Source organism: Plebeiibacterium marinum (genome assembly GCF_026013615.1).
Taxonomy (GTDB): domain Bacteria; phylum Bacteroidota; class Bacteroidia; order Bacteroidales; family Marinilabiliaceae; genus Saccharicrinis; species Saccharicrinis marinus_A.
The window spans coordinates 115343-165061 of the sequence record NZ_JAPDPI010000004.1 but is presented as its reverse complement, the minus strand read 5'-3'; the positions used below and the strand labels follow the sequence as shown (position 1 = coordinate 165061).

Sequence of the window (49719 nt, the reverse complement as noted above, 5' to 3'; positions counted from 1 at the left end):
CTATCAGCTATCAGCTATCAGCTATCAGCTATCAGCTATCAGCTATCAGCTATCAGCTATCAGCTATCAGCTATCAGCTATCAGCTATCAGCTATTCATAATCTAAAGTGCAGCATCCTAATAACTATTATTATGAAAATGTTTTTTAGTTCAAATATTAAGTTTTTGCGTAAACGTCGCAGGCGCACTCAGGATGATGTAGCCTCGGCGTTAGGAATGAAGCGGTCTACGTTGAGTGGTTATGAAAATGGGGTAGCACAGCCTGGAGTTTCTGTTTTGGTCGCTTTTTCAGGATATTTTAATGTGGCCATTGATACCTTAATAAAGGTAGATTTGATGTCGCTGCGCGAAAGTCAGTTATCGCAATTAGAAAATGGGTTTGATGTGTTTTTGAAAGGAAGTGGTTTGCGGGTGTTGGTTTCTACGGTTGATTCTGCCAATAATGAAAATATAGAACTGGTTCCGGAAAAAGCCAAAGCAGGTTATGCTACCGGTTTTTCGGATCCGGAATATGTAAAAGAATTGCCGGTTTTTCAATTGCCGTTTTTGTCCCGCGAAAAAAAATACCGCACTTTCCAGATATCCGGAGATTCAATGTTGCCTGTTCCCAGTGGTTCGTGGGTAACGGGAGAGTTCTTGCAGGATTGGAGAACTATCAAAACAGGAATCCCATGTATTATTGTTACCCGCGATGAAGGGGTGGTTTTTAAAATTGTAGAAAATAAACTGGAAGAAGATAAAAACCTGGTGTTGCATTCGTTAAATCCATTATATAAACCATATCAAATATCTGCCGAAGCGGTACAGGAGGTATGGGTGTTTGTACATTATATCAGTAATGTAATGCCTGATTCACAAGAGGAACCCAAAGCTTTAGAGCAAACAGTAGCAGGCCTGCAGCAGGAAATATTGTTAATAAAAGAACGTATGGGCTGGAGGGAGTAGTAAATATATTCCTTTTTATATTTTGATATGAGTTTTAACTTTATCCTCTAAATCTTAAAATTCGTGTTTTTTATGGCAGAATATTAGGATATTACAAGAAGTTAATAATCTTGATACTTGATTCTTCTGTTTTATCCAGATAAAGGAGTTGGGGGATGCGGGGTGGGATAAAATAGGGTTTTCTTGCAGGCACTACTTATTATGATTTGTTATATTTGGCAAAAAAGGCAAAGTATACTATGAATATAGAGAAGCAGCAATTAATAATGAAGATGTTTACCCAATGGTCGGGCGAAAAAGTTGAGTCGATGACTATGCTGCCGCCATCGGGGTCTTACAGAGAATATGTCCGTATTGAAGGAGGCGGGAAGAGTGCCTTGGGTGTTTACAATGCAGATGAGAAAGAGAATAAGGCATTTGTGGAATTCACAAAGCACTTTCTTTCAAAAGGTTTGAATGTACCTAATATTTATGATGAAAACTTAGGAGAAGATGTATATCTGATTGAAGATTTGGGCAATGTAACCTTGTTTGATTTTTTGCAGGAAAACCGGACGGCAGAGAGTTTGTCGCCAGCTTTGGTTGAACTGTACCAAAAAACAATAAAGGAGTTGGTTTGTTTTCAGCTAAAAGGGAGTGAAGGTTTAGGTTTTGATTTGTGCTATCCCCGAAAAGCTTTCGACAGGCAGTCGATGTTATGGGATTTGCATTATTTTAAATACTATTTTTTAAAATTGGCCCAGGTTCCGTTTGATGAGCAGGCTTTAGAGGATGATTTTAGTAAACTGATAGACTTTCTGTTAGAAGCAGAACATCATTACTTCTTGTATCGCGATTTCCAATCCAGGAATGTAATGATTAAGCAAGGGGAGCCTTGGTTTATTGATTATCAGGGAGGAAGAAAAGGGGCACTGCAGTATGATTTGGCCTCGTTGTTATATGATGGAAAGGCTGATATTCCGCCTGTTGTTCGGGAAGAGCTTTATCGGTATTACATTGAAGAGCTTAAAAAATATAAAGAAGTGGATGAGGATACTTTTCAGCATCATTTTTCAGGTTATGTCTATATTCGTATTATGCAGGCAATGGGTGCCTACGGGTTTAGAGGTTTTTATGAAAAGAAAGAACATTTTTTAAAAAGTATCCCTTTTGCCCTTCAAAATATATCATATCTGTTAAGAAGTCATCCGCTCCCGTTGGATATTCCAGAACTTAACAAGGTGTTGAATGCCTTAACCCAAAATGAAAAGCTCAAAAAAATAAATGCGCTTACGGTTACAGTTAACAGTTTTTCTTATAAAAGAGGTATCCCGTATGATATGAGTGGCAATGGTGGTGGTTTTGTATTTGATTGCAGGGCAATTCATAATCCAGGCAGGTATGCCGAGTATAAGCATATAACGGGAAAAGATAAGCCGGTGATAGAATTTTTGGAAAAAGAACCGGAAATGAAGCAGTTCCTGGATACGGTTTTTCCTTTGGTTTCGCAATCGGTAGAAAAATATATTGAGCGAAATTTTAAACATTTAATGGTAAATTTTGGTTGTACAGGTGGGCAGCACCGCTCTGTATACAGTGCTGAACGACTGGCAGAGTATATTCGCACTAAATACCCGGTGTCGGTGAAGTTGCGACATATTGAGCAGGAAATAAAAAAAGGATAGCAGACATGGGACAAAAGAAGTGTAAAAAGGCAAAGAAAGAAGATTTTGATTCCAATATCCAAGAGGATAAAAAATATAAATGCAAAAAATGCAACCTCACTTCAAATAAGGAAAAGAAGTTGTGTAAACCGGAAAAACAATAATTGCCAAATGAATGCACTAATATTTGCAGCTGGTTTAGGAACGCGTTTAGGTCAATTAACTCAAAATAAGCCCAAAGCATTGGTTGAGGTAAATGGAAAACCAATGCTGTTGCACGCTATTGAAAAGCTGAGGAGTGTTGGAGTGAAACGCATTGTTGTTAATATGCACCATCATGCCGAAATGATAGCCTCTTTTGTGAATAGTATGGGTTTTACTGATGTTGAAGTGCTACTGTCGGATGAGCGTGGAGAACTGCTTGAAACAGGAGGGGGCCTGATAAAAGCTGCTCCCTTATTTTTACCCGATCAGCCTGTTATCTTATATAATTCAGATGTATTAACGGGGGCCAATCTTGAAGCGATGGTTGAATACCATTTTGCTCATGGAGGTATGGCTACTCTAATGGTAAAAAACAGGGAAACTTCTCGGTATTTTCTGTTTGATCCTCAAATGCGCTTGTCGGGATGGAAAAATATTAATACGGGCCAACAGATTATTTCCAGAGATGTTGACGAATTAGATATGTATGCTTTTTCTGGAATTCATATTGTGAACTTTGAACTCATCAACAAACTAGGTCCACTGCGCAAGTTTTCTATTACTAACGGATATTTGGATATTTCTGAAAAATATGAAGTTTATGGTTGGAAAGACTGGGATGAATATTGGTTTGATATAGGGACTCCGGAGAAACTAAATCACGTAAACGACTTTTTTATGGATAAACATATGTAAGTTATGCACATATTTCAATGTTAATATATATTTTTGCTGTTTAAGAACATAATTGTATTTTATTAATAAAACCTTAAAACAGAAGTATGACAAATGTTGAAGATTTGAACGGAAAGAGTTTCTTCCAGCGATTCTATAGTGGGATTACAAGTGGAAGCTCTTTGCTAATGATAGCAACTTTTGCCGCAGTGATTTGGGCCAATGTTGACCATCATTTTTATGAGCATTTATGGCATGATAAACTGACCATAGATGTAAATGCATTTCACTTAAAGATGAGTTGGCACCATTGGATTAATGATGGGTTGATGGCTATTTTCTTTTTTGTGGTTGGGCTGGAGATTAAGCGGGAGTTTTTGGCTGGAGAGTTAAGTTCGTTTAAGCAGGCATCATTACCTATTTTTGCCGCCATTGGTGGTATGGTAGTTCCTATTATCCTATTCTTTATGTTTGGGTTAGAGGGGGAAGCTCAAAGTGGATGGGGGATCCCGATGGCTACAGATATTGCTTTTTCGTTGGGTATATTGGCTATGTTGGGCAAAAGAGTGCCCTTGAGCCTTAAAGTGTTTCTTACTGCCCTGGCTATTGTCGACGACCTTGGTGCAGTATTGGTAATTGCCTTGTTTTATGGGGGAGAACTTCAGTGGACTTACCTTATAATAGCAGCAGTGTTGCTTATAGTACTAACAATAGCTAACTTAAAGAATATACAGGATTTAAAGCTATATACCATTTTGGGATTGGTAATATGGTATTTATTTCTTGAGTCAGGAGTTGAAGGCCCGGGATCGGGATTGCATGCTACAATTGCAGGAGTATTAGTAGCTTTCACTATTCCTGCCAGGCCAAAGGTTCATGTCGATAAATTCCTGCCCCGTATTTCGTCTGGAGCAAAGAATTTTGAAAGTATTCCGAAAAGTGTTCATGAAATAGTATTGAGTGATGAGCAGTTACATGCAGTAGATAATATGGAATATGCTATTAAAAAGGTGCGAAGTCCATTACAGTACATTGAGCATCAATTTCATGGGTTTATTAGTATGTTTGTATTACCTGTTTTTGCATTGGCTAATGCAGGTGTTGTTTTAAGTGCGGGCGATCAAGGAGGAGAAGTGATGTCTTTAGTTTCATTTGCCATTGCATTTAGTTTGGTTTTTGGAAAAGTGATTGGGATCACGTTCTTTTCATGGCTGGCAGTACGATTACGTATTGCTATTAAGCCAAAGGGATCTTCATGGTTATCTTTTGCAGGATTGGGCTTGTTGGGAGGTATTGGTTTTACTATGTCAATTTTTATAGCAAGTCTGGCTTATTCAACAGAAATTCTTAACCAGGCAAAAATTGGTATATTCATAGGATCTATCATTGCAGGTTTGGCAGGATTCTTTTTGCTGAAGTATTCTTTAAAAAGAGATGAAGATGTTACCAACCGAAGAATGCGCTGAAAAATGCCGTTTATAAAATATATGTCTTTTAATCAATAGTTCGTTAGTTTTTTATAAGTGTTAGATTATGAGATACTTAATAAAATCAACCTAAGTTGGGTAAAGATTTGATTTTAAGCATCTTGCAAATAAGTCTCTTATCTCTTATCTAAAATCTAACGATCTGTTATTAATTAAATGAAAGATATAATAGAGCTGCCTGGTTAACACGGCAGCTTTTTTTTTACATTGATCTGAGCTTTATAACGAAGTGAAAATGGCAGTGTTTCTATTACTCAATATAGTTATTACTTGCTTTTATAAAATAACCGCCCTAAATTACATATCAACAACAAATAGATCATGTTGTTGTTTCTATAATAAACTCAAAGGTTAATACTGAGTGTTGTTGTTTTATTGGTTAGGACATAATCAATCGTTGAACTTTGTATGTAAAGGTATTCTGAGTTATTGTTAAAATGGCGTGCGTTTTTAAGCAACTCTTTTAGTATGTTTTATAACCACAGGTGCTAATAGTGTTAAACAATGAAGTATGATTTTAATCCTGATTTTATATTTGGTTTTAGCTCTTGCTTTATTCTTGATACCTAAAAAATTATCAAAGGGCATTCCTTTTCCATTGGCATTTATGCAATTGGTGTTTTTTGTGTTTTTTATAAGTCAGTTGTCACTTGTAGAAACGGAGAAGGCCAGAATAATATCTATTGAATGGATTCCTTATTTAGGATTAAATCTTGAATTTACTCTTGACGGTTTAAGTATGATTTTTGTGTTGCTAATTACCTTTATTGGTTTTTTAGTGTTTATATATGCTCAGGTGTATATGAAAAGCTATGCTGGCACTACAAGGTTTTATTTTTACCTGCTTTTGTTTAGTGGCTCTATGCTGGGGCTTGTGCTTTCAACCAATTTTATTCAGCTGTTTATATTTTGGGAGTTAACAAGTGTTTTGTCTTTTTTGTTAATTAGTTTTTTTAATGAAAAAGAAAAGGCCAGAAAGGCTGCTTTTCAATCATTATTTGTTACTGGTTTTGGAGGTCTGTGTTTGTTTGTTGCTGTATTGTTAATAGGTAGCATCGTTGATAGCTATATGTTTTCAGATTGGTTGGATAAAGCTCATGTTATAAAAAGTGATCCCAGATATCTTCCGGCGTTAATCTTTGTACTTATCGGGATATTTACAAAATCAGCTCAATTTCCTTTTCATTTTTGGCTGCCCTGGGCTATGCAAGCCCCCACTCCCGTTAGTGCATATCTTCATTCGGCCACAATGGTAAAAGCAGGGGTGTTTTTGCTGGCGCGTTTATATCCTGTTTTAGGGGGAACAATAGAATGGGACTATATTGTTACCTTTATTGGAGCTCTGACTATGCTTGTGGGTTCATATTTATCAATTACCCAGGTTGATTTTAAGCTGGTTTTAGCTTATACAACAATTAGTGCTCTTGGTATTCTAACTATGTTGTTTGGAATAGATACCAAACTATCTGTAAAAGCAGCATTGGTTTTTCTTTTTGTACATGCTTTTTATAAAGCTGCACTTTTTATGTTGGCTGGCTATATTTCAAAACAAACAGGGACAAGGTTAATTCCAAAACTTGGAGGTTTGATGAAATTTACTCCATGGGGATTTGTTATTGCTTTGATTTCACTTTTGTCCATGGCAGGTATTCCTCCAATGCTAGGTTTTATAGGTAAAGAACTAATTTATGAAGCGAAGTTTGATTCACCTTGGATGTCTTCAATTCTAATATTTCTTGGGGTAACCTCAAATGTGTTTATGGTTGCTGTATCTTTCTTATTATTATCCAAAGTGTTTCTTGGTCAGTCTAAAACTAGTATAAAGTCGCATAATACAAAATACAAATTGCTTTTGTTTAGTCCGGGTATCCTGGCATTTTTAAGTTTGGGTTTAGGTATTTTCCCAGATATGCTTACGCCAATAATTGAGCCGGCATTAAATGTAATTCATTCTGGTAATTTCCAAATTAAGCTAAAGCTTTGGCATGGGTTTAATCAGATATTATTGCTTAGTATGATTACTGCTCTCCTTGGGTTACTACTTTTTATCATACTCAATAGGTATAAGAGTGTAATAAAAGTATGGAATAGAATAAATAGTCAAATTTTCTCAATTAGTTTTACTAATGTATTTTTTAAAGGTCTGGACAGGTTTATTTCTTTTTCAGGAAAGAATACGCGTTTGATCCAGCATGGTTATAATCGTTATTACATTATTACAATTATACTTTATACATCCTTGCTGCTAATTCTACAACTATATCTTACTCGTGGGTGGGAGATTGGTTTGACTTTTAACTTGAAACCTTTTTATATTTCCGGACTAGCTGTAGTAATCGCAATGTCGGTGTTTTTTAGTGTGTTTTCAAAGAATATTATTTTTACCATATCTGCAATGGCCGTAACGGGTTATGGTATCTCGCTGATATACTTGTATTATAGTGCTGTAGATTTGGCTATTACTCAAATTATTGTAGAAACATTGATGGTTGTTATGTTTGTTTTGGTATTACAAGGCTTACCAAAGTTTGCTTCTTTATCCAGCCGTATGGCAAAAATCAGGGATGGAGTTATATCTCTGGTTTTTGGTACTATCATGACCATTGTTACACTTAAGGCTATTACTGTTGATTTTAATACTTCAATATCAGGTTATTTTGTTGATTATAGTTACTTAAAAGCATATGGAAAAAATGTAGTTAATGTGATCTTGGTAGATTTTAGGGCACTGGATACGCTTGGGGAAATTACAGTGTTAAGTATAGCTGCTTTAGGGGTTTATTCATTGTTAAATAAAAGAAAGTAAAAGAGATGAATTCTGTTATATTACAAATAGCAACCAGATATTTAAAAGTTTTGTTTTTGTCATTTGCATGTATTGCTGTGATTCGAGGGCATAATTACCCGGGAGGAGGGTTTATTGGGGGGTTATTGGCTGCATTATATATAGTTTACAGTAGTCTTGCTTTTTCAGTTCAACAAATCAGGAGGCAATTAAAAGTTAAGCCTCAGTATTACATTGGTTTGGGACTTCTTTGTGCATTGTTGAGTTTCATGCCAAGTTTAGTATCTGGAGCTCCCCTTATGAAAGGGATTTGGTTTACGATTGATTCCTCTATCATAGGTAAGATTAAATTAGGATCTCCCTTACTATTCGATTTTGGAGTCTTTTTCACAGTAATGGGTGTAACCTTATTGTTTTTATTTACGCTTTCAAATCACAAATAATGGAAATATTATTGTCGGCATTAACGGGTTTATTGTATGCAGGTGGAGTGTTCCTCATTTTAAGGAGAAGTATCTTGAAGTTTATTATTGGAATTATCTTTTTAAGTAATGCAACCAATTTGCTGGTGTTTCTATCTGCAGGAATAGTTCATGGGAAACCAGCTTTTTTAGATGGGGTGGAGTCCGATTCTGGTAAATTAGCAGATCCATTGCCTCAAGCTTTAGTTCTCACGGCAATAGTGATTGGCTTTGGTATCGTTATTTTTACACTTGCACTGAAATATAAATTTTTCATTACAACAAGTACCAATGATCTTGATCAACTAAAAAATACAGATGTATAAGATATGACACTGATAGCGCTTCCCATATTATTACCATTTATGCTTATAATCGTTTTAGTATTTATAAGGTCAACGTTTTATGCTAAGATTATAGGGGTGATAGGTAGTGCTTTATTGTTCTTAGTTTCAGTATATCTTTTGATTTTAGTTAGTCATAATGAGATGCTTGTGCTACAAGTGGGAGGGTGGGAGGCACCCTATGGTATTTCATTGGTAGTTGATTATTTAAGCAGCTTGATGTTATTGGCAGCTTCCTTTATCGTTTTTGCAGTATCTATTTATGCCTATCGTTTTGTTAAAGCAAAGCGTGGTTTTTCAATGTTTTTTATATTCTTCTTTGCTTTAACTATGGGGGTAAATGGTGCATTTATTTCCGGTGATGTATTTAACCTATATGTATGGTTTGAAGTGATGATGTTATCTTCTTTTGTATTGATCACAATGGGAGCAAAAAAAGAACAGCTGGAGGGCGGGATAAAATACTTGACTTTAAATTTAATTGCTTCCCTTTTGTTTTTGGCAGGTTTAGGGTTGTTGTATGGAAAAACAGGAACATTAAATATGGCTCATCTGGCTCAGATATTAAATAATGATCAACAGTCTATTTTAATGAATACATCGGCTATGTTGTTTTTTATAGCATTTGGAATAAAAACAGCCATCTTTCCTTTGTTCTTTTGGTTGCCGGCATCATATCATACTGCAAACATAACTGTAACATCCCTTTTTGCAGGAATATTGACAAAAGTGGGAGTTTATACGTTGATCCGTTTTTTTACATTGTTTTTTGTTCAAAATGGGTATTTCTGGCATAATCTATTATTGATATCGGCAGGGTTTACAATGGTTATAGGAGGAATGGCTGCATCTATTCAATATGATACACGACGTATTTTATCCTATCACATAATCAGTCAAATTGGATATATGATTATGGGACTGGGTATTTATACGCCATTGGCAATTGCCGGAGCTATATTTTTTACAATTCATAACATGGTTGCTAAAACAAATACCTTTTTAATTATGGGAATCATTAAGAAAATAAAAGGTACTTTTTATTTGAAAGATTTAGGAGGCCTTTTTAAAGAAAAACCTTTTTTGGCGATATTGTTTGTTATTTCAGCATTTGCATTAGCTGGTATTCCGCCTTTGTCAGGTTTTTTTGCAAAGTTTATACTCATTAAGGCCGGAATTGAAGATAAGCATTACCTAATTATAGCAGTTGCAGTTTTAACCAGTATGTTAACTCTTTATTCCATGATTAAAATTTGGAATCAGGCCTTTTTAAGGGTACAGCCTTCAAAAACAAAAGTGGATGAAAGAGTAAAGGTGGCTGTTTTCGATTATTTACCCTCGGCTTTGTTAGCGTTAGGAAGCCTAATGCTAGGAATTTTGGCTGCTCAGTTTTTTGATTTAACATTATTAGCCGCAAAGCAACTTTTGGATCCAGGTATTTATGTTGAGGCTGTTTTAAATACGATGAAATGAGACTGATAAAGAAAATATATTTGATTATATCCTTCGTAATATATTATTTAATGAAGTTGATACAAGCAAATTTGCATATTGCTTATGATATATTAAGCCCCCGGATTAGGGTAAACCCTGGCTTTGTCTGGATATCGTTACAGGTAAATACCAATGCAGGTATTTTACTATTAAGTAATCTTTTGTCAATGACTCCAGGAACATTAAGTATAGAGGTTAGTCCAGATAAAAAAAAATTACTTGTTCATTGTTTATATATAAAAAATGAACTTGACATTGTGGCGGATATTGAAGGGATGCAGAAAAGGATAATTGAACTAACACAATAAATATGGACTTTGGAGTTTTGGATTTGTCAATTTTTATTTGCTTTACATTAATGCTGTTGGCTTTATTATTTGCCTTTATCAGGCTGGTTAAAGGGCCCAGTACCTTTGATAGAATTGCAGCTATGGATTTGATGGCTTCTATTACGATGGGATTTGTTTTAATTTATAGTATTGTAATCAGCAATGGGATATATGTTGATATTGCCATCGTTATTTCGCTAATTTCTTTTATAGGAACAGTTGCAATATCCACTTATTTGAAACAAAAAAACACTAAAAAATGAATGATGTTTTTATAGCTGCTTTAATGATTGCAGGAGCTTTGTTGATATTAATTGCCTCTATTGGGTTATTGCGATTTAAGGATCTTTACAGTAGAATACATGCTGCAACAAAAGCTACATCATTGGGCATATTGCTGTTGCTGATAGGAGTTATTATTTATTTTAAAGTTTTGGATATTACCTTAAAGTCAATACTAATAGTTGTATTTATATATATCACTTCCCCTTTAGCTGCTCATTCAATAGCTAAATCCTTTAGGGATAGTTCAGATGAAACAGATACTGAGAAATAGGGTGTTGAAATAAAAGAGGGTATCCATTTTTGGATACCCTCTTTTATTTTGATATAAATTTTTGTTAGTTGTGAAATTGAACACTTTTCTTACCTTCCAATATGGCTTGAGCGTATTCTAAAATGGTAGTATCATCTAATTCAACAATTCCACCGTCGGGTCCCTGTTCTAAGTGTATGCCAACACATTTGCCGTCTTCGTAGTTTTTACCGCCAAAATAGTTGCGAACAGTTTCAACGTTTAGATCTAAATTTTTAGCAATTGTTCTCATGCTACCATCAGGAAGGCTATCTTTTAGTTTCCTAAGTTGATTGAAAGTGATTGTTGTAGTGCTCATAAGCATTTAGTTTTTAAAATTTGAAGTGTTTTAAAGTTAAAAATTATATTTTAAATTTAAAATATATTTAACCTTTATATAAGGGTAGTGTTCAAATTGTTATTGACTAAATGCTTTGTTTTGCCTTGTAGTATTACGGAATCATTACTTTTGCAGCAAGTAAAATTATTACAAAACTTAGTGCTCCTGAAAACACTATTTTTAATACAAGAGGTTTTTCAAACTGCTCAGCAATTCCACGGCTTAAACCTTTTTTGTTAAAATAGGTAAGACGCACAAATCTTGGGATAATTATGGTATACAGTTTATACACTGCATATCCCAAAATACTACCTAGCAGCATGCCTCCTAAAACATCGCCAGGATAATGAACCCCTAAATACACCCTTGAATATGCAATTACCAACGCCCATGTAAATATAAAAAAGGAATAGGCTTTATTTCGAAATAACAGAGATGTAAATACAGCTAAACCCATTGTGTTGGTTGCGTGTGATGATACAAAACCATATTTACCGCCGCGGTATCCATTTACTATTTTAACAAAGTCTTTTAAGAGTGGGTCATGCGTAGGTCGAAACCTTTGCACTCCGTGTTTAAATACTTCAGTAGAAATCTGGTCGCATAAAACAACTAAAGCAATTACAGATAAAATAGTGATCCAACTTTGTCCTTTTTGACTTCTGATAATTCCATAAATCAACATTAAATATAAGGGAATCCAGATCAAGGTACTTGAAATCATCCAAAAAGCATTGTCCCAAAAGTCAGTATGATAATAATTTAATAATTGAAGTAGTCCACTGTCGAATTCTATTAATTTATCCATTTGTTAAAATTTCTTTGTAATGCTGTCTAATTATAAAAAAGGGTATCTGGCAAATACGATAAAAACCTGAATAGGTTATATTCTGGCCGCATAAAAATATATCTTTTTTCAAACAATGGAAAAATAATATAACTATTAGCTATTGTTTTGTAGCTTTAAGCTTTAAATGTTGGATTATTTAATTGTGTGTTTTTGAAAATGTAACCACTAATATGACTAAAAAAGTTCTTTTCCTGATTAACCCGGTTTCCGGAATAGGAAAGCAAAAGACAATAGAAAAGTATATTGATTCAGAAATAAATACAGCGCTCCTTGATATTGACGTAGCTTATACTCAATATAAAGCACATGCCAGGGAACTGGCAAGTGGTGCAGTGGGTAAATATGATGCAGTAGTGGCTGTTGGCGGGGATGGTACTGTTAACGAAGTTGCTTCAAGGTTGGTTGGGACAGAAACTGCTTTGGCTATTGTTCCTACCGGTTCTGGAAATGGTTTGGCCAGGTACCTTAATATTCCCCTGAGGATAAATAAAGCAATTCAATCTTTAAATGATTTTCATACCCGGAAGATTGACACTTTAAAGGTAAATCAATTTTGTTGTGTGAATGTTGCCGGTATTGGTTTTGATGCTCATATAAGCCATCTGTTCGACGGAAAAAAATTAAGGGGTCCATTGGGTTACCTTCAATTGATAGCAAGTGAATATGCTCATTATAAGTCGGGAAATTACTCTTTAAAAATAGATGGGGCAGAAATGCATAGAAAGGCCTTTTTAATAAGTTTCGCTAATTCTTCCCAATATGGAAATAATATTCATATTGCCCCTAATGCATTGATTGATGATGGCCTAATTGATGTAAGTATTGTTCATGATTTTCCCAAAATAGAAACGCCTTTGATGTTGCTTAGCTTGTTGGATAAATCAATCGATAAAAATCCTAATGATGAGGTTATACGTGCCAGGGAAATTGAGGTTGAATATGATTCGGAATTATATGCACATATTGATGGGGAGCCTGTTATGCTTGGCAATAGGGCAGAAATTATGGTATTGCCTTCTTCGTTAAGTGTAATAGTACCCAGGGAGCATCAGATAGATACTTCACTTTGGGAACCTATCCGTGATCTGATTCCAAAATTAAGAGAAGGCATGTCGCTGGAGCAATTGTGGAAATTAAAAAAGGAGAACGGTTAGTTCTCCTTTTTAATTATTCATGATCTATTTTTTCTTTTTTCTTTGTTGAGTCTGTGCTTTTTGTTGTTGTCTTGCCATTTCTTCTATCCTGGCCTGGAAACCTGATTTCTTTTTAGGTTTCTTTTGGTTGGCATTCAGCTTGGCCAAAATAGCCTCTTCGTCAACAAATCTTCTGATTAATACCGTTTGAAGAATAGTTATTAAAGTAGAAATAAAATAGTAATAACTTAAACCGGATGCATAGTTGTTAAAGAATACAAGGAACATGACCGGCATCAAATACATCATGGTTTTCATACCCGGCATCTGATTTGTCGACTGGGTCATTTCCTGATTGATTCTTGTGTATATAATATTAGTGATACCCATTAAAAGTGTAAATAAACTAATATGGTTACCGTAATATTGACTGATTATCGGAATGTTTGCACTCCAGCTAACAATGGCGTCATAACTTGATAAGTCATTTGCCCACAAAAAACTCTCCTGCCTTAACTCAATAGAGTTAGGGAAAAAGCGGAACATGGCAAAAAGGATAGGCATCTGAAGCAACATGGGCAAACATCCACCTAAAGGACTAACGCCTGCTTTTTGATATAGCGCCATGGTTGCTTTTTGGCGTTCCATTGATTTTTCTGCAGGTATCTTTTTGTTTATTTCATCAATTTGGGGTTTTAGTACCTTCATTTTAGCCGTTGACATATACGACTTAAATGTTAATGGGAATAATCCAAGCTTGATGATCAATGTTAGAATAAGAATAATCAATCCGTAGCTGGCAATAGATCCTTCGAGCCAGTTGAAAATTGGGATTACGATAATCTTATTCACCCATCCAAAAATACCCCATCCTAATGGTATAATCTCTTTTAAATCAAGATCTTTATATTTCTTTAAGATTTTATACTTGTTTGGACCAAAATAAAATTGGAATGACTTTTCTGTGTGGGCACCACCTGCGTATGGAATAACCAGTTGACTGGTGTTTGTGCTGATCAAAGGAGAATTATCTTCTTCTTTATAAATGTTTACAGAAGCCGAACCCGAAGCAAAATTTTCTTTAGCAATTAAGATAGAGGAAAAGAAATGATCCTTATATGCAATCCATTTAATTGGAGTTCTAAAGGTTTCATCACCTGATCTGCCTAAAAGGTCATCAACTTCATCCTGGTCGTACTTAAAAAACAAACCGGAATAGGTTATTTCAAATTTTCTTCCTTTTTCCTGAGCCGGCACATCCATTTTCCAGTTTAAATCAAAGCCACCTCTGTTGGATTGAATAACTGCATCAATGTCGTTATGCACAATGCTAAAGTCAAGCATATACGAATCTTGAGGAAGAGTGTAGTTAAATGCCAAATATTGATCGTTTCCAACAGATAATTTGAAGTCTTGAGATGAACTGCTATTGGTTCCTGCCTCAAAATAAAGATCATTGGTATTTAAAATACGGTTATTATGGAAAAAGCTAAATCCAAATTCGTTTTGATCGCCATCAAACAAAATCAGAGGTTTGCCATCGTGGGTTTTAAAATCTTTTATCTCAACCGAATATACCTTCGCCCCATGGTTAGTAAGTGTAATCTTTACTTTGTTGTTTTCAAGGGTGAAGAATTTTTGTTCACCGGAAACAGCGTTGGCAAAAACACCGAACTTGCCTTCCAGCTGTTTTTGAATTACACTGTCAGCAACAGAGCTATCAGCCACAGGAATGGCGTTTTCAGCATCTTTCTTTTTCTTTAATTCAATCGCTGTTTGTTGTTTTACTAATTCAACTTGCTGTATTGAATCCTGATATCTTTGTTGAGCTTCTTGTTGTTCTTTTGTCGGTTTGCTCCACCACATAAACACCCCAATGATGATTGTGATAAGAACTAGTCCCGTAACGGAATTTTTATCCATTGCTTATTTTTATTTTTCGTGTTTGCAAATTTGATTATTTATTGTTGATGGCAGCATTAATAAAGGCCATGAAGATTGGATGTGGTTTGAGTACAGTACTGCTGTATTCCGGGTGGAATTGAACACCAACAAACCATTTTAGTTCAGGGATTTCAACAATCTCAGCTAAACCAGTTTCCGGGTTGCATCCGGATGCAATCATGCCTTTTTCTTCAAATTGACCTAAAAAGTCGTTATTGAATTCGTATCTGTGACGATGCCTTTCGTGCGTTGTTTTTCCTTTATAAGCATCAAAAGCTTTGGTACCCTCTTTTAACGAACATTCATAAGCTCCCAAACGCATTGTGCCGCCCATGTCAGAAACATTCTTCTGATCTTCCATCAAGTCTATTACTTTGTATGGGGAAGAGTGATCCATTTCTGCAGAATTGGCTTTTTCCAGATTTACCACATTGCGGGCAAATTCAATAACAGCGCATTGCATACCAAGACAAATGCCTAAGAATACTTTGTTGTTTTCGCGCGCATAACGAACTGCCTCCAGTTTACCGTCGATACCTCGGCTTCCAAATCCGGGAGCAACTAAAATAGCATCTAAATCAGCTAGTTTTTCTGCTACGGTTTCAGCTGTTAAATCCTCTGAGTGTATCAGCTTTATTTCAGCTTTCCTATCGTGATAGGTAGCGGCATGTATCAGTGCTTCAATAATTGATTTGTATGCATCTGCCAACTCTACATATTTTCCAACTAAACCAATGGTTACTTTTTCTTCAGCTCCTTTTAGTTTAGAAAGAAAGCTCTTCCATTTTTTTAAATCAGGTGTTTTATTTACAGGTAATTCCAGTTTTTCAAGACAGATTTCATCTAATCCTTCTTCCTGCATTTTTACCGGAACTTCGTATATTGTTGAAACATCGATAGATTGGATTACCGCACGAGGATTTACATTACAGAATAGAGCTACTTTTTTGCGGATATCCGGGCCAAGATCTTTTTCAGTACGTAATACCAAAACATCAGGTTGTACCCCGGCTTCAAGTAATGTTTTAACTGAGTGTTGTGTCGGTTTTGTTTTTAGCTCACCGGATGCACTAAGGAATGGAACCAAAGTTAAGTGAACTACCATAGCCCGGTTTCCAAGTTCCCATTTCAACTGGCGCACTGCTTCAACATATGGTAATGATTCAATATCACCTACTGTACCTCCAATCTCTGTGATTACTACATCAAATTTATGCTTTGTACCTAACAGTTTGATGTTTCTTTTTATTTCATCGGTAATATGAGGGATGATCTGAACTGTTTTTCCAAGGAAGTCTCCTTTTCGTTCTTTGTTAATTACGTTTTGGTAAATTCTACCGGTTGTAACATTGTTGGCCTGTGAAGTAGGAACATTTAAAAAACGTTCGTAGTGTCCTAGGTCCAGGTCTGTTTCTGCTCCGTCTTCTGTCACATAACATTCCCCGTGTTCGTATGGATTTAAAGTTCCAGGATCCACATTCAGGTATGGATCTAATTTCTGAATAGTTACTTTATATCCCCTGGATTGTAATAATTTTGCTAATGAAGCTGAAATTATCCCTTTTCCCAACGATGAGGCTACCCCTCCTGTTACAAAAATATATCTTGTATCCGGCACTGTATCAAATATTTAAATTAAACCTTATTCTATTTCAAATTTTAAAGATACAAAGGTATAAATTAATGGTTAATTTAAAAGAAAATGAGTGCTTTGGAATCTGTATATCTACGTTAAATAAGCATAATTCAGCATGATGAGTTGTAAGATATGATCTAATTAATGTTTATCCAGTCAATATTTTTCTTTAGCAGGGTTAATGTTTGTTTTTCCGGAGTGCCGTCATTGGGGGTGTAGTCATATTCCCATTCTGCCAGTGGTGGCATGCTTACAAATATTGATTCAGTGTTTCCTCCTGAATCTAACCCAAACCTGGTACCCCTATCGTGGATGAGGTTGAACTCAACATATCTTCCACGTCGCAGTTTTTGCCACTTCTTTTCTTTTTCAGAATAGGTATAATGTCTTTTTCTATCCATGATTTCACAATATAATTCAGGGTACGCCTTTGCTATATCTATGGTGAAATTAAGGAAGGTCTCAAACTCGTCTTCTGTCCTGGGTTGCAGGCGGTCAAAAAAAATACCCCCAATGCCCCTGGTCTCATTCCTGTGTGTCAAAAAGAAATAATCGTCGGCCCAGGCTTTATATTTTGGATAAAAACTGTTGTGGTACTTGTTACAAAGCTTATGTAGTTTTTTATGGAACCATTGGGCTTCTGTTTTTTGTATGTAATGGGGTGTTAGGTCAATGCCGCCCCCAAACCAACAGGTGCCGTTGTCCAGTTCAAAATGCCTGACATTCATATGAATAATTGGGATCATTGGATTGCCGGGGTGAATAATGGAAGAAATGCCTGTAGCACTATATTTTCTGCCTTCCATGCCCAATGATTGTTTCATTTGGTTGGTTAATATTCCCTCTACATGCGAAAAGTTCAGTCCGGCTTTTTCAATAATAGCTCCATCTTTCATTACGCCAGTAACTCCTGATCCAATATCTTTTCTCCAATGGCTTTTTTTGAACACTCCTTTGCCATCACCTATTTCCAGTTGTTGGCACATTTCGTTTTGAAGGTTCTTATATAATTTTGCAATTCTGTTAGTTTTATGCATAGAATTTATTATTCAGTGTGCGATATTTAAACTAACAGAATTGATTCTTTTTTGTTTTTATTGGGCCTTCTTTTTTATAAACCGTCCAAAGCTTTTCCTTTGGAAATTATAAAAGAATTGAAATTGTCCGAGCAGAAAACCAAAAACTAAAAGCAGGATTTGGTAAGAAGGAATAATGGTTAAAATGTACATCGGAATCTTTATCCATAAGGATGTATCCGCATTTATTCCCAACCACTGAAAAATAAATTTTTTAACATATACTGCGGCACTCCCCGTGATAGAAAATACGAGTAGGATGATTATAATCTGGAAGCTGGAGTTAATACCCCAGCGTTGTTTTAATTTTTCAAGCATTTGTTTTAAGGATTTATCTTTTCCAGTCAGTTTTCTTTATCCAGTCGGCTAAAAAACGTGCGTTTTTGTATGGGATATCAGGTAAAAAACCATGACCAAGATTTATGATCCAATCCTGATTTTTACTTCCAAACTCAACATATTTGTTTAGCTCTTTTTCAATGGTTTGTTGATCAGCATATAATAACCGGGGGTCAATATTGCCTTGCAAACCTATGTTTTTGTCAACCATGTTTCGGGCAACATCCATAGGGGTTTGCCAGTCTATACTTAAAAAGTCACACATATCAGGTGTTACCTGTTGGATGCCGGTTCCGATATCCTTCGGAAAATAAATAAAGGGGATCCCTTCTTCACGTACTGCCCGGGCAATTTTTTTAACCGCAGGAAAAAATAATTCCTCATATAGTTCAAAAGGAATTAATCCTCCGTGAGTCTCAAATAACTGGAACACTTTAATGCCATGCTTTATTTGCCCTTTGGCATAAATAATTGACAATTCAGTGATGGCATCGATCAGTTTTTTTACCGTTTGCTTGTTTTGGTATAAGTATTTAATGGTTTTGGGAAAATCTTTGCTTCTACCAATACCTTCAATCATATAACAGAGAACAGTTAAAGGAGCTCCACAAAATCCTATTAATGGTATATGTTGAGGTTTGGTGGCTATAATTTGATCGATAACATTATAAATGTAATTCAATTTTTCGGGTTCTGGATGCAGTGCTGCTACGGGATCTTTCCTTTCTGATAAGGGGATGTCGAATTCAGGGCCACGGTCTGTGAATTCCAACCCCATGCCCATTGCATAAGGAATTACTAAAATGTCCGAAAAAAGAATGGCTGCATCAACGCCCAGATCATCTATCGGAAGCAAGGTTACTTGAGCTCCCAACTTCGGGTCTTGCATCATTTCCCAAAACGAATATTTTTCTTTTAGTTTCATGTATGATGGCAAAACTCTCCCTGCCTGACGCATAAACCAAAATGGCGGTCGTTCTGTTTTTTCTTTTGCTAAAGTTTGTAGTAGTATCGAGTTTGTCATATATGCTAATCAAAGTTGTATTAATAAAGCTCTTCGAGTTATAGTTGTTATGGAACAGTTCTGTATATAAAAAGTTTTATACAGAACTGTTTTGTTTTATTTTAATTGTTCCAATGCTCTATAACTGGCATCAATTGTTTTTTGTAATTCTTCGGTGCTGTGAGCTATGGAAATAAACCCTGCTTCAAATTGGGATGGGGCGGTATAAATGCCACTTTCTAATCCAAGCATAAAATATTTGGCAAATAAATCTGTGTCGCATTTCATCACATCGCTGAAATTGTTTACTTCTTTTTCATTCGTGAAAAACAATGTAAACATAGAACCTACCCTGTTGATTACACCAGGAAAATTTAGTTTGTTGAGGTTTTCCTGAAGACCGTTGCAAAGAAACGCAGCTTTTTCTTCAAGTTTTTCATAGAAATCAGGAGTTTCGTGGAGTTTTTTCAGGGTAACCAGGCCTGCTGTCATAGCCATTGGATTTCCTGACAGGGTACCTGCTTGATAAATTGGGCCGTTGGGTGCCAGGTGCTCCATAATTTCCTTTTTTCCACCATAGGCTCCAACGGGGAGACCGCCTCCAATTATCTTTCCCAGGGTTGTTAAATCAGGAGTAATTCCTAATATTTCCTGTGCGCCGCCTTTGGCAACCCTAAAACCGGTCATCACTTCGTCAAATATTAAAAGCGTGCCATTTTCTGTACAGGCCTTTCTTAGTCCTTTAATAAATTCATCAGTAGGGCGAACAACCCCCATGTTACCGGTTACCGGTTCAAGAATAACTGCTGCTATTTGGTCTTCGTACTCCCTAAACAGGTTTAAAACCGAATCAAGGTTATTGTATTCTGCTGTCAAAGTATCGCTTGCTGTTCCTTTAGTAACACCTGGTGAGTTAGGCGTTCCAAAAGTCAGGGCTCCGGAACCTGCTTTAATTAAAAAGCTGTCTCCATGCCCATGATAACATCCTTCAAACTTAATGACCAAATCGCGTTTGGTATATCCTCTTGCTAAACGAAGGGCACTCATGGTAGCTTCAGTTCCGGAGTTTACCATTCGTATACTTTCAATTGAGGGGATCATGTCACAGATAAGTTCAGCAATCTCTGTTTCAATGAGGGTTGGGGCTCCAAAACTGGTTCCTTTTAACGCTGTTTGGTGCAGTGCTTCAATCACATCAGGATGAGAATGTCCCAGGATCATAGGCCCCCATGAAGCCACATAGTCAATGTACTCGTTGTTATCAATATCGGTAATCTTTGATCCTTTTGCACTTTGTATAAAAAGTGGGTTGCCACCTACTGATTTAAATGCCCTGACAGGGGAGTTTACTCCCCCTGGAATATGTTTAACTGCCTGTTGGAATGCGTTTTTGCTATTTTGAGTATTCATGCTTTAAGTATCAAGTGTTTATGTGCCTTTATTTCAATTGGTCAATTATATCCTGGGTATGGTACGAAATAATTATGTCAGAACCAGCTCTTTTTATAGAGGTTAAAATTTCCAGGGTAATCCTGTTCTCGTCTATCCACCCCTTTTCTGCAGCGGCTTTTACCATCGAAAACTCACCGCTCACATTGTAGGCACAGATTGGAATGTTAAATGTATCTTTTACTTTTCTGATAATGTCCAGGTAGCTTAGTGCCGGCTTGACCATCACGATGTCTGCTCCTTCAAAAATATCCAGCTCTACTTCCCGGATGGCTTCATTACTGTTGGCCGGATCCATTTGGTAGGTTGCCCTGTTTCCAAATTGGGGGGCACTTTCTGCTGCATCACGAAACGGACCGTAAAATGCTGAAGCATATTTTGCAGAGTAGGCCATAATTGGCATATTGCTAAAATCATTATCGTCCAATGCTTTCCTGATATGTCCCACTCGTCCATCCATCATATCGCTGGGAGCAATCATATCAACTCCGGCCTCGGCTAAAGAAACAGATTGTTTTCCCAGGGTAATCAGGGTTGAATCATTATCCACGTCACCATTAATAATAGATCCGCAGTGTCCGTGAGTGGTATATTCACAATTGCAAACATCGGCAATAACATAAAGATCCGGAAGTTCTTTTTTTATTGCTCTGGTAGCCTGTTGTACAATGCCATTGTGTTCACAGGCTACCAGGCCATGCTCGTCTTTGTGCTCAGGAATCCCGAATAATAAAACAGATTGCACGCCTTTGTTATATAGTTCTTTACATTTTTCAACCAATAAATCAACTGATAGCTGAAAATTACCCGGCATCGAGTTGATAGGATTTTGTACCCCTTTGCCCGGACGAACGAATAAAGGCATGATTAAATCGTTGCGGGTCAATTGAGTTTCCCTGATCATATTTCTGGTTACTTCGTTTCCGCGAAGACGTCGTAATCTTGTTATAGGAAATGCCATATCGTTATTTTTTATTTGAATGAATTATAATATTTTGTTATTGCATTAAATATACCCAATGCATTTGGTTCTTTGGCTACACACAAAGGTGTGATTCCATGATTTTTAACTGCATTGGCTGTGGTCCTGCCAATGCAGGCAATTCTTAAATTCTTGTTTTTAACAACATCAATCAGGTTAAAAAATGCCGATGGACTGGCGCATATTATCATGTCATATGCATCGGATTTTACTCTGTTAACCAGTTTATAATCAATGTTTGTGGGGTTGTTATTGGTGTATATATTGAGTCGGGTGATATGTGCAGTACCATCCAAGCTGTCCGGTATAATATTGGGTGATAGTTTACTTGTTGGCCATAAAACCCGGGCTTCTTTCCCCGCAATGTGTTTCTTGAACTTTTTTGCAAATTCGGTACCGGTTTTAGCATTAGCATCAAAATCAATATTATACCCTTTGCTTAATATTGTTTCAGTGGTTTTATATCCTATAGAAGCAATTTTGATGGAGTGTAATATGTTGTTAGAATCCTTAAAATTCCTCATCTGGTTCATAAAAAACAAAAAACCATTGGCGCTTGTAAATACCAAATGGGTATATGTCTGCATATTGATTAGAATATCTGAGGTAATATCCTCATCTATGCTTTCCCTTAGTTCAATCATTGGTAATTCCATATGAATCGCACCGTTGCTTGTGAGCATAGCGTCTAATTCGCCTGATTTTCCTTTGGGGCGTGTTGAAATAAAAACCTTGTTCCTAAGTACAGAAAACATGCTGAAAACCTTTATTATGAATTTCTGATTTTGTTAAGAATCTCGTTTGCACCTTTTTTAATCAGCTTTTCAGCTAATTGAACTCCCAGAGATTCTGCTTCGTCAACATTTCCCTCTATTGTTTCTTTCAGATAGTTAATTCCATCTAAAGAAGATACAAAACCGGTTAGAGTAAGTAACTCTTTGTTTTGGTGGCTATATGCCCCAACAGGTACCTGACATCCTCCATTCAGGCTTCTCATAAATGCGCGTTCTGCAGTAACCTCATTTAGTGTAGGCTGATGGTTTATAGTTTTAAGAAAGTTGTTTATTTTATTGTTATCTGAACAGGTTTCAATAGCAATGGCTCCTTGAGCAACTGCCGGGATGAATATTGCGGGGTCAAGAATTTCGGTAATGTAGCTGTCCAGTTCCAACCTTTTTAATCCTGCAGATGCCATAATCATAGCATCGCAATGTCCGTCTTCCATCTTTTGTAGTCGGGTATTGACGTTTCCCCTGATATCCACAATTTTAAAGTTTGGGTTAACCTTTTTTAATCCGGCAATTCTCCTCAGACTGGAAGTTGCGATAGTATGGCTGTGATTTAGTTCATTCAGTTTTTCTCCCTTTTTACTTACCAGGGCATCCCTAAAGTCCGCTCTTTCCAATACAGCTCCAATACAAAACTCTTCAGGGAGTTCTGTGGGCAGGTCTTTCAGGCTATGAACGGCCAAATCAATTTCTCTGTTTAATAAGGCTACTTCCAATTCTTTGGTAAAGAGTCCCTTGTCTCCAATTTTTGATAACGCAACATCAAGGATTTTATCTCCCTTGGTTTTAATGATTTTGACCTCTGTTTTTATAGAAGTGCTTATTTTTTCTATTTCAGATTTTACTTTGTAAGCCTGATAAAGAGCCAGTTTGCTTCCCCTGGTTCCAATAGTGATTTTATCTGGATGCATGGATGTTAGTAGTTGTTATTCGTTATTGGAGTCTTCAAAATCAAAAAGTTGGCTTATAATGTCAAGAGATGCAGTGGCATTTCCATTATTTGTAGCCTCTTTTAAATTTTTGATCAACATCCTGATGTATTTTTGTGTGAGAAGCCCGGTGTACCTTTCTATTTGCTCAACTACATCAGAGCTGTGGTTTTTGCGATATTCAACCAGTTCGTTTTCGCTTAATTGCTGCATGTTCGAAGTAATGGTTTTAATCACCGGGCGTAGTGACCGACTATGAAGCCAACTCATAGATTCTTCCACTAAATCAGAAATGATGATATTGGCTTTTTCTATGCTGTTTTCTCTCATTTCTTTATGGTCGTCCAGAATCTTTTGGAGATCATCCACGCAAATAAGTTTTACGCCATCAAATTTTTCAGTGTCAATATCTATATTTCTTGGAACAGATAGATCAACAAGGAATTGCTTTTTGCCTTTTCTGATCTGTTGGGCTTGTTTAATATCCTCTTTTGAAATCAAATATTCACCGGCACTGGTTGCTGTAAGTATAATGTCGCATTGAGCCAAATGATCTTTGAAATTGTTAAATAAAATCGGATTTACACTCTTTCTTTTGGCAACATCCAGCGTTTTTTCATCAGTCCTGTTGGTAATTGATATTTCAGTTGCTCCACGCTTTTTAAAGTCGCGTAATGCCAGTTGACCGGTTTCTCCTGTTCCGATTATAAGGATGTGCTTGTTTTTTAGGTTTTTAAATTCTTTTTCGCATAAGTCAATTGCCACATATCCAACAGAGGTGGCTCCTTGTTGTATTGAGGTTTCCGTGCGGACTTTTTTACTGCACTCAAACGATTTTTGAAAAAGGCGCATGAGTATTGCATCGGTTAAATTGGCCTCCGTACAAAATATGTATGCCTTTTTCATTTGGTTTACAATTTGGTTTTCACCAATAACCATAGAATCTACACCTGATGTAACCCTAAAAAGATGTGTGATCGCTTCAGCTCCTGTGTAATGATAAAAATTAGAGCTGTAATCTTCCTCTATATTGAAAAAGGAATGAAGTTCTTTTAATATGTCCCCCTTGCAGGCGTCTTCATGACATAGTTCTTTTGAATAATATATTTCTGTACGGTTACAGGTTGCCAGAACCACAACGCCTGCTATTTTTTTTATTTGCAGGATTCTTTCCGATAAAGGAATAATATCATCACAAGGGATAGCGAATTTATCTCTGATATTTAAAGATGCAGTTTTGTGATTTATACCTAGTATTCCAAGCATATAATAACTTTTATCCGATAAATATAACAATAACTTGTATGCAATTTTGTAACAAATGTTACATGGGTGCAATACATATAAGGTACAATGTTTTATATATGATGACCTTAAACTTAGAAACCCGTATTTATTAAGCCAAATTAGGCGAGGGGCGTGTTATATTGGGGAGAGTATGGTTGAAGCACGTCCAAACCGGATAAATAAGGCTCTTTTTCTTGACTTCTTTTTCGTTGCAGCAATGTTTGATTTTAATAAATTGGCGTGCAATTGCTTTGGTGCAGCTTTTACATGTCTGCTTATTAAAAAAATAAGTTGCGGAATCTTTTTTTAATTCAGTTTTACCAAAACTTATTGATTTTGCTTCAGTAAGTTCTTCATGTTTTTGTTTTTTTAGGTTCAGGGCATATGTGCCATAGCCAAAAATATATAATAAGGCTAAAACAATATATGTAATATGTGTAGAAAATACCCCGATTAAAAACATGCAGATATTGTATTAATAACAGTGAACAAATTTAGATATTATACCTGATTCTGCAAAAGATAATATTTATAATAAAGAATAAAAAAAGATGATTTGCTATTTATCTGCAAATCATCTTTTCAAATAGGAATATGTTTATTAAATGTAATTACTCTTCCATATGATCCAGCATATCAATTTTTTCTTGTAAAAGCTTAATGTTTCTTTTACCATTCTCAATTTTATGTTGGAAGTCTTTTATTAAAGAAGCAGAGCTTTTGCTTTTTGCAAAGAAACCAATGTTGTTTTCCCAAACCGTAATGTCGGTTTCTAGTTGTTTTAGTTTTGTCAGAAGCTTATGGCGTTCCTGATTGATTTTATCATCCTGGTGGTCAGAGTTTTTAAGATTTTCCAACCGGTTTCTAAACTTCTGTACATTTTTATGGTATTCATCCATGTTCAGGTTATCGAAATGCTTATTGATTTCATTTCTGAACTGCTGGTTAATGCGGTCTTTTTCTTTGAATGGAACATGGCCGATTTCAGCAAACTGACGCTGATAATCCTGAAGTTGGTTAAATGTTGCTTCGTTATCGGCACAATTTTTAAAGTTCTTTAGTTCTTCAATTAAGGCCTCTTTTTTCTTTAAGTTGTCGTCTTGCGATTCATCAACATGATTAAAGAATTTAGATTTGTTATCAAAGAATTCATCACAGGCTTTTCTGAATCTGTGCCAGATGGCATCTGATTGGCGACGGGGAACCGGCCCGATTTCTTTCCAGTGTTTTTGGATCCGGATAAATTCCTCAGTTGTTTTTTTCCAGTCAGTACTATCTTTCATGGTCTCTGCTTTTTCACAGAGTTTGGTTTTTTCAATCAGATGTTGCTGTTGCTGGTTTTTATATGCTTTGAAAAAGTTTCTTTTTTCTTCAAAGAATTTATCGCAGGCACCACGGAATCTATCATAAATGGCATTGTTATCCTTTTTAGGGGCAAAGCCAATGGTTTTCCAGGTTTGTTGCAATTCAATCAGCTTTTTACTTTTTGCTTCCCATTCTTTGGGTGAATGTGCTGCTTCAGCAAGGATTGCTTCTGCTTTTTCGCACAATTCAGTTTTAAGCTTTAAATTTTCTTTTAGCTGATCTTTTATCCCTTCAAAGTACGCCTGGTGCTTTTGGTTGATAATGGTTGTAGCAGCTTTAAAGCGTTCCCATATCTCATCCTTTACTTCTTTGGGAACAGGGCCTATTTCTCTCCATGCATCATGGTATTTTTGTAAGGTTTTAAAACTATTTACAACAAAAGGTTCGTCAATCAGTTTTTCTGCCTTTTCGCAAAGCCCTGTTTTTAGTTCAAGGTTTTTCTTTAAATCAAGATCCCTGAGTTCTTTATTTATTTTTACGTAATTGTAAAAGTTTTCAATATGAAGATTATAGGTATCCCAGGTGTCCCTGACCTTATTTTGTGGGATGGGACCTATTTCGTGGAAGCGGTGTTGTAAAGTCCTGAACTCGTTAAATGTTTCGTTCAGAGATTCCTGACGGTTAATAAGGTGCTTGATAGCCTCAATAACTTCATTTTTTGCTGCCAGGTTTTTCTCTTTTTCTTCTTCAAGGTTTTTAGCAAGCTCAATTTTCTTGTGTTTGAAATCTTTTAATAACTCCTTGATCTCAATTTCAAGGGGATCGTTTGGAGCAGCAAAGTTTTCTTCTAATTCACCGGATTCAACAAAACGCTCTTTGAGTACCTCTACTTCTTTATTGTATAAGGTGTAAAAGATCGATTTTATTTCTTCGACTTCATCTCTGATCTCAGAAATATCAAAATGAGAAGTGATATATTTTAATCTTTTTACCAGCTGTTCCCTGGATAAAATGGTTAAGTCAACCTTTTCTAAAACGGGTTTCTCTTCCTCTCCTTCAGCCCCTGCCTGTTGGTCCTGTTCAGTTGGTGCAGATTTGCTTTCTAAAGCAGGCTCTGTAATAGTTTCTTTTTCAGAAAGCCCTTCTGAACCTGCATCCTTTGAATCTGTTACTTCTATAGGATCTTCATTTAGTTCCTCTTGGGGAGCTGTTTCTGGTTCAGCTTTTTCATTTTGCGCATTTTCAGGAGCGTTGGTTGAATTCAACTCTTTTTCTTCTCCGGATTTGTTTAGATCATTTGCTTCCATCAGCATAAAAGTTCGTGGTAAAATAAGTTCTTAAAACAAGAATATGAACATCAGCACCTATTGGTTAACGATAGCGGTGTTGCATTGTCTTTCCCTGAATGATCCGGGCTGTCTGCATGAACGCTGTCTTTAATCATCGGCTTTATACCCAATTGCTATTTATTATAGTAAAAGTAGTATAATATTTCTTTTCATTGCTAGTACGAATATATCATATATACTTAAAATGTCAAATTTTTTTAGCCTTTAAACCTGTGTTTGTGTTGAAATTTGTAAAAAATGCTACTTTACTTAAAAAATGGATTTGTGCCGTCTTCATCGTTTTTTGCCACTACTTAATTGTTATATTTGCAGCAAAATTTTGGTGATGCGGATTGATATTTTAACATTATTTCCTGAAATGTTTCAGGGACCATTTAGCGAATCAATTATTAAAAGAGCCCGGGAAAAGGGGGCTGTGGAGTTGGTTTGCCATAATATCAGGGATTACTCTACCAATAAGCATAAAAAGGTTGATGATTATGCTTTTAGTGGTGGAGCCGGTATGGTTATGCAAATTGAACCTATTGCAAGGTTGATTGAGAAGCTAAAAGCTGAAAGGGAATATGATGAAATAATATATGTTACACCTGACGGGAGTACTTTAAATCAGGGGATTGCCAACCAACTATCTTTAAAAGGAAATATAATGATTCTTTGTGGTCATTACAAAGGGGTTGACCAAAGGGTGCGTGATCATTATATTACTATGGAACTCTCTATTGGAGATTATGTGCTGACAGGTGGTGAATTGGCTGCAGCTGTTATTGCCGACAGCGTTATCCGTTTGATCCCTGGTGTTATTTCTGATGAAACTTCTGCTCTTACAGATTCGTTTCAGGACAACCTGTTGGCTCCACCCGTTTATACCAGGCCTGCAGATTTTAACGGATGGAAGGTTCCTGATGTATTGCTATCAGGAGATGCCAAAAAAATTGAGGCATGGAAAGAGGAGCAGGCCTACAAAAGAACCAAAGAAAGAAGACCTGATTTATTGGGGTGATTCTACTGTTTTCCGCAGATTCCCTTATAATTGCACACCTTACAATTGTCAGGATATTCGGTTTGTGAAAATGGTACCCGAGGATCAAAAAGTATTTTAAGCTTCTCTCTTAACTCTGTAATATATTCCTGCTCAACTATTTTTAGCGTTAGTTTTTCATTTCTTGTTGCTGTGCCTTTTTTTAATGCATAGTCGGGAGATGTAAATATCTTTTTGATCCAAACAACACCCGGAATAAAACTTTTACCTTCTGGTGATTGGTTTTGTAAGATGTAGCTGTACAGCAGGGTTTGGAATATTGCCTTTTTGTTTTTGTGTTTTGATTCCATAAACAGCTCATCAACCTCTGCAAAAAAGTCTTCTCCCGATCCGGTTTTGTAATCAATTACCCTTATCTGGTTTTCCTTTTCATCCAGGCGGTCAATGGTTCCGCCAATGTTTACTTTATTGTTGGCGTCAATTGCTATAAATGATTTAACCTTTTTTTCAAGTCCGATAAGCTTGAACGGAGCATGTTTTTTTTCAACAACCAGAAACTGTTGTATGTATTTGATTATAATGTCATAGATCAAGGCATTTTTCCCCTGAATATCAGTAAAGTCGCTGTGATTTAATTGTGTGCTGAAATATTTGTTAAAACTGGATTGTAAGGCTTCGTTTATTTTCTTTTTATCGTTGGCAATTTTTAATATGTCTTCAGGTAATACTTCTTTGTTTATAAAAGGTTTATATAGTTCCTCTACGGTTTCATGAAACAGGGTTCCAAATATCCTGGGGTCAATTTCTTCTGTTATCTCGTCCGGCTCCGAGGCGTTTAAAATGTATTTGTAATAGAACCTTATCGGGCATTCAAAATAGGTGCTTAAAGCACTGGGCGATAGTTTCCTTTCTCCATTGTTTAAATACTGTTTCAAAATCCCCATTACTTTTTCATCTTTGTTTACAAAATAAGTTTTTGGTGTAGAGATGTTGATGTGGTCAACAGCTGTTGAAAGACTTAGTTTTTCCGGGGGATATTCGTATTTTAACTGAAACAGGAAGCGACTCATTTCTCCGGTTTGCATTCCCTGGGCCGATGAATTGTAGAGCAACAGAACATTTTTTGCGCGGTGAATCAGCCTGTAAAAATAGTAGGCAAATATGGAATCCTGATGTTCTATGGTTGGTAGTTTAAATGCGTTTCGTAATGTATAGGGGATTAATGAATTGGTGGCGCCGGATTGAGGAAAGGTCCCTTCATTCATGTTCAGGATAATCAGGTTTTCAAAGTCCAGTCCCCGTGTCTCCAAAATCCCCATAAGTTGCAGTCCTTTAAGGGGTTCTCCACTAAAGGGGATGCTTTTAAGGTCGGCTGCACGCTTAAAAAGCTTAATCCAGGTATCGATTTGTATATCAATGTTTAATTTGTTGATTAAATCAGAAAGTTGGGTTACCGACAAATAGAGTTGGTAAATAAACTCCTTTTCAATTACCATGCTGTTATCCTCATCTGCAATCTTTGTGTGGATCAGGTAAAGCAAGTCGCTTAGGTACTCCGAAAAATCCTTACAGTTATCCAGATTCCGGAAAATAGAAATTAGTAATTTGCTTTTTTGTAATTCGTTTGCTTCAATGTAGGTTTTATTTTGCCGCGTAATGTTCTTTACCAACTCTTTATTTAGGTCTCCAGCAAGCGGTTCAAGGTACTGGTGCGTTAATATGGGTAGTACATTTCTAAAATAAAACCAGGTTTTACCGGCCTTGGTTTTTCTGCTGTTTTTTTGCAAGTCGAAAATAAGTTCAAGTAGCCCATAAGCAGGGGTGTTTTTGATGGGATACCCCATCGTGATGTTTACTTTTCCCACTTCCAGGGGAATGGCATGAAGGGTAGGTAAAAGCAAACTCTCATCGGTTAGTATTATAGCGTCTTTAAGTGCCGAATCAACACCTTTTGTTTTGGTTGAGGATTTGTCTGCAGAATTCTTTTGCAAAAAATCATTGACAATCTGTGTTTGGGCAGTATCTGAGGCTACAGATGTAATTTTGATGTTAGGGAGATTTTGGTTTCCAGCTAAATGCCAGTCGTTTGGAGGAGGGAAGTTGATTAGGTTTTCCTCTATAAACCTGATAGCTTCATGTTTTTTGGGATTTTCAAACGGGTTTTTGCTCCAGGGAGCCTTTGATAATAGCCATTCAGGCGTATCCCAAATAAAATCTGCTTTGTTGGCAATCTGCAGGTGGTTGAAGAGCTTTTTTTCGCATTCGTTCAGTGCGTTAAAGGCTACAAAAATGGTTTTGGGATACTTTATATTTAATGGTGTTTTGTTTATGATGTTTTGGGCAATGCGTTTATATACTGCGCCTTCGTATGTAATGTTTTTCTCTTTTAGTTTTTGATTGAAAGAGGTGTACAGATCAAATAACCGTTCCCATATCTTAACAAACTCCTGTTGATGTTCGGATAGCTTGTGGGGATTAAAACTGTGCCAAAAGCTTTGTATGGTTTCTATCTGGTCCTGGGTTAAGAAACTATAATCATCTTCAATTTCTTTAATGGAAAGCAGGTTTGAATAAACTTGCCTGGCATCGGCCATATATTTATCGATGTCATCAAAATCATTTAGTATGATTTCTCCCCAGGGCAGAAACTCATCAAAACTGGTTCCTGTTTTGTATATCTCCTCATAAGCCTGGTAAAGCTCAAAAACAAGAGTGATTTTATCTGCAATCTGATGTTCTGAAAATTCCTGGATAAACTCATTAATGGTTAGCGTAGCGGGTGCCCATAAAGGTTTTTGGGTGAGTTTGCTTAGGTGTTGCTGAAAAAATAATCCGGCCCTTCTTCCGGGAAATACAAAACAAAAATCAGAGATGTTGGTTTGATATTTATCAAAGTAATATTGAGCCAGTTGTTGAAGAAAAATAGTCATTAGATAATATTGATTGAAACTAAGTGTACAAAAGTAAAATAAACAAACAAAAATAAGAGGGATGCAAATAAGATTTGTAGGGGAAACTTTACAGTATTTTTTTAATATATTGCATTGATGTAAGTATCTCTGGCCTGTGTAATTTAGGAATTGATCAGGCTGAAAAGGAATAATAAATCTATGGAAGAATTTTCATTTGTTGGGAATAGTGAAATTGAAGCTATTGAACAGCTCTATCAAAGCTATTTGGAAGACCCGGAATCAGTGGACAAAAGTTATCAGCTATTTTTTAAAGGATTTGATTTTGCCCGTAAGAATTATGATTCGCCACTTCAAACAGGTGTGGCTAAGGAATTTAATGTGGCTAATCTTATTCATGGCTATCGTCAGCGGGGACACTTGTTTACCAAAACCAACCCGGTAAGGCAACGCCGAAAGTATTTTCCTACTTTGGATATTGAAAATTTTGGACTGGAAAAGGCGGATCTGGAAACCGAGTTTGAAGCCGGGACAAAGCTGGGATTGGGAAAGGCTAAGTTGAAGGATATTATAGCCCACTTAAAACAAACCTATTGCGAATCTGTTGCTGTGGAATATCTGTATATTAGGCATCCTGAAGTTGTAGATTGGCTGATGTTCAAAATGGAATCTGATCGGAATACCCCGGATTTCTCTGAAGAAAAGAAAAAATGTATATACGACCAGCTCAATGTGGCCGCAGGTTTTGAAGGGTTTATCCATAAGAAATTTGTGGGGCAAAAGCGTTTTTCGCTCGAAGGTTCAGAGGTGATCATTCCGGGATTGCAAGCTTTAATTAATAAAGGTGCCGAACTGGGGGTAGAGGAAGTGATGATAGGCATGGCTCACCGTGGACGGTTGAATGTTTTGGCCAATGTGCTAAAAAAGCCCTACGAAAATATATTTAAGGAGTTTGTTGGCGACGAATACGCAGAGGGGATTTCCCTTGGTGATGTTAAATACCATCTGGGTTATCAAAACGATGTTACTACCCGTGAAGGGCATAAAGTAAGGGTAAACCTGGCTCCAAACCCATCGCACCTGGAAACAGTAGGTCCCATTATCGAAGGTATAACCCGGTCTAAAATCAACAATAAGTACGGCAACGATTACAATAAGGCCATTCCGGTTGTAATTCATGGAGATGCCGCTATCGCAGGCCAGGGCGTTGTTTATGAGGTGGTGCAAATGAGCCAGCTGCGGGGGTATAAAACCGGAGGAACCATACATATTGTTATCAATAATCAGGTTGGGTTTACCACCAACTATCTGGATGCCCGTTCCAGTACTTATTGCACTGATGTGGGTAAAGTTACGCGGAGCCCTGTTTTTCATGTGAATGGAGATGATGCTGAGGCAATGGTGTATGCCATTGAGCTGGCCGTTGAGTTCAGGCAAAAATTTAATGCGGATGTATTTATTGATGTGCTGGCATATCGTAAATATGGCCATAATGAGGGTGATGAACCGCGTTTTACCCAGCCTACTTTATATAAAGAGATTTCAAGGCATCCCAATGCCCGGGATATATATGGTAATAAGTTAATTGAAGAGAAAATATATACCAGAGAAGAGTTGGATGCTCTGCAAAGTGGCTTGGATGCTTATATGGAGGATCAACTGGAAACTTCAAAGAAGATTGATAAGGTTGTTATTCAGCGATTCCTGGAAGATGATTGGAAAGATTACAGGTATGCCGAACCCAAAGACTTTGTTTTGCCGGTAGAAACAAAAGTAAATAAGGAAACTTTGCTTAAATTGAGTAAAAGTATTACTGATTTACCCAATGACCTTCCATTCTTTAAAAAGGCGGTAAAGATAATGGATGACCGTAAAAAAATGGTTGAGGAGAACCGTCTGGATTGGGCTATGGGAGAATTGCTTGCCTATGCATCACTTGTTACTGAAGGAAGCCCTGTCAGGATTAGTGGGCAGGACAGTGTGCGGGGTACTTTTGCCCACCGTCATGCCGGATTGGTTATTCAGGATACAGAGAAATTGTATTTCCCATTGAAAAATATTTCTGATGATCAGGCTGTTTTTGATGTTTACAATTCCTCTTTGTCTGAATATGGGGTTATGGGCTATGAATATGGATATGCCCTGGCAACCCCAGGGGGATTAACCATCTGGGAGGCTCAGTTTGGAGATTTCTATAATGTGGCCCAGGTAATTATCGATCAGTATATTAGTTCTGCCGAAGAAAAATGGGGATTGATGAACGGTTTGGTTTTGTTTTTACCCCATGGATTTGAAGGGCAGGGACCTGAGCATTCCAGTGCGCGGATAGAGCGCTTCCTGTCTCTTGCAGCTAATAATAATATGCAAGTTGTGAATTGTACTACTCCGGCAAATTTCTTCCACTTGTTACGCAGGCAGGTAAAGCGCGATATCAGGATACCGTTAGTGGCATTTACGCCAAAGAGTTTGCTGCGCCATCCTAAATGTACCTCTGCACTTGCAGAGCTTTCGGAAGGCAGTTTTCAGGAAGTGATTGACGATAATAACGTAGATGTTGACCTGGTAAAAAGGGTGGTGTTTTGCTCTGGTAAAATATATTACGACCTCCTTGCCAGAAAAGAAGAACTGGAAGCACGGGATATTGCATTGGTTCGGATAGAACAACTGCATCCTTTCCCCAAAGAACAACTGCAACTTGTTTTGGATAGGTATAAAAATGCCCTATTGCATTTGTGGGTGCAGGAAGAGCCGGAAAATATGGGGGCGTGGAAGTATATCAGGGGTATGTTTAAAGGTGTGAGTTTGGTGCCCATCGCCCGTTTGGCAAGCGGTAGTCCTGCCACAGGTTTAAATGGATTGCATATGGTGGGGCAAAAGGAAATTATAGATAAGGTATTTAAAAAATGTCATTGTGAGCTTAAAAACAAATACTGTGGTTTGCAATGCGTTGAAGGAAAAGACAGACATGAAATATTGAAACAGCATAAGTATTTTTCTGAGAAATCCAGGTTTTCAATATAAAAATGATAAGAACAGATAAAAACAAACAAATATGATTATTGAAATAAAAGTTCCTTCACCCGGAGAATCTATTACCGAAGTAGAAATAGCCAGCTGGCTGGTTAATGATGGAGATGTTGTTTCAAAAGACCAGGAGTTGGCAGAGATTGAATCGGATAAAGCTACCTTGACACTGAATGCAGATAAGGCAGGGAAGATTAAAATAATGATTGATGCAGAACAGACCGTGGCAGTAGGGGCAATAGCTTGTACCATTGATACCTCTGTTGCACCAGCTGAAGAAGAAGTGAAACCAAAAGAAGAGGGTGTTGCAAAAGAGGCCAAAGTATCGGAAAAAGTAAAATCAACAGCTCCCAAAGAGGTTTCAAAGGAGCATGAAAATGTAAAGGTTTCTCCGGTAGCCCAAAATATGATGGAAGAGGAAGGGTGGACTATTGATGATGTAATTAATGGGCTTCACCGTATTTCCAAAAAGGAAATTAACGCCATTAAGGAATCAGCTCCGGCTGAAACACCATTATCATCATTTATGCCTGTAGAGGAGACTCCTGTAGAACGGGAGGTAAACAGGCAAAAAATGAGCTCTTTACGCAAAAAGTTGAGCAAGCGTTTGGTTGCAGTAAAGCAAGAAACTGCTATGTTAACTACATTTAATGAGGTTGATATGAGTCATATCATGTCTTTGCGCAAAAAGTATCAAAATCTTTTTGTTGAGAAGCATGGTGTGAAACTAGGTTTTATGTCTTTTTTCATCAAAGGTTCAGCCCTGGCCATGAAAAAGCATCCCATGGTAAACTCAATGATTGACGGAGAGGAAATAGTAACCCCTAATTTTGTGGATGTTTCAGTTGCCGTTCAAACACCCAAGGGATTGATGGTTCCGGTAATCAGAAATGCTGAATCCATGAGTCTTGCACAAATAGAAGCCACCTTGAAGCAATTGGCGGAGAAAGCAAGGACTGGTAAAATCGGTATTGACGAAATGACAGGAGGTACCTTTACGGTCACTAATGGTGGGGTATTTGGATCGATGCTTTCAACACCATTGATCAATCCGCCTCAATCGGCTATTTTGGGTATGCATAATATTGTTGAAAGGCCTGTTGCCGTTGCAGGTAAAGTTGAAATAAGACCAATCATGTATACCGCCCTGTCATACGATCATAGAATTATTGATGGTAAAGACTCTGTAGGGTTTTTAGTAACCCTGAAAAAAATGCTGGAGAACCCTCAACTCATGCTAACGGGAGGAGATGATCTGGAAAAGATAGTGTTGGGATTGTAAGACAAAAAAAAATCAGTAAACAGTGATTTTGGTAATGTCAAAACCATTGTTTACTGATATATTAAATTAACTACTAAATTTCTAATTGTTAACTGATCATTGTTAATTGATCATTGTTAATAAACCTCTTATCTTATCCTATCCATTGATTTAATCAAAGCCTCATCTTTACCAATTGCTCTTAAGGCTAAAAAGTTAAGGATAGCTCCGGCAATAGGAAACACCATGGTAACGCTGTATGATAAGCTTTGAGCATTTAATTCTTTTAAACCAACAGATCCGAAGTAATAAATCAATCCTGTTGTTCCAATTAACAAACCAATATTGGCCGCACATAACCTAATTTGTACCATTCTGTTCTTAAACAAAAAGATACTAATAAAAGATACTGCGGGTGTAAGAAATAATAATATGCTTAATGCAATGGTTGGTATACTTTTCGTTGATTCTGATGCATCAATGGCATTTATGCCTTTAAAGCTTAACGCGTAAATAGTTTCTGCAGTATATTCAATCTGAGATGTAAAAAACATCGAAAGTCCAAAAGCAAATGCAATCAATAAAAAAATAGTCTGTATCCTCTGTATCATAACAATAATTTTTGGCAAAAATATAAAGAATATTTTTATGGCATTTGTTTTTTTGGTTTTTATCCATAGAAATCACTTTAATCAGTTTTTGAAGAATCAGTTCCATAGTGTAGTCATGCTATAGATGTAACTGCTGGGGAGAGAAATCATTTTTTAGCCAGATTGAAGACATATAAAAGTCAGACCAAACTCACTAAACAGTGAGTTTGGTCTGAAGGGGATGTGAGTTATATGTGAGATAAATGTGAATATCTACCGTCTATGGTTCGCTTAGGATTTGAGGCTGCCTGATGCAAAGTTTATCATTATTCTGTTTTGTGTGATGTTTAAGTGCTTTTGTATAGCATATGTGAGCTTCCTTATAATTTTTGATTGCCATATAATAATCTCCCTTTGAATCGTACGGGATGTCAAATTTATTTGCATAATGTATTTAGGGTCTGTGGTATTTCTGAAAAAAATAATACCTTTCGTTTTAAATTGATTAACGTTTTTATAAAATGACCAGAAGAATAGAAGAATCTGAACTTATAATAAATAATGATGGAAGTGTGTTCCATTTACACCTAAAACCAGGCGAAATAGCCAATAAGATTATTTTGGTAGGAGACCCTGGCAGGGTAGAGGTAGTGGCCTCTTTTTTTGATGAAGTAGAACTGGAAAGGCACAACCGGGAATTTGTTAGTGTTACCGGTTTGTATAAGGGTAACAGAATATCCGTTGTGGCTACTGGTATTGGTACCGATAATATTGATATTGTATTAAACGAGCTGGATGCGCTGGTAAATGTTGATTTTGAAACCAGACAAGTAAAAGATGAACTAACTAGTTTAAGCCTGGTCAGGATAGGTACTTCCGGTTCTTTGCAGGAAGATATTCCCGTTGATAGTTGTTTGCTGAGTGAAAAAGCCATTGGTTTTGATGGTTTGTTGAATTTTTATGCCAATAGGAATGAGGTTGCTGACCTGGATTTTGAAGATAGCTTTAAAAATGCGCTGAACTGGAATCCCTTGTTAACATCGCCATACGTGGTTGATGCTTCCAGTGATCTGGTAAACAGGTTGTCAGAAAATGGATTTGTAAAAGGAGTTACTATTTCGGCTCCAGGTTTTTATGGCCCTCAGGGCAGGGTAATCCGTTTAGGATTGGCAGATGCCGATATTAACGAAAAAATAAGTAAATTTATACATGGTAATCACCGGGTTACAAATTATGAGATGGAGTGCTCGGCTATCTATGGACTTTCGAAGCTTTTCGGGCACAAAGCCGCTACGGTTTGTGCTATAATTGCCAATAGAAAAGCCGGAGAATATAGTAAGGATTATAAACCAGTTATAAAAGGTTTAATTAAGAAAGTGCTGGATAGTCTGGTTTAATCAAATTAAAACAGAACAAAGATTTGAGAGGATAATAATAGAGATAGGATTATGGATAGGGATAAGGTACATGCATTAATTTCATTGTTGGATGATCCTAATGAGATGATTTTTAATTCGGTAGAGGCTGCTCTGCTGAATGAAGAGGTGGATGTTATTGTTGAGTTGGAAAAGGCCTGGGAGGATTCAGAAAACGATGTGTTTCAGCGAAGGGTCGAAAATATTATCCATAACCTGCAGCTAAAGGATGTAAGGAGTCTTTTGGCCAAATGGGTAAAAGAAGGGGCTGAGAACCTGTTGTATGGTGCGTTTTTGGTGTCGAAGTATCAATATCCCGATTTGAGTTATGATGAGCTGAATCAAAAGATTGATTTTTTACGACGTGATGTATGGCTTGAGTTAAACGATCACTTAACTTCTATTGAAAAGGTCAGGATTATGAATCATTGCCTGTTTGATGTTCATAAATATGTCAGAAATAATTCAAATTTTTTCGCTCCCCAAAATTCATATATTAATGAAGTATTGAATTCCAAAAGGGGAAATCCCATATCTCTTTGTATAATTTATTCAGTTGTAGCCCAACGTCTTGGAATGCCTGTTTATGGGGTAAACCTTCCTAAGAACTTTATACTTTGTTACCTTGATGAGAATATGGTAGGGGAAGATGGGAAAAAAGAGGTTCTTTTTTACATTAATCCTGTAAATAAAGGTGCCGTACTGGGCAAAAGAGAGATTGAATATTTTGTGAAACAGCAGAAGCTTCAGTTTAAACCCGAATATTTTTTGCCTTGTTCAAATAAGGAAATTATAAAGCGGGTACTGAATAATTTGATGTATGCATACGAAAGTCAGGGTAATGACCTTAAGAAGAATGAGATACTGGATTTGATGAGGCTTTTTGTGTAAGGTTATCTTATTGCTTTTATTTGTTACCCGGTAAAATATCCTGTTATGATATGCCATGTATATGCAGGTTCAACAGGTTATCAGTATGCCATCACTCATTAATTTTTTATGGTTGTTTTATGACCATTGACCAATAACCCATATGAATTATTGATGTCTGGAATCTCAGGATTTGATCCAAATTTAATATCTTAGGATCGATTGTTTAGAAAAGTATTATGAATTTAAAAGAATTAAAGCCTTCGATAGTTTGGGAATATTTTGATGAAATATGCAAAGTTCCCCGACCTTCAAAAAAAGAAGAGAAAATCATAGAGTATTTAGTCGACTTTGCTCAAAAGCAGGGCCTTTTTTATAAAAAGGACGAGATAGGTAATGTGCTTATACATAAGCCGGCAACAGATGGATTGGATCATGTGGCCTCGGTTGTGTTGCAAAGCCATATCGATATGGTTTGTGAAAAGCATTCACATGTTAAGCATAACTTTGAAAAGGATGCCATTGTCGCTGTTGTTGAAGATGGTTGGGTAAAGGCAAAAGGTACTACTTTAGGTGCAGATGATGGCATTGGGATGGCTGCCCAGTTGGCATTGCTGGCTTCGGATGACATTGCCCACGGACCAATTGAGTGTTTGTTTACAGTTGATGAAGAAACCGGTTTGACCGGAGCATTTAACCTAAAAGATGGTTTTTTCAGAAGTAAGATTTTATTGAACCTGGATTCGGAAGATGATGGCGAATTGTTTATTGGATGCGCCGGAGGGATTGATACAGTTGCCCGTTTTGAGTTGGAAAAGGAAACTCCACCAGAGAGTTATTTTCCAATAAAAATAAGCATATCCGGTTTGAAAGGTGGGCATTCTGGTGATGATATCCATAAGGGACTAGGTAACGCAGTAAAAATTATGAATCGATTTCTGTGGCATGCAACTAAAGAGCATAGCTTAAGGGTTCATAGTTTTACCGGAGGAAATTTAAGGAATGCTATTGCCAGGGAAGCTTCGGCTATTGCCATGGTTCCTTCTGGAGAAAAGGAACCTGTAAGAGTTGCTTTTAATATATTTTATGATGAGGTTTGTTCAGAGCTGGAGGTAACAGAGCCTGGTTTAAAAATGCACCTGGAATCGTGTGATGCCCCTGAATACATATGGGATCCGGGCTTTCAGGAAAGATTTTTGAATGCCATATATGCCTGTCCGCATGGGGTAATGGAAATGAGTCGTAAAATAGAGGGGATGGTGGAAACTTCTACCAACCTGGCATCTGTCAAATTGGAGGAAGGGCAGATTGTGGTTTCTACGAGTCAGCGTAGTAGCATTGAAACGGCTAAATATGATATTTCAGCTATGGTGAAGAGCGTGTTTGAGCTGGCAGGTGGCAAGGTAAAACAAGGAGATGGTTATCCAGGATGGGCTCCAAATACAGATTCTGAAATTTTAAAGATTACCCGGGATTCGTATGAGGAGTTGTTTGGAGAAAAACCTGTGGTAAGAGCTATTCATGCCGGATTAGAATGTGGTTTGTTTTTAGAAAAATATCCCGGCTTGGATATGATTTCATTTGGTCCAACAATCAGGGGGGCACATTCTCCTGATGAAAGGATTGAAATAAGCACCGTGGATAAATTCTGGCTTCATTTGCTGGATGTGCTCAAAAGAGTGGCTAATGGGTAATGTTTTAGGGTTGTTGATTGATAGGTAATGGTTCGTTTGGTTTTAGATAAGAGGTAGGAGGCAGTAGATGAGAGATTTATTTAATGTTATCGTGAAAATTCCTAAAATAATCAATACTCTAATTGCTCCCACCTAATCTGGCAGCAGTCACAGAATTCTTCGCACAGTGCGGGGTGACGGTTCTTATATAGTTGTTTTAGTGTTTAAAAACAAGATAGGATTATGCAAAAACTAGTCATTATTACCGTAACAATTGTTTTGGGAGTTTTCCTCTCAATAAAACATGGCGAAAAACTATTTGATAAGCCAGTACCTCAAAATTCGATTTCAAAGGCCTATAACAATTATTGTCTGGGATGCCATAATGATAAAAAGTCATCTTTTGTAAATAGAATATGGCTGTTTGGCAATTCCCGGGAAGATGTGATCAAGAGTATAAAAAACGGCAGGGTTGCTCATGGGATGCCTTCTTTTAATGATGGGCTTAGTGATAAGGTTATTGAAGGGATGGCTGATTATATTCTGGGACTACAAAAAATGGTTCCTTTATCGGAGAAAGGGCATTTAGCAGGAGCTGATGGTATAGAACATAGCGAAGTCTTGAAGTTTAAAGTTGATACTGTGGTTTCCGGGCTGGATGTTCCCTGGGGGCTGGAATTTTTACCCAATGGAGATTTGTTAATTTCGGAAAGGAAAGGTGAGCTGCTGCGTTTTACAACAAGTGGTGTATTAAGTATGATAAAAGGGCTTCCTGCTATTAAAGCATCAGGACAGGGAGGTTTGCTTGACCTGGAATTGCATCCGGATTATGAAAATAATGGATGGTTATATTTTGCTTTTTCTTCACCCAATCGAGATGATGATAATTTAGCCAATACAGCAATTATGCGGGCCCGTCTTAAAGGAAATGAACTGGTTGATAAAGAGCTTGTCTTTAAAGCTTTCCCAGAAACAGAAAAAAGGCATCATTATGGGTGTAAACTTGAATTTGATAAGGAAGGATATTTGTATTTTTCAGTAGGTGACAGGGGAAACAGGGACAGGCATCCTCAGTATCTGGATAATGACTGTGGCAAAATTCATCGTATACATGATGATGGGAGCATTCCTGTTGATAATCCTTTTGTTCAAACAGATGGAGCGAGGCCTGGTATTTATTCTTATGGACATCGTAATCCTCAGGGGGTATGTATGCACCCTGAAACAGGATTGATCTGGACTGATGAGCATGGACCTAAAGGAGGGGATGAAATAAATGTAATAGAGGCAGGTAAAAATTATGGTTGGCCGGTTATTTCATTCGGTATAAATTATAATGGTACCGTTTTTACAACAGATACAGCAAAGGCTGGAATGGAACAGCCTTTGCATTATTGGGTCCCTTCAATAGCTCCGTGTGGGATGACTTTTGTAACCGGGGATAGGTATCCGGATTGGAAAAACAATATTCTTACCGGATCTCTGAGGTTTGAATATTTACATCGTTGTGTTTTAAAGGATAATAAAGTTGTTCATGAAGAAAAGCTTCTTCAGAATGTAGGGAGGGTCAGAAATGTAGAGATGAGTCCGGATGGTTTTATATATGTTGCCATTGAAAAGCCTGGCAAGATATTAAAGTTAACTCCTGTTGATTAATTATATGCGTTACATTGCTATAATTGTTTTACTTCAGATTAAAGTTGTTTGTTTGGGGCAGGTGTCACCCGATTCTATTATTTTAGATAGAACATCAAGGCATATTGATGTGGTTGATGTTAGGGCGAAAGTCAAGTTTACTTTGCCGGATTATTGGTCGGGTGATTATTCTGTGATGGATTCCCTGCAATTGCATTCGGGAAATTCCTATATGCTGTCGGAACAACTCAATAAAATCCCCGGCGTACAAATGCAGCAAGGAACCCTGAGTACTAATAGGATTACTATCCGGGGAATAGGGTCGAGAACGCCATATGAAACCAACAGGATAAAGGCCTATTGGGGAGATATTCCCCTGACAACAGGGGATGGGGTTACAGCAGTTGAGGATATAGGGTTCAATGATATTGCTTCTTTAAGAATTTTGAAAGGCCCTTCCTCTTCTTTGTATGGCGCCGGCTTAGGAGGTGTTCTTTTTATTAATCCATTTGTGGATGGTCCCCAAAATAAAGTTAGTGTTACTAGTGAAGCGGGTAGTTTTGGAACTGTCTCTGGTTTAATGGACTTAAATCTGGATATTAAAGGGGGTGGACTTTCCATAGGTTTGAGCTCTTTAAAATCAAGTGGGTACAGGGAAAATAGTAATTACAACAGGTATAATGCATCAGTAAAAGGAGAGGTTCGGCTGGGGAATAATTATCTGAGGTTCTTGTACAATTTTCGATATTTGAACGGACAGATACCCAGTTCTTTGAATGAAGAGGATTTTCGAGATAACCCCAAGGCTGCAGGGGGAACCTGGGGGATAATCAAAGGTTTTGAGGAAAGTAATCGCCATCTGTTAGGCATAGGAATTCAGTTTCCTTTAGAAAACAACAAATTCAATTCCCTTACTGTTTTTGGAACAGGTAATCAGCTTAAAGAAGTGAGGCCCTTTAATGAATTGGGAGAGGATATGTTTTCATTTGGAGTGAGGGACAAGTATTCATTTGTTGGCGAAAATTATAAGGTGGAGGGTGGTGTTGAGGCAATGAATGAGCTTAATACAGTCTCTTTGTATGAAGTTGATGGAGAAGCAAAAGGTTTGTTGTTATCCAGAAATAAATACAACAGATCATATTTTAATTTGTTTGGATTATTAGAACTGAAAAAGAATGCATTTTCTTTTCAGGCATCGGTAAACCTGAATAAAACCAACTATAAAATAACACCTGGAGAAGGTTTGGGAGATCGTTATAGTTATGATATAATTGTCTCTCCTGGAATAGGGGTAAGTTACAGCTTTTCAGAATCATCAAGTTTGTTAGCATCTTTAGGGCATGGATTTTCAGCTCCATCGTTATTGGAATCCCAAATGCCTGATGGTTCATTTAATTCCAACATTAAACCAGAACAAGGCGTTACCTGCGATGTAGGTTATCGCCATAAAGGATGGAACGATAGGTTGTTAATGGAATTGACTATTTATTATATGAAGATGAATAATTTGTTGGTTACCAAAAGAGAAAGTGAAGAAATCTTTTATGGAATCAATGCCGGGGAAACAAAACATGCAGGAGTGGAGGCAAGTGTTAATTACGATCTGGTTTCTTTATGTAATCAGAAGTCAGCTACTGTTTCGCTTTCTTATTTTGCCTCAGGTAATCGGTTTGAGCGTTTTGTGGATGATGGTGTTGATTTTAAGGGTAATAACTTGCCCGGAATACCCAATTATAATCTTTCGTTGGGTTTTAATGGCCAGTTGAAAGCTTTTAGCTTATTACTGGATTATAAAAGGGTGGGAAGCCAATATCTTGATGATGAGAACAGTTTAAAATATAGCGGTTTTGATAAATTGAGTGGAAAGGTGACTTTTTCGCTAGGTTGGCCGGGTGTAAAAACAATATTATATATGGGTGTGGATAATTTGTTTGATATATCTTATGCATCAATGGTATTGATAAATGCACCATCTTTTGGAGGCAGTAAACCGCGGTACTATTATCCGGGTCTGCCTTTAAATATTTATGGGGGAATAAAAATATCATTGTAAAAAAAAGCCTGCTTTCAAAAGAAAACAGGCTTTGAGTTTTTGTAATGCAATAATGATATTGAGTGCCATATAAATAATTTTATTGTTGGCACAGAATGGTTTTTATTTCTTTTATCTTGTGTCTTTTCTCTGATGATCTGGATACCTAACAGCTTACTGTTTTTTCAACCAATTCACCTTCAATCGAGAATCTGGCTGCGCTGGTAATTTTTAGTTCAACAATTTGTCCGATTAACTCCTTGTTGTCCGATGCCAAACGTACTACAATTTTTCCATCAGTATGGCCAGACAGGTAGCCTGGTTTTCTGTCTTGTTCCCTAACTAGTACTTTTAAAGTTTTCCCAATTAACGACTTATTGTATTCGTAGGTATGTTTCTGAAGTTCTTCACTTAAAACAGCATACCTTCTTTTCTTCTCGTCGAGGGTAATGTTATCTTCCCATTTGTAAGAGGTTGCTCCCGGACGAGGAGAATACATCGCAATATAGGCCATGTTATATTTAAACTCGGCCATGGCTTTGCGTGTGTTTTCAAACTGTTCTTCAGTTTCATCAGTAAAACCAACAATAATATCGGTAAATACTGTAGCCTGGGGAAGTATCCTTCTCAGAGATTGCATGGTTTCCCTGTATTTTTCAACAGAGTGCTTGCGGTTCATCTTGATAAGGACTTTTTCATCGCCACTTTGTAAAGGAAAATGTATTTGTTTTCCCAAACACTTATATTTAGCTATGATATGAAAAATATCATCCGTCATATCCATTGGGTGTGGAGATGTAAAATAAACCCAGAACTCATTATTTATAGCTTCGCCTATTTCCCCTATTTTTTCAAGTAATTCGGCAAATGTAATTTCTTCTCCATGCTTGTCTAACCCATAGGAATTTACATTTTGTCCGAGCAGGGTAATGGATTTGTACCCTTTTTCGGCTAATGATTTCACTTCGGTCAGAATTTCATCGGATGGACGCGAAACTTCGCGTCCCCTTGTGTAAGGAACAGCACAATAGGTACAAAATTTATTGCAACCGTTTTGTATCGGAACAAAAGCTTCAAAGCTGGAATCGTATTTAGGCTTTACATCCCAAAAAAGTTGGATTTCATCTATTGGGTTGTTGGGTTCCGGAACAATTGCCATAGGCGAAGTGATACCGTATTCAGTTAGCATCTTTGGGAACTGAGGTAGCTCAGGCATGGCAAATACTATATCAAAAAGCTTTAAGAACCGCTCTTTATCAGCAGGTAATACACAACCGGATATAAATGTTATCAGGTTTTTTTTATTCTTCCATTTATTCCAGGTGAAAATTTTATTGTATACCTTGTCAATAGCTTTCTGGCGGACAGAACATGCCAGTATCCCAATAAGGTTGGCATCTTCCTCGTTATCAGCTTTAGTGTATCCTGCTGCATTTAATACTGACGCCACACGCTCCGAATCACTCAAATTCATTTGACAACCCAATGTCAGTAAATAGTACTTCACAATTATAATTTTATTTTGTTACGCAACTTAAATTGTTTATTGAGAGGGATTGATATAAACTGCCGTCTCAATGTTTTATTCTTAGAAATATACTTCAGCATGAATCTGACTGTTGGGTATTCCTTGAGCTTCAAGGATATCATAAACGTCATGAATCATATTGCAATTTCCGCACAAATATACTTCAGAATCTTTATCTATTGTAACATCTTGTAAATAATTTGTAATCCTGCCCGTATAATCTCCGCTTTTGTCCCTTGAAGAACATAAAATGTAATTGTTTTCAGGGTATTCATTTTTTTCATAAGATTCTACAGCGTTTCGTACGCCATGTAGTATCTGATATTTTATTTGTGGATTACTTTTTACTATAGAATGGAAGGGCGAAATACCGGTACCTGTTGCGATGAACAGAAAATTATTGGATTGAACTTTCTCTTCCTTAACGGTAAAATAGCCAACAGGTTCTTCTACCACAACCGATTGCCCAACCTTTAATTTTTTTAAAACGGGTGTTACCAGGCCATTCTGAACTTCTTTAACAAGTATTTCAATATATGGGTCGTTTTCTGCACTGTAAATAGAGTATTCCCTTGAATGAACTCCATCAGGTGGGCCTACGCAGATATGTTGTCCGGCTTTAAATTTCAGGCCGTTCTTTTCAAAGCGGATGATAAAGGTTGATTCGGTTAAGTGTCGGATCTCAAGTATTTCATGATAGTTTATCCTGTTTCGTTTCATTTGAAATTTTTTATTTATGATTTGAATCTTAATGCCTTGTCAATGAAAACCATCCTTTTTGCAAATTGTTCATCTTAAATTATTAAGTTCTATCTGTTTTCTATTGACAAGATTATTCATATTTTTATTGACTAATAATTTTAACAAAAAACTAAAATAATTATTCAAACTATGGACTTGGAAAACTTTAGGAGTAAGGAGATTAGCTGGCTTTCATTTAATGATAGGGTTTTGCAAGAGGCCTCGCGTGAATGTGTTCCGCTAGTTGAGCGAATAAAGTTTCTTGGAATTTATTCTAACAATATGGATGAATTTTTCAGGGTTCGGGTTGCTGTGTTAAAAAGAATAGTTCAATTAGATAAGAGTACTGTATTTGAAGGGGGCGCTCCAAAGGATATTCTTAAAGAGATTCATAATGAGGTGATAAGGCAGTCTATAAAGTTTGCCCGCATTTATGATGATATTATTGTTCAGTTAGAGAAGGAAGGAATACACCTGATAAATGAAAAGGCACTGACTGAAGAACAGGGGAAGTTTGTTAAACGTTATTTTCAAAAGAAAGTAAGAGGCTTTTTGATGCCGATTATTATTTCCAAAAAAAGAGAATTGCCCGACCTTTCGGATGACAGTATTTATTTAGGTGTATACCTACAGGGGAATGACCGGGATAGGGACAATTATGCCCTGATAGAGATCCCCTCTGTACTAGACCGATTTGTGCTGCTCCCATCAAACGATGGGAAAAAATATGTAATGTTATTGGACGATGTGATTAGGTATGAGCTGAAGGATATTTTTTATATGTTTAAATTTGATCATATTGAGGCACATACATTTAAATTGACCCGGGATGCAGAATTGGATATAAATGATGATATCTCAGAAAGTTATGTCAAAAAGATTTCTAAAGGTCTGCAGAGGAGGAAGGAAGCCAGTCCGGTAAGGTTTGTACACGACAAAAAAATGCCGGAGGAGTTGTTGTCACTTTTGCTTAGAAAGTTGAAGTATACCAAAGAAGATGCCGTGATTAGGGGGGGCAGGTATCATAATTTTAAAGACTTTATTGGGTTTCCAAAGTTTGGTGCCAAAAATATGACGTATAGTTCTCTGGCACCAATACCTCATAAGGATATTATACCCAATACTTCATATTTTCAGTTAATTACAAATAAGGATATTCTATTGCATTATCCCTATCATTCGTTTTTTAACTTTGTTGATTATTTGCGTGAAGCCTCAATTGATCCCACGGTAAAAGAAATAAAAATTACTATTTATAGGGTTGCCCGCAATTCAGCCGTTATGAAAGCCTTGCGAAATGCTGCCAGAAATGGTAAAAATGTTACAGCCGTAATGGAGTTGCAAGCCCGTTTTGATGAGAAGGCCAATATTGTGCATACGCAGAAACTAAAAAATGCAGGGGTAAAAATAATATTTGGGGTTCCAGGACTTAAAGTGCATTCAAAACTATGCTTAGTGGTTCGTAAAGAAAAAAGCAAATTGGTTAATTATGCCTGTGTTGGAACTGGTAATTTTAATGAAGATTCAGCCAATGTATTTGCCGATCATCTGCTTATGACAAAACATGAAGGAATTGCAAATGAAGTTTCTTCAGTTTTTGACTTCTTTAAAAGAAATTATAACATCCCGGTTTTTAACCATTTGTTGGTTTCTCCTTTTTATATGCGAAATACTATTGAGTATTATATTGAAAGGGAAATGGTAAATGCCCGTCATGGAGAAAAATCATATATTTATATTAAGATTAATAATCTTGTTGATTATGATCTGATTCAATTGTTGTATAAGGCTAAAAAAGCCGGAGTAGAGGTAATCCTAAATGTGAGAGGTATGTTCTCTCTGTTGTCAGAGTTTGATACACCTGAAAATGCTATAGAATCGTTTGGATTAATTGATAGATTTCTGGAACATTCCCGGGTTTTTGTTTTTTGTAATGGGGGTGATGAAAAAGTGTACATCTCTTCAGCTGATTTTATGACCCGGAACTTAGACAGAAGGATAGAAGTGGCTTGTCCAATATATGATAAAGAGCTCAAAGGAGAAATTCTTAAGCAACTGGAAATGCAAAGAAAAGACAATTGTTCGGCCAGATATTTGAATAATGACCTGGATAATACTATAAAAACCCCGAAAGATGGAGAGCCTGAATATAGGGCTCAGATTGAATTTTATAAGTGGTTGCGCGACAGAAAAAAGGCAAAGTAATGTTAGGAATAGAGTCTGTGAGTTTCACAGGCTTTTTTTATATGGCATTTTAGAAACAATACTTCGTTAAACTTTTTAAATAACTTGATATTATGACTATTGAAAAGATGAGCGTGGTTAAAGAGTAGAATTTAAGCACCTTGTAAATTGGTCTTTTATCTTTAGTCTTGCGTCTGACGATCTATTAAGATATTTATATTGAGATATATCATTGAACAACGCGTTACTTATCCTCAACTTTACCCATAATTTAAACATGTTTACATTTATAAAGCATAAGCTATGGCAAAAATGAAAGCATTGGTAAAATCCAAACCAGAGCGTGGTATCTGGATGGAAGAAATTGATTTACCGGAAATCGGAGTTAACGATGTGCTTATAAAAGTGGTGAAGTCTGCAATTTGTGGAACAGATTTACATATTTATTTATGGGATGAATGGGCGCAAAGAACCATTAACACCCCAATGACTATAGGGCACGAATATGTGGGCTATGTAGCTAAGGTAGGGTCTGAGGTTATTGAATTTAAGGAAGGAGACAGGGTTACTGGTGAAGGTCATATCGCATGCGGGCACTGTAGGAATTGCAGGCGGGGGCGACAGCATATATGCGAAAACACAGTTGGTATTGGTGTTAATATTGATGGGGCTTTTGCAGAATATGTAAAGGTGCCGGCCACCAACGTTATGAAAGTACATCCAAATATTTCGGATGAAATTGCCTCAATAATGGATCCTTTTGGAAATGCAACACATACAACCCTGAGTTTTCCTATTATTGGAGAGGATGTTGTGGTTACGGGCTCCGGCCTGATTGGAAGCATGTGTGTGGCAATTGCAAAATTTGCTGGTGCCAGATATGTAGTAGCTACAGAAACAAATTCGTTCAGGGCTGAGTTGGCCAGGAAAATGGGCGCAACGCGAGTGGTGAATCCCATAAAGGAAGATTTAAAAGATGTGGTGAAGGATTTAAATATGAAAGGTTTCGATATTGGTCTTGAGTGTTCTGGAAATTCTGCAGCATTTAATTCCATGTTGGAAGTGATGTATAACTCAGGCAAGATTTCATTGTTAGGAATACAGCCCTCAAGTACCCAGATTGATTGGAGTAACGTGATTTTTAAAGGGCTTACATTAAAAGGGATATATGGAAGGGAGATGTTTGAAACCTGGTATCATATGGAGCAAATGTTATTGTCGGGCATTGACCTGACACCAATGATTACACACCGGTTCCATGTAAACGATTTTCAAAAGGGTTTTGATGTAATGGAAACGGGCAATAGTGGTAAAGTAATATTGAATTGGGAATAGTGGTTAAGAATTGATTATTGATCCCAATTTTTAATTTTGGCCAAATCTTCATAATTTCGAACAGAAAAAAATATTTAGTGATGCAAATAATCAGACTGTTTTTTCTGTTGGTATTTATGAATGGTTTGGCGCTTCAGGCTCAGTTGAAGATTGAAGACCTTGAAGAGCAGGCAAGAGAGATCTCAAGATTAA

General features: G+C 36.8%; 40 protein-coding genes (1 of these 40 running past the window's edge). 23 read left to right on the top strand and 17 right to left on the bottom strand.

Going from position 1 to position 49719, the window contains the following annotated elements:
- From OM074_RS03790 to mnhG, 11 genes are all read left to right on the top strand, one after another.
- Positions 1-945: XRE family transcriptional regulator (locus OM074_RS03790; protein WP_301197956.1), on the top strand; the 945-nt coding region annotated here is incomplete at its 5' end.
- 239 nt (positions 946-1184) lie between these two features.
- Positions 1185-2609, top strand: a complete 1425-nt coding sequence (locus OM074_RS03785) for a RapZ C-terminal domain-containing protein (protein ID WP_301197955.1) — start codon at positions 1185-1187, stop codon at positions 2607-2609.
- A gap of 150 nt (positions 2610-2759) precedes the next feature.
- A complete protein-coding gene (locus OM074_RS03780; RefSeq protein ID WP_301197954.1) occupies positions 2760-3488 on the top strand; it encodes a nucleotidyltransferase family protein in 729 nt (242 codons plus the stop codon).
- An 86-nt stretch (positions 3489-3574) separates the two neighbouring features.
- Positions 3575-4933, top strand: coding sequence for a Na+/H+ antiporter NhaA (gene nhaA / locus OM074_RS03775; RefSeq protein ID WP_301197953.1), 1359 nt, complete (start codon positions 3575-3577; stop codon positions 4931-4933).
- Positions 4934-5465: 532 nt separating this feature from the next.
- Entirely contained in the window at positions 5466-7760 is a 2295-nt protein-coding gene (mbhE, locus tag OM074_RS03770; RefSeq protein ID WP_301197952.1) for a hydrogen gas-evolving membrane-bound hydrogenase subunit E, read from the top strand.
- A 5-nt stretch (positions 7761-7765) separates the two neighbouring features.
- Entirely contained in the window at positions 7766-8182 is a 417-nt protein-coding gene (locus tag OM074_RS03765) for an MnhB domain-containing protein (RefSeq protein ID WP_301197951.1), read from the top strand.
- The gene (locus tag OM074_RS03760) at positions 8182-8526 is read left to right on the top strand and encodes an NADH-quinone oxidoreductase subunit K (RefSeq protein WP_301197950.1); all 345 of its coding nucleotides are present in this window, start codon (positions 8182-8184) and stop codon (positions 8524-8526) included. Before OM074_RS03765 ends, OM074_RS03760 begins: the two co-directional genes overlap by 1 nt.
- Before the next feature lie 3 nt (positions 8527-8529).
- Entirely contained in the window at positions 8530-10017 is a 1488-nt protein-coding gene (locus tag OM074_RS03755; RefSeq protein WP_301197949.1) for a proton-conducting transporter transmembrane domain-containing protein, read from the top strand.
- Entirely contained in the window at positions 10014-10346 is a 333-nt protein-coding gene (locus OM074_RS03750) for a Na+/H+ antiporter subunit E (RefSeq protein ID WP_301197948.1), read from the top strand. Before OM074_RS03755 ends, OM074_RS03750 begins: the two co-directional genes overlap by 4 nt.
- Before the next feature lie 2 nt (positions 10347-10348).
- Positions 10349-10630 (top strand): MrpF/PhaF family protein, encoded by a 282-nt coding sequence (locus OM074_RS03745; RefSeq protein WP_301197947.1) that lies wholly within the window; start codon positions 10349-10351, stop codon positions 10628-10630.
- The gene (gene mnhG / locus OM074_RS03740) at positions 10627-10923 is read left to right on the top strand and encodes a monovalent cation/H(+) antiporter subunit G (protein ID WP_301197946.1); all 297 of its coding nucleotides are present in this window, start codon (positions 10627-10629) and stop codon (positions 10921-10923) included. The genes OM074_RS03745 and mnhG overlap by 4 nt, the downstream gene beginning before the upstream one ends.
- Before the next feature lie 64 nt (positions 10924-10987).
- Here the strand turns inward: mnhG and OM074_RS03735 are convergent, their stop codons facing one another.
- Positions 10988-11260 carry a DNA-binding protein gene (locus OM074_RS03735; protein WP_301197945.1) on the bottom strand — a complete coding sequence of 91 codons (273 nt, stop codon included), beginning with the start codon at positions 11258-11260 and terminating at the stop codon, positions 10988-10990.
- A 133-nt stretch (positions 11261-11393) separates the two neighbouring features.
- Positions 11394-12089, bottom strand: coding sequence for a phosphatase PAP2 family protein (locus tag OM074_RS03730; protein WP_301197944.1), 696 nt, complete (start codon positions 12087-12089; stop codon positions 11394-11396).
- A gap of 212 nt (positions 12090-12301) precedes the next feature.
- On the opposite strand from OM074_RS03730, the gene OM074_RS03725 reads away from it, so the two are divergent.
- Positions 12302-13285 (top strand): diacylglycerol/lipid kinase family protein, encoded by a 984-nt coding sequence (locus OM074_RS03725; RefSeq protein ID WP_301197943.1) that lies wholly within the window; start codon positions 12302-12304, stop codon positions 13283-13285.
- Between the two features lie 24 nt (positions 13286-13309).
- On the opposite strand, the gene yidC is transcribed toward OM074_RS03725, so the two are convergent.
- The 11 genes from yidC to OM074_RS03675 form a co-directional block, all read right to left on the bottom strand.
- Entirely contained in the window at positions 13310-15187 is a 1878-nt protein-coding gene (gene yidC, locus OM074_RS03720; RefSeq protein ID WP_301197942.1) for a membrane protein insertase YidC, read from the bottom strand.
- 34 nt (positions 15188-15221) lie between these two features.
- Positions 15222-16826 (bottom strand): CTP synthase, encoded by a 1605-nt coding sequence (gene pyrG, locus OM074_RS03715; RefSeq protein WP_301197941.1) that lies wholly within the window; start codon positions 16824-16826, stop codon positions 15222-15224.
- Positions 16827-16981: 155 nt separating this feature from the next.
- Complete coding sequence (gene hemF / locus OM074_RS03710) at positions 16982-17881, bottom strand: oxygen-dependent coproporphyrinogen oxidase (protein ID WP_301197940.1); 900 nt, start codon at positions 17879-17881, stop codon at positions 16982-16984.
- 57 nt (positions 17882-17938) lie between these two features.
- Positions 17939-18238 carry a DUF6787 family protein gene (locus tag OM074_RS21460; protein WP_363320207.1) on the bottom strand — a complete coding sequence of 100 codons (300 nt, stop codon included), beginning with the start codon at positions 18236-18238 and terminating at the stop codon, positions 17939-17941.
- A 13-nt stretch (positions 18239-18251) separates the two neighbouring features.
- A complete protein-coding gene (hemE, locus tag OM074_RS03705) occupies positions 18252-19283 on the bottom strand; it encodes a uroporphyrinogen decarboxylase (RefSeq protein ID WP_301197939.1) in 1032 nt (343 codons plus the stop codon).
- A 96-nt stretch (positions 19284-19379) separates the two neighbouring features.
- Positions 19380-20672 (bottom strand): glutamate-1-semialdehyde 2,1-aminomutase, encoded by a 1293-nt coding sequence (hemL, locus tag OM074_RS03700; protein ID WP_301197938.1) that lies wholly within the window; start codon positions 20670-20672, stop codon positions 19380-19382.
- A 28-nt stretch (positions 20673-20700) separates the two neighbouring features.
- Complete coding sequence (gene hemB, locus OM074_RS03695; RefSeq protein WP_301197937.1) at positions 20701-21672, bottom strand: porphobilinogen synthase; 972 nt, start codon at positions 21670-21672, stop codon at positions 20701-20703.
- A gap of 11 nt (positions 21673-21683) precedes the next feature.
- Positions 21684-22448: a uroporphyrinogen-III synthase gene (locus tag OM074_RS03690; protein WP_301197936.1), complete on the bottom strand. Its 765-nt coding sequence runs from the start codon at positions 22446-22448 to the stop codon at positions 21684-21686.
- 14 nt (positions 22449-22462) lie between these two features.
- Entirely contained in the window at positions 22463-23392 is a 930-nt protein-coding gene (gene hemC / locus OM074_RS03685; protein WP_301197935.1) for a hydroxymethylbilane synthase, read from the bottom strand.
- A gap of 15 nt (positions 23393-23407) precedes the next feature.
- On the bottom strand, positions 23408-24676 hold the full coding sequence (gene hemA / locus OM074_RS03680) for a glutamyl-tRNA reductase (protein ID WP_301197934.1): 1269 nt from the start codon (positions 24674-24676) through the stop codon (positions 23408-23410).
- A gap of 632 nt (positions 24677-25308) precedes the next feature.
- Entirely contained in the window at positions 25309-27309 is a 2001-nt protein-coding gene (locus tag OM074_RS03675) for a DUF349 domain-containing protein (RefSeq protein ID WP_301197933.1), read from the bottom strand.
- Between the two features lie 367 nt (positions 27310-27676).
- Between OM074_RS03675 and trmD the strand changes: the two genes are divergently transcribed.
- Entirely contained in the window at positions 27677-28351 is a 675-nt protein-coding gene (gene trmD / locus OM074_RS03670) for a tRNA (guanosine(37)-N1)-methyltransferase TrmD (RefSeq protein WP_301197932.1), read from the top strand.
- 2 nt (positions 28352-28353) lie between these two features.
- Here the strand turns inward: trmD and OM074_RS03665 are convergent, their stop codons facing one another.
- The gene (locus tag OM074_RS03665) at positions 28354-31260 is read right to left on the bottom strand and encodes a PD-(D/E)XK nuclease family protein (RefSeq protein ID WP_301197931.1); all 2907 of its coding nucleotides are present in this window, start codon (positions 31258-31260) and stop codon (positions 28354-28356) included.
- 180 nt (positions 31261-31440) lie between these two features.
- Here OM074_RS03665 and OM074_RS03660 point away from each other — a divergent pair, with 180 nt between their 5' ends.
- Positions 31441-34260, top strand: coding sequence for a 2-oxoglutarate dehydrogenase E1 component (locus OM074_RS03660; RefSeq protein ID WP_301197930.1), 2820 nt, complete (start codon positions 31441-31443; stop codon positions 34258-34260).
- A 31-nt stretch (positions 34261-34291) separates the two neighbouring features.
- Complete coding sequence (gene odhB / locus OM074_RS03655) at positions 34292-35545, top strand: 2-oxoglutarate dehydrogenase complex dihydrolipoyllysine-residue succinyltransferase (RefSeq protein ID WP_301197929.1); 1254 nt, start codon at positions 34292-34294, stop codon at positions 35543-35545.
- A gap of 128 nt (positions 35546-35673) precedes the next feature.
- On the opposite strand, the gene OM074_RS03650 is transcribed toward odhB, so the two are convergent.
- Positions 35674-36135 carry a DUF4293 domain-containing protein gene (locus OM074_RS03650; protein WP_301197928.1) on the bottom strand — a complete coding sequence of 154 codons (462 nt, stop codon included), beginning with the start codon at positions 36133-36135 and terminating at the stop codon, positions 35674-35676.
- 500 nt (positions 36136-36635) lie between these two features.
- Here OM074_RS03650 and OM074_RS03645 point away from each other — a divergent pair, with 500 nt between their 5' ends.
- The 5 genes from OM074_RS03645 to OM074_RS03625 all read left to right on the top strand — a co-directional run bounded on the left by OM074_RS03645 (position 36636) and on the right by OM074_RS03625 (position 43760).
- On the top strand, positions 36636-37511 hold the full coding sequence (locus tag OM074_RS03645; protein ID WP_301197927.1) for a nucleoside phosphorylase: 876 nt from the start codon (positions 36636-36638) through the stop codon (positions 37509-37511).
- A 51-nt stretch (positions 37512-37562) separates the two neighbouring features.
- Complete coding sequence (locus OM074_RS03640; protein ID WP_301197926.1) at positions 37563-38420, top strand: transglutaminase-like domain-containing protein; 858 nt, start codon at positions 37563-37565, stop codon at positions 38418-38420.
- 218 nt (positions 38421-38638) lie between these two features.
- On the top strand, positions 38639-40093 hold the full coding sequence (locus OM074_RS03635) for an aminoacyl-histidine dipeptidase (protein WP_301197925.1): 1455 nt from the start codon (positions 38639-38641) through the stop codon (positions 40091-40093).
- Between the two features lie 222 nt (positions 40094-40315).
- The gene (locus OM074_RS03630) at positions 40316-41728 is read left to right on the top strand and encodes a PQQ-dependent sugar dehydrogenase (protein WP_301197924.1); all 1413 of its coding nucleotides are present in this window, start codon (positions 40316-40318) and stop codon (positions 41726-41728) included.
- A 4-nt stretch (positions 41729-41732) separates the two neighbouring features.
- Positions 41733-43760: a TonB-dependent receptor gene (locus tag OM074_RS03625; RefSeq protein ID WP_301197922.1), complete on the top strand. Its 2028-nt coding sequence runs from the start codon at positions 41733-41735 to the stop codon at positions 43758-43760.
- A 145-nt stretch (positions 43761-43905) separates the two neighbouring features.
- Here the strand turns inward: OM074_RS03625 and miaB are convergent, their stop codons facing one another.
- Positions 43906-45246: a tRNA (N6-isopentenyl adenosine(37)-C2)-methylthiotransferase MiaB gene (miaB, locus tag OM074_RS03620; protein ID WP_301197921.1), complete on the bottom strand. Its 1341-nt coding sequence runs from the start codon at positions 45244-45246 to the stop codon at positions 43906-43908.
- Between the two features lie 81 nt (positions 45247-45327).
- Positions 45328-45987, bottom strand: coding sequence for a ferredoxin--NADP reductase (locus tag OM074_RS03615; RefSeq protein WP_301197920.1), 660 nt, complete (start codon positions 45985-45987; stop codon positions 45328-45330).
- A 171-nt stretch (positions 45988-46158) separates the two neighbouring features.
- Here OM074_RS03615 and ppk1 point away from each other — a divergent pair, with 171 nt between their 5' ends.
- From ppk1 to OM074_RS03600, 3 genes are all read left to right on the top strand, one after another.
- Positions 46159-48213, top strand: a complete 2055-nt coding sequence (gene ppk1, locus OM074_RS03610) for a polyphosphate kinase 1 (RefSeq protein ID WP_301197919.1) — start codon at positions 46159-46161, stop codon at positions 48211-48213.
- A gap of 282 nt (positions 48214-48495) precedes the next feature.
- A complete protein-coding gene (tdh, locus tag OM074_RS03605) occupies positions 48496-49527 on the top strand; it encodes an L-threonine 3-dehydrogenase (protein ID WP_301197917.1) in 1032 nt (343 codons plus the stop codon).
- 80 nt (positions 49528-49607) lie between these two features.
- On the top strand, positions 49608-49719 hold the 5' portion of the coding sequence (locus tag OM074_RS03600) for a hypothetical protein (RefSeq protein ID WP_301197916.1). 1133 nt of this gene lie beyond the right edge of the window; 112 of the gene's 1245 nt are visible here — the first part of the coding sequence; it begins with the start codon at positions 49608-49610; the stop codon falls past the right edge of the window.

Coding starts and splice junctions, on each gene's coding strand:
- OM074_RS03725 (WP_301197943.1), top strand. CDS start 12,302: ATGACTAAAAAAGTTCTTTTCCTGATTAACCCGGTTTCCGGAATAGGA.
- OM074_RS03630 (WP_301197924.1), top strand. CDS start 40,316: ATGCAAAAACTAGTCATTATTACCGTAACAATTGTTTTGGGAGTTTTC.
- OM074_RS03760 (WP_301197950.1), top strand. CDS start 8,182: ATGGAAATATTATTGTCGGCATTAACGGGTTTATTGTATGCAGGTGGA.
- odhB (WP_301197929.1), top strand. CDS start 34,292: ATGATTATTGAAATAAAAGTTCCTTCACCCGGAGAATCTATTACCGAA.
- OM074_RS03645 (WP_301197927.1), top strand. CDS start 36,636: ATGACCAGAAGAATAGAAGAATCTGAACTTATAATAAATAATGATGGA.
- hemB (WP_301197937.1), bottom strand. CDS start 21,672: ATGGCATTTCCTATAACAAGATTACGACGTCTTCGCGGAAACGAAGTA.
- OM074_RS03665 (WP_301197931.1), bottom strand. CDS start 31,260: ATGACTATTTTTCTTCAACAACTGGCTCAATATTACTTTGATAAATAT.
- OM074_RS03765 (WP_301197951.1), top strand. CDS start 7,766: ATGAATTCTGTTATATTACAAATAGCAACCAGATATTTAAAAGTTTTG.
- tdh (WP_301197917.1), top strand. CDS start 48,496: ATGGCAAAAATGAAAGCATTGGTAAAATCCAAACCAGAGCGTGGTATC.
- OM074_RS03650 (WP_301197928.1), bottom strand. CDS start 36,135: ATGATACAGAGGATACAGACTATTTTTTTATTGATTGCATTTGCTTTT.
- OM074_RS03730 (WP_301197944.1), bottom strand. CDS start 12,089: ATGGATAAATTAATAGAATTCGACAGTGGACTACTTCAATTATTAAAT.
- OM074_RS03735 (WP_301197945.1), bottom strand. CDS start 11,260: ATGAGCACTACAACAATCACTTTCAATCAACTTAGGAAACTAAAAGAT.
- OM074_RS03785 (WP_301197955.1), top strand. CDS start 1,185: ATGAATATAGAGAAGCAGCAATTAATAATGAAGATGTTTACCCAATGG.
- hemF (WP_301197940.1), bottom strand. CDS start 17,881: ATGCATAAAACTAACAGAATTGCAAAATTATATAAGAACCTTCAAAAC.
- OM074_RS21460 (WP_363320207.1), bottom strand. CDS start 18,238: ATGCTTGAAAAATTAAAACAACGCTGGGGTATTAACTCCAGCTTCCAG.
- yidC (WP_301197942.1), bottom strand. CDS start 15,187: ATGGATAAAAATTCCGTTACGGGACTAGTTCTTATCACAATCATCATT.
- hemC (WP_301197935.1), bottom strand. CDS start 23,392: ATGCATCCAGATAAAATCACTATTGGAACCAGGGGAAGCAAACTGGCT.
- OM074_RS03660 (WP_301197930.1), top strand. CDS start 31,441: ATGGAAGAATTTTCATTTGTTGGGAATAGTGAAATTGAAGCTATTGAA.
- OM074_RS03675 (WP_301197933.1), bottom strand. CDS start 27,309: ATGGAAGCAAATGATCTAAACAAATCCGGAGAAGAAAAAGAGTTGAAT.
- OM074_RS03615 (WP_301197920.1), bottom strand. CDS start 45,987: ATGAAACGAAACAGGATAAACTATCATGAAATACTTGAGATCCGACAC.
- OM074_RS03690 (WP_301197936.1), bottom strand. CDS start 22,448: ATGTTTTCTGTACTTAGGAACAAGGTTTTTATTTCAACACGCCCCAAA.
- OM074_RS03745 (WP_301197947.1), top strand. CDS start 10,349: ATGGACTTTGGAGTTTTGGATTTGTCAATTTTTATTTGCTTTACATTA.
- OM074_RS03625 (WP_301197922.1), top strand. CDS start 41,733: ATGCGTTACATTGCTATAATTGTTTTACTTCAGATTAAAGTTGTTTGT.
- OM074_RS03750 (WP_301197948.1), top strand. CDS start 10,014: ATGAGACTGATAAAGAAAATATATTTGATTATATCCTTCGTAATATAT.
- hemE (WP_301197939.1), bottom strand. CDS start 19,283: ATGACAAACTCGATACTACTACAAACTTTAGCAAAAGAAAAAACAGAA.
- OM074_RS03755 (WP_301197949.1), top strand. CDS start 8,530: ATGACACTGATAGCGCTTCCCATATTATTACCATTTATGCTTATAATC.
- ppk1 (WP_301197919.1), top strand. CDS start 46,159: ATGGACTTGGAAAACTTTAGGAGTAAGGAGATTAGCTGGCTTTCATTT.
- mbhE (WP_301197952.1), top strand. CDS start 5,466: ATGATTTTAATCCTGATTTTATATTTGGTTTTAGCTCTTGCTTTATTC.
- hemL (WP_301197938.1), bottom strand. CDS start 20,672: ATGAATACTCAAAATAGCAAAAACGCATTCCAACAGGCAGTTAAACAT.
- OM074_RS03640 (WP_301197926.1), top strand. CDS start 37,563: ATGGATAGGGATAAGGTACATGCATTAATTTCATTGTTGGATGATCCT.
- trmD (WP_301197932.1), top strand. CDS start 27,677: ATGCGGATTGATATTTTAACATTATTTCCTGAAATGTTTCAGGGACCA.
- mnhG (WP_301197946.1), top strand. CDS start 10,627: ATGAATGATGTTTTTATAGCTGCTTTAATGATTGCAGGAGCTTTGTTG.
- hemA (WP_301197934.1), bottom strand. CDS start 24,676: ATGCTTGGAATACTAGGTATAAATCACAAAACTGCATCTTTAAATATC.
- OM074_RS03780 (WP_301197954.1), top strand. CDS start 2,760: ATGAATGCACTAATATTTGCAGCTGGTTTAGGAACGCGTTTAGGTCAA.
- OM074_RS03635 (WP_301197925.1), top strand. CDS start 38,639: ATGAATTTAAAAGAATTAAAGCCTTCGATAGTTTGGGAATATTTTGAT.
- nhaA (WP_301197953.1), top strand. CDS start 3,575: ATGACAAATGTTGAAGATTTGAACGGAAAGAGTTTCTTCCAGCGATTC.